The sequence below is a fragment of the Sphingobacterium paucimobilis HER1398 genome (assembly GCF_000416985.1).
Lineage (GTDB): Bacteria > Bacteroidota > Bacteroidia > Sphingobacteriales > Sphingobacteriaceae > Sphingobacterium > Sphingobacterium paucimobilis.
Map to the genome: position 1 here is coordinate 1 of NZ_ATDL01000001.1, position 57,671 is coordinate 57,671.

At 40.7% G+C, this 57,671-nt stretch carries 56 protein-coding genes (1 of these 56 running past the window's edge); 27 read left to right on the forward strand and 29 right to left on the reverse strand.

All coding sequences use genetic code 11. The annotated features are described in order from the left end of the window. Positions 1–357, reverse strand: a 357-nt coding sequence (locus M472_RS0122270) for a sigma factor-like helix-turn-helix DNA-binding protein (RefSeq protein WP_031301203.1), incomplete at its 3' end; no start/stop codon positions are given. 215 nt (positions 358–572) lie between these two features. On the opposite strand from M472_RS0122270, the gene M472_RS23320 reads away from it, so the two are divergent. Then, entirely contained in the window at positions 573–827 is a 255-nt protein-coding gene (locus M472_RS23320) for a hypothetical protein (protein ID WP_158499847.1), read from the forward strand. A 77-nt stretch (positions 828–904) separates the two neighbouring features. On the opposite strand, the gene M472_RS23325 is transcribed toward M472_RS23320, so the two are convergent. Beyond that, entirely contained in the window at positions 905–2,770 is a 1,866-nt protein-coding gene (locus M472_RS23325) for a hypothetical protein (RefSeq protein ID WP_021068202.1), read from the reverse strand. Positions 2,771–2,776: 6 nt separating this feature from the next. After that, positions 2,777–3,304, reverse strand: a complete 528-nt coding sequence (locus M472_RS23330) for a hypothetical protein (RefSeq protein WP_021068203.1) — start codon at positions 3,302–3,304, stop codon at positions 2,777–2,779. A 230-nt stretch (positions 3,305–3,534) separates the two neighbouring features. Here M472_RS23330 and M472_RS23335 point away from each other — a divergent pair, with 230 nt between their 5' ends. From M472_RS23335 to M472_RS23395, 14 genes are all read left to right on the forward strand, one after another. After that, positions 3,535–4,053 carry an ATP-binding protein gene (locus M472_RS23335; protein ID WP_021068204.1) on the forward strand — a complete coding sequence of 173 codons (519 nt, stop codon included), beginning with the start codon at positions 3,535–3,537 and terminating at the stop codon, positions 4,051–4,053. Positions 4,054–4,704: 651 nt separating this feature from the next. After that, positions 4,705–5,076, forward strand: a complete 372-nt coding sequence (locus M472_RS23340) for a hypothetical protein (RefSeq protein WP_021068206.1) — start codon at positions 4,705–4,707, stop codon at positions 5,074–5,076. Between the two features lie 501 nt (positions 5,077–5,577). Next, positions 5,578–6,237, forward strand: coding sequence for a MarR family winged helix-turn-helix transcriptional regulator (locus M472_RS23345; protein ID WP_021068208.1), 660 nt, complete (start codon positions 5,578–5,580; stop codon positions 6,235–6,237). Beyond that, complete coding sequence (locus M472_RS23350; protein WP_021068209.1) at positions 6,237–7,703, forward strand: phytoene desaturase family protein; 1,467 nt, start codon at positions 6,237–6,239, stop codon at positions 7,701–7,703. The genes M472_RS23345 and M472_RS23350 overlap by 1 nt, the downstream gene beginning before the upstream one ends. Before the next feature lie 5 nt (positions 7,704–7,708). Beyond that, complete coding sequence (locus tag M472_RS23355; RefSeq protein WP_021068210.1) at positions 7,709–8,545, forward strand: phytoene/squalene synthase family protein; 837 nt, start codon at positions 7,709–7,711, stop codon at positions 8,543–8,545. 43 nt (positions 8,546–8,588) lie between these two features. Then, positions 8,589–9,047: an SRPBCC family protein gene (locus tag M472_RS23360; RefSeq protein ID WP_021068211.1), complete on the forward strand. Its 459-nt coding sequence runs from the start codon at positions 8,589–8,591 to the stop codon at positions 9,045–9,047. Positions 9,048–9,053: 6 nt separating this feature from the next. Continuing rightward, positions 9,054–9,512 carry a sterol desaturase family protein gene (locus M472_RS23365; protein WP_021068212.1) on the forward strand — a complete coding sequence of 153 codons (459 nt, stop codon included), beginning with the start codon at positions 9,054–9,056 and terminating at the stop codon, positions 9,510–9,512. Next, positions 9,509–10,192, forward strand: coding sequence for a lycopene cyclase domain-containing protein (locus M472_RS23370; RefSeq protein WP_021068213.1), 684 nt, complete (start codon positions 9,509–9,511; stop codon positions 10,190–10,192). Before M472_RS23365 ends, M472_RS23370 begins: the two co-directional genes overlap by 4 nt. Before the next feature lie 49 nt (positions 10,193–10,241). Then, complete coding sequence (locus tag M472_RS23375; protein WP_021068214.1) at positions 10,242–11,006, forward strand: hypothetical protein; 765 nt, start codon at positions 10,242–10,244, stop codon at positions 11,004–11,006. A gap of 10 nt (positions 11,007–11,016) precedes the next feature. Then, on the forward strand, positions 11,017–11,577 hold the full coding sequence (gene idi / locus M472_RS23380) for an isopentenyl-diphosphate Delta-isomerase (protein ID WP_021068215.1): 561 nt from the start codon (positions 11,017–11,019) through the stop codon (positions 11,575–11,577). 102 nt (positions 11,578–11,679) lie between these two features. After that, positions 11,680–11,886 carry a hypothetical protein gene (locus M472_RS23385; RefSeq protein ID WP_144062596.1) on the forward strand — a complete coding sequence of 69 codons (207 nt, stop codon included), beginning with the start codon at positions 11,680–11,682 and terminating at the stop codon, positions 11,884–11,886. Between the two features lie 39 nt (positions 11,887–11,925). Continuing rightward, positions 11,926–12,051 (forward strand): hypothetical protein, encoded by a 126-nt coding sequence (locus M472_RS45860; protein WP_021068217.1) that lies wholly within the window; start codon positions 11,926–11,928, stop codon positions 12,049–12,051. A 15-nt stretch (positions 12,052–12,066) separates the two neighbouring features. After that, complete coding sequence (locus M472_RS23390; protein ID WP_021068218.1) at positions 12,067–12,486, forward strand: hypothetical protein; 420 nt, start codon at positions 12,067–12,069, stop codon at positions 12,484–12,486. A gap of 219 nt (positions 12,487–12,705) precedes the next feature. Next, positions 12,706–13,806 carry a hypothetical protein gene (locus M472_RS23395; RefSeq protein WP_144062597.1) on the forward strand — a complete coding sequence of 367 codons (1,101 nt, stop codon included), beginning with the start codon at positions 12,706–12,708 and terminating at the stop codon, positions 13,804–13,806. A gap of 162 nt (positions 13,807–13,968) precedes the next feature. Here M472_RS23395 and M472_RS44260 read toward each other — a convergent pair whose 3' ends face one another. The 6 genes from M472_RS44260 to M472_RS23420 form a co-directional block, all read right to left on the reverse strand. Then, the gene (locus tag M472_RS44260) at positions 13,969–15,192 is read right to left on the reverse strand and encodes a thioredoxin family protein (RefSeq protein ID WP_081643061.1); all 1,224 of its coding nucleotides are present in this window, start codon (positions 15,190–15,192) and stop codon (positions 13,969–13,971) included. Between the two features lie 63 nt (positions 15,193–15,255). Continuing rightward, a complete protein-coding gene (locus M472_RS23400; protein WP_021068221.1) occupies positions 15,256–16,293 on the reverse strand; it encodes a DUF4465 domain-containing protein in 1,038 nt (345 codons plus the stop codon). Between the two features lie 4 nt (positions 16,294–16,297). After that, on the reverse strand, positions 16,298–17,779 hold the full coding sequence (locus tag M472_RS23405; RefSeq protein WP_021068222.1) for a RagB/SusD family nutrient uptake outer membrane protein: 1,482 nt from the start codon (positions 17,777–17,779) through the stop codon (positions 16,298–16,300). Position 17,780: 1 nt separating this feature from the next. Further along, entirely contained in the window at positions 17,781–21,218 is a 3,438-nt protein-coding gene (locus M472_RS23410) for a SusC/RagA family TonB-linked outer membrane protein (protein WP_021068223.1), read from the reverse strand. Between the two features lie 60 nt (positions 21,219–21,278). Then, entirely contained in the window at positions 21,279–22,385 is a 1,107-nt protein-coding gene (locus M472_RS23415) for a FecR family protein (protein WP_021068224.1), read from the reverse strand. Between the two features lie 78 nt (positions 22,386–22,463). Further along, positions 22,464–23,036 (reverse strand): RNA polymerase sigma factor, encoded by a 573-nt coding sequence (locus tag M472_RS23420; RefSeq protein ID WP_021068225.1) that lies wholly within the window; start codon positions 23,034–23,036, stop codon positions 22,464–22,466. A 316-nt stretch (positions 23,037–23,352) separates the two neighbouring features. Here M472_RS23420 and M472_RS44265 point away from each other — a divergent pair, with 316 nt between their 5' ends. From M472_RS44265 to M472_RS23450, 6 genes are all read left to right on the forward strand, one after another. Continuing rightward, complete coding sequence (locus M472_RS44265) at positions 23,353–24,522, forward strand: TlpA family protein disulfide reductase (RefSeq protein ID WP_021068226.1); 1,170 nt, start codon at positions 23,353–23,355, stop codon at positions 24,520–24,522. Between the two features lie 168 nt (positions 24,523–24,690). Beyond that, positions 24,691–25,578 carry an Imm51 family immunity protein gene (locus M472_RS23430; protein ID WP_021068227.1) on the forward strand — a complete coding sequence of 296 codons (888 nt, stop codon included), beginning with the start codon at positions 24,691–24,693 and terminating at the stop codon, positions 25,576–25,578. A gap of 150 nt (positions 25,579–25,728) precedes the next feature. Beyond that, positions 25,729–26,118, forward strand: a complete 390-nt coding sequence (locus tag M472_RS23435) for a hypothetical protein (protein WP_144062598.1) — start codon at positions 25,729–25,731, stop codon at positions 26,116–26,118. A 14-nt stretch (positions 26,119–26,132) separates the two neighbouring features. Continuing rightward, a complete protein-coding gene (locus M472_RS23440; RefSeq protein WP_021068229.1) occupies positions 26,133–26,858 on the forward strand; it encodes a YoaK family protein in 726 nt (241 codons plus the stop codon). A gap of 211 nt (positions 26,859–27,069) precedes the next feature. Next, positions 27,070–27,729, forward strand: a complete 660-nt coding sequence (locus tag M472_RS23445; RefSeq protein ID WP_144062599.1) for a hypothetical protein — start codon at positions 27,070–27,072, stop codon at positions 27,727–27,729. A 217-nt stretch (positions 27,730–27,946) separates the two neighbouring features. Further along, positions 27,947–29,965, forward strand: coding sequence for a BCCT family transporter (locus M472_RS23450; RefSeq protein ID WP_022829225.1), 2,019 nt, complete (start codon positions 27,947–27,949; stop codon positions 29,963–29,965). 24 nt (positions 29,966–29,989) lie between these two features. Here M472_RS23450 and M472_RS23455 read toward each other — a convergent pair whose 3' ends face one another. Further along, complete coding sequence (locus tag M472_RS23455) at positions 29,990–31,105, reverse strand: FUSC family protein (RefSeq protein WP_235049472.1); 1,116 nt, start codon at positions 31,103–31,105, stop codon at positions 29,990–29,992. A gap of 273 nt (positions 31,106–31,378) precedes the next feature. Here M472_RS23455 and M472_RS23460 point away from each other — a divergent pair, with 273 nt between their 5' ends. The 3 genes from M472_RS23460 to M472_RS23470 all read left to right on the forward strand — a co-directional run bounded on the left by M472_RS23460 (position 31,379) and on the right by M472_RS23470 (position 33,941). Then, the gene (locus M472_RS23460; RefSeq protein WP_022829226.1) at positions 31,379–32,488 is read left to right on the forward strand and encodes an acyltransferase family protein; all 1,110 of its coding nucleotides are present in this window, start codon (positions 31,379–31,381) and stop codon (positions 32,486–32,488) included. 152 nt (positions 32,489–32,640) lie between these two features. Next, the gene (locus M472_RS23465; RefSeq protein WP_021068235.1) at positions 32,641–33,204 is read left to right on the forward strand and encodes a biliverdin-producing heme oxygenase; all 564 of its coding nucleotides are present in this window, start codon (positions 32,641–32,643) and stop codon (positions 33,202–33,204) included. Positions 33,205–33,302: 98 nt separating this feature from the next. Next, positions 33,303–33,941 (forward strand): tetratricopeptide repeat protein, encoded by a 639-nt coding sequence (locus M472_RS23470; protein WP_021068236.1) that lies wholly within the window; start codon positions 33,303–33,305, stop codon positions 33,939–33,941. Positions 33,942–34,037: 96 nt separating this feature from the next. Here the strand turns inward: M472_RS23470 and M472_RS23475 are convergent, their stop codons facing one another. From M472_RS23475 to M472_RS23515, 10 genes are all read right to left on the reverse strand, one after another. Further along, complete coding sequence (locus M472_RS23475; protein WP_144062600.1) at positions 34,038–34,433, reverse strand: hypothetical protein; 396 nt, start codon at positions 34,431–34,433, stop codon at positions 34,038–34,040. 162 nt (positions 34,434–34,595) lie between these two features. Next, positions 34,596–35,183 (reverse strand): hypothetical protein, encoded by a 588-nt coding sequence (locus M472_RS23480; protein ID WP_144062601.1) that lies wholly within the window; start codon positions 35,181–35,183, stop codon positions 34,596–34,598. Between the two features lie 147 nt (positions 35,184–35,330). Next, positions 35,331–36,335, reverse strand: a complete 1,005-nt coding sequence (locus M472_RS23485; protein ID WP_021068239.1) for a toxin-antitoxin system YwqK family antitoxin — start codon at positions 36,333–36,335, stop codon at positions 35,331–35,333. A 64-nt stretch (positions 36,336–36,399) separates the two neighbouring features. Continuing rightward, positions 36,400–37,257: a hypothetical protein gene (locus M472_RS23490; RefSeq protein ID WP_021068240.1), complete on the reverse strand. Its 858-nt coding sequence runs from the start codon at positions 37,255–37,257 to the stop codon at positions 36,400–36,402. Between the two features lie 205 nt (positions 37,258–37,462). Then, on the reverse strand, positions 37,463–38,668 hold the full coding sequence (locus M472_RS23495; RefSeq protein ID WP_158499848.1) for an FISUMP domain-containing protein: 1,206 nt from the start codon (positions 38,666–38,668) through the stop codon (positions 37,463–37,465). An 8-nt stretch (positions 38,669–38,676) separates the two neighbouring features. Next, the gene (locus M472_RS23500; RefSeq protein WP_144062602.1) at positions 38,677–39,708 is read right to left on the reverse strand and encodes a DUF6528 family protein; all 1,032 of its coding nucleotides are present in this window, start codon (positions 39,706–39,708) and stop codon (positions 38,677–38,679) included. Between the two features lie 13 nt (positions 39,709–39,721). Next, the gene (locus M472_RS23505) at positions 39,722–41,305 is read right to left on the reverse strand and encodes a RagB/SusD family nutrient uptake outer membrane protein (RefSeq protein ID WP_021068243.1); all 1,584 of its coding nucleotides are present in this window, start codon (positions 41,303–41,305) and stop codon (positions 39,722–39,724) included. 11 nt (positions 41,306–41,316) lie between these two features. Continuing rightward, positions 41,317–44,691, reverse strand: coding sequence for a SusC/RagA family TonB-linked outer membrane protein (locus M472_RS23510; protein ID WP_021068244.1), 3,375 nt, complete (start codon positions 44,689–44,691; stop codon positions 41,317–41,319). Positions 44,692–44,767: 76 nt separating this feature from the next. Beyond that, a complete protein-coding gene (locus M472_RS0122280) occupies positions 44,768–45,937 on the reverse strand; it encodes a FecR family protein (protein ID WP_021068245.1) in 1,170 nt (389 codons plus the stop codon). A gap of 45 nt (positions 45,938–45,982) precedes the next feature. After that, a complete protein-coding gene (locus M472_RS23515; RefSeq protein WP_021068246.1) occupies positions 45,983–46,552 on the reverse strand; it encodes an RNA polymerase sigma factor in 570 nt (189 codons plus the stop codon). 450 nt (positions 46,553–47,002) lie between these two features. Here M472_RS23515 and M472_RS23520 point away from each other — a divergent pair, with 450 nt between their 5' ends. Continuing rightward, a complete protein-coding gene (locus tag M472_RS23520; RefSeq protein ID WP_021068247.1) occupies positions 47,003–47,251 on the forward strand; it encodes a hypothetical protein in 249 nt (82 codons plus the stop codon). A gap of 133 nt (positions 47,252–47,384) precedes the next feature. Then, on the forward strand, positions 47,385–47,636 hold the full coding sequence (locus tag M472_RS23525; RefSeq protein WP_021068248.1) for a hypothetical protein: 252 nt from the start codon (positions 47,385–47,387) through the stop codon (positions 47,634–47,636). 216 nt (positions 47,637–47,852) lie between these two features. Here the strand turns inward: M472_RS23525 and M472_RS45335 are convergent, their stop codons facing one another. The 6 genes from M472_RS45335 to M472_RS23550 form a co-directional block, all read right to left on the reverse strand. After that, positions 47,853–47,990, reverse strand: coding sequence for a hypothetical protein (locus tag M472_RS45335; protein ID WP_021068249.1), 138 nt, complete (start codon positions 47,988–47,990; stop codon positions 47,853–47,855). A 120-nt stretch (positions 47,991–48,110) separates the two neighbouring features. Next, positions 48,111–48,293, reverse strand: a complete 183-nt coding sequence (locus M472_RS23530; RefSeq protein WP_021068250.1) for a hypothetical protein — start codon at positions 48,291–48,293, stop codon at positions 48,111–48,113. Between the two features lie 92 nt (positions 48,294–48,385). Beyond that, positions 48,386–48,724, reverse strand: a complete 339-nt coding sequence (locus tag M472_RS23535; protein WP_021068251.1) for a hypothetical protein — start codon at positions 48,722–48,724, stop codon at positions 48,386–48,388. 15 nt (positions 48,725–48,739) lie between these two features. After that, positions 48,740–50,062: a TolC family protein gene (locus M472_RS23540; protein ID WP_021068252.1), complete on the reverse strand. Its 1,323-nt coding sequence runs from the start codon at positions 50,060–50,062 to the stop codon at positions 48,740–48,742. Between the two features lies 1 nt (position 50,063). Beyond that, a complete protein-coding gene (locus M472_RS23545; RefSeq protein WP_021068253.1) occupies positions 50,064–52,226 on the reverse strand; it encodes a peptidase domain-containing ABC transporter in 2,163 nt (720 codons plus the stop codon). A gap of 161 nt (positions 52,227–52,387) precedes the next feature. Continuing rightward, entirely contained in the window at positions 52,388–53,467 is a 1,080-nt protein-coding gene (locus tag M472_RS23550; protein ID WP_022829227.1) for an HlyD family secretion protein, read from the reverse strand. Between the two features lie 321 nt (positions 53,468–53,788). Here M472_RS23550 and M472_RS44270 point away from each other — a divergent pair, with 321 nt between their 5' ends. After that, the gene (locus M472_RS44270; RefSeq protein WP_021068255.1) at positions 53,789–54,769 is read left to right on the forward strand and encodes a hypothetical protein; all 981 of its coding nucleotides are present in this window, start codon (positions 53,789–53,791) and stop codon (positions 54,767–54,769) included. Positions 54,770–54,774: 5 nt separating this feature from the next. Here the strand turns inward: M472_RS44270 and M472_RS23560 are convergent, their stop codons facing one another. The 3 genes from M472_RS23560 to M472_RS23570 all read right to left on the reverse strand — a co-directional run. Further along, complete coding sequence (locus tag M472_RS23560) at positions 54,775–55,695, reverse strand: bestrophin family protein (protein ID WP_021068256.1); 921 nt, start codon at positions 55,693–55,695, stop codon at positions 54,775–54,777. Positions 55,696–55,803: 108 nt separating this feature from the next. Next, positions 55,804–56,301: a hypothetical protein gene (locus M472_RS23565; RefSeq protein WP_021068257.1), complete on the reverse strand. Its 498-nt coding sequence runs from the start codon at positions 56,299–56,301 to the stop codon at positions 55,804–55,806. A gap of 137 nt (positions 56,302–56,438) precedes the next feature. Then, a protein-coding gene (locus tag M472_RS23570) for a hypothetical protein (protein ID WP_158499849.1) crosses the window boundary here: on the reverse strand, positions 56,439–57,671 show its end. 1,614 nt of this gene lie beyond the right edge of the window; 1,233 of the gene's 2,847 nt are visible here — the last part of the coding sequence; the start codon falls outside the window, past its right edge — the gene reads right to left on this strand; its stop codon occupies positions 56,439–56,441.

Here is a 57,671-nt window from a genome sequence, read left to right on the forward strand (position 1 = left end):
CAGAAACTGTGTATAACTGTACGGTTCTGCTGCCAGCTCAACATATTGCTGATAGTGGTATAGAAAAGTGAAACCGGGATGGTTCCGGGCCTTGTTGACCCCTTCGAAATAAAGCATGAGCTCATTATGCCGTACGGTGTCCAGGGGGGTATACGAGGAGAACAGCTCGGACAGAGCAGACGTTTCGAAGCCCAGAAGTTCCTGAAAGGAGTATTCGCTGCCTGCAAACAGCTGCATATAGGTATTGACCGTATTGCGGGAAATACCCAGAACGGAACCTATTTTACGGTTACTGTAACCGTCCAGATGTAATGTGAGTATTTGTTTTAAGTCCATCGGATCAAGTTTGTTGGCCATATCGCTGTATTTAGAGCGACAAGGTAATTCTTTCCCGATCTTTTTGAAGTGGCACAATTCGAACCGTAAAAAACGGAGCGATGGAAGAAAACTAAACCACTAAAGTGGCATCATTTGAACCGTAATAGCTGGCACCATCCGACCGAAATGACTGGCACAAATCAAACCGTAATATCCAATAATAAATGAAAACGGATAAGTACACAAAAACTATTTTGACAATCATAGCTATATGCTTGTTAGTAATCGCATTTAAAGATGTAAAATTTTTCCCAGATGCTCATGCAGCAAACTCGAGCAGCAACCTACCTTTAAAGAACAACACTAACTATGGCTTAGTACCAATAAATGAAGATGGCTCCATTAATGTAAGACTACATAGTAATGATGTCGTGGATGTAAGACTCAGAGGAATAGACGAAGCATCCAACCTTAGATGGGAAGCTATAAAAGTTGAAGTCCAAAATTAGAGTATATAAGGAGGTTTGGGTAGTCTGCGATTCCTGGCAATATACTCGAACCTCCTAATTTTCGATATTGAGGCTTCTTATGAAAATAATTCTTTTATAAAAGTAGATATCGGACTCCCAACAAAATAACCAATCGCAAAACATGTCCCAATAAGAATTATTAGGATTAATATCCAATGATAATATTGAATTTTTTTGATGTTATCTCTAGTTATAATCCAAATAAGCAGAACAAATAAGGCCAATGAATACCCAAATGACATGATAAATTTATAATAGACATTTGGATCTTCTATCACATTTTTATTTCCAAAAATTTGGATACTTCCAACAGAGAAAAGAGCCATTGCGGAAAATATTGCTAAGATCTCGACTGATCGTCTTTCTTGCTTTCGCATTTTTTCTGACACATCTGCAACTTCACCGACAACATATTGCAACCTATCGTACACAGTAAGCAACTCTTTATAGCTGTTTTTTTTGGAAACTAATAAATTTTTCTCAAGCATAACACTTCTATAATCCAATGGCAGAACAAAGGAAGAAAAGAAGAACAATCTTACCTCTGCAAAATTATCAACGATTATCTTATAATCAGAAAGACACTCATCAAAAGGAAGTTGCATAGGAATAAGCTTTTTATAATTACTCCAACTGTAGGCATCCTGAAGCTTTTCAATCACCTTTGAGAACAAATCCAATAGCTCTGTAAATAGTTTATATTTTTTAGGATCTGACAATTGCTTAGAAACATTATCAATTTGATCAGACATCGTTTGAGCCAACTTCAACCATGGAAAATAGTTCCTCACATCATCCAGATTCTGCCTATTCTTAATCTCAGAAAAAAGATTGTTAAATTCTTCTACTGTAATGGAATTATCCTCGCACTTCAATGAAATACAGTTGTTGAAAATATATGCGCTCGTGCAAACTTGGCTATAATGATTGAACTTCAGAGCATCCTTATCACGATCATTAAACGAAGTTAATAGGTTTTGGGCCTGAATCAGGATTTTAGTATCATCTTTAAAAATCTTTATAAGCCCGTGATAATCTTTAAAAGAATAGTCCTCATGCCTTTTCGCCTCTATTTCCTTCCTTCTCTTTCTCTGCTCGGCCTTAAATTGATTAATCAATCCATAATGAACCTTAACTAAATCATCCCATTCAATCAAACTATCTTCAATATCAATACTATCCAATCCAAGTACAGCATCATCTTGTTGATCAAATGAATATATATATTCAGGTACAGTTGCATCTAAATTAGAAAGACTCCTACGATATAAAATCTTTTTTAATAGAAATGAAACTTTGACATGAATAGCATTTTTTATTGTCTCATTTATGGAAAAGTATTCAAACTCTTTACGAATGACTAAAAAATCACGTAATAAATCATCTTCTAAACAATTTCCAAAATGTTCAATTCCAAGAATTTTTATGAGTCTCTTAAAACTACCTATATAATCCAATACACCTTCGTCCATCTCGTCTCCACTATTTGCAACTTTATCGCCACGAAAAATTCCTCGCTTATATTCAAAATTTAATTGAATGTTTAAATCTCGGAGAAAGTAGGTAATTATGGGCCGAATATGCCGTGTAAAGGGGTAGACAAGATTGGCTTGAAATTTTGCTTGAAGCTCTAGTTTTAACTGTTCATTTTCTAGATTATCTATCTCAAACCCCCTTTCTTTAAGATAATTATCTATCGTAGTAAAATCCTCTTCGACACTTCCAAAAACATATTCGCCACTAAGAAATAGCAGATGATAATATTTTAAAATTTCATTTGCTGCTGAAATGATATTCAAGACAATCATTTCCTTAGCTTCTTCCAAATAAGGCTCTTGAGGAGGCACTTCTAGCCAATCTTTGGAAAAAAAATCCTTATCCAGAAAAGATATCAATCTAGAAACATCTAAAGACTTATTCATAAAACTCTAGAATATGCTATAAAACTTTTCTTCTTTAAGTATCAATTCACTATTAATAGGCCGAGAATAACTTCCATTTTGTCTCGCTTTTTGAAAATTATATCTCCAGGAAAACCATTTATGGCTCAACTCGACCAACTCAAATGGCTCTAACGATATTAATGATAAATTGATATTTCGTAGCCTTTCGATACAAGCATCAATCACCTCATAATTTTTGGGAAAAAAATTCAAAAAACTATTCATATCATTAATGATTAGCTTACTATTTGTAACATTGCAAAACCGCAAATTGTCTAGATGATTATAAATACCACTTTCGACATGACCATAAGGCATGGCATGGAAATCATCAAAAATCTCTAAAGCTTCACTATTAGTACTACATGCAAAAAAATGCAGCTTAATTACTTTAAGTTTACTCAGATTATTATACGGATGGTCATTAAAATTGGTAATATTTAATTGGTAATAATCACAATACCATTCCACCAGTTTCTTTAAAAAATACTCAAATAAGACAATTTTATTCATCGGATGGGGGCTGTAGTTAATGACAACAACTTAATTATAAGTTTTTATGTACTTTAAAGATACTATTTATCTCTCAATAAATTCGGCAAAAGTAGCTATTTTTTTTATTACTACAATACAGACATATTCCATTATCGGAGCCAACAGGGCTTTGAGTATGTTTAAACCCCCTCGCTAGAGTCCTCGCTCATGTGATGACCGCTTACTTAAAATATAGCAAGTAGTCTATTATGATACAGAGGTATACTGCTATCCGTGAAATGATACTCACCCCTGCCGCTTATCACGATTTTACAAGTTCTTCAAATGTACAGATTAAGATATTCGACCAACAGATTACAATTTACAATTCCTGCAAATTATACACTAACATTGCCATAGATGACTTAGCAGAAAACAAATATTCATCTGAATTGAAGAACAAACTAATCGCTGAAGCACTTTACCTGACGAAAGATATAGAAAAATATAGAATTGGATTCTATCGCATCAGAGATGAAATAAAAGCTATCTATCCTACATTGCGCTTTGATTTCTATGAACAAGGAGATGGCTTTATACCTTCATTATCCTATACAAAACAGAAAATTTCCTCAAGAAGTGCTACTGAATATACAAATTACTCAGTAAATAAACTTCTTGAATTGATTCAAGAAAACCCATTGCCAATGATCAAAGCTACCACACGACCAAAACCGGCAAAGGGGGTACTTCGATTGAAACAGGAGGAAGACAGCGAAACAACATAATAATAGCTACTCCCAAAAGAAAACCAAAAGAGGTTAAAAAGTAAGGGACAATTATAAAATAGGGCAACGTAAAGCATCCTAATTATATACTTGCCCCCTCACACGGAAGAAAAGGAAGATAGAATCGGGCACAAAAAATGCCATTCTAATACTGGAAAAGCTATAGGTATATTTCAAACTTTCCACAAAAGACAATAAACTTATAATCATACCTAAAACTTTGATCATATTTAATAAAAGTTATAAACATATCTAAAACACTTAATATCCCCGTACATAAACAGTCAAAACCAAATCAGTAGCAGTTCAGATTTCTTAGGAAAAAGATTTAACAGATTATCTTTAGGAGAACCAACAGATCTTTATGCTTACGAAATTTATGACCTTTCAATAGCTCTCAATACAAAACCCAGCCAACTCTTCGAATACTTTTACGGAGAAGGCGAGCGCCCTATCATAGGTTTGGTATCACCTGTGGAAGAGAAGAAATAGAAAATGGGGAAAGTCATCTTTGCAGATATATTAAGCTCTCTGGACAATAATTACCACAACAAAATTTAAAGTCAATTTGCATCACAACTGAGCGAAGAGGGCATTGCAACTGCTTTAAACACTAATATCGAAAGTCTCGGGGGTAAAGTATTTTACTATATGTTCAAAATCGTATCGCAAAACTTTGATGAGGATTGTGTTAAAGCTTTCGAAGAGATAATAGCTATAAAAATAAAAGAACTTGAGACTGAAAAACCTATAGGGACTAATGGCGATAAAAAAAGCTTTATCAAACAATTTACCATTGAACAATATGATGTTGCCACTAAAGCTGGTCTAGATCCAAATAGATTGACTAAAATATTAACAAACAATGTCTCCGATTTCTATGCATTTGAAGTCATAGCTATCGCCACCACGAATGATATGAAACCCAAAACTGCTTTCGAACAGTTATATATCACTCCGCTAACAGACGACGATATCTTCAAAAAGCCCCGGACTTCCAAAAAAGATAAACCAGCAAAATAAAAACGAGCCAACTTCAGAAGAAAACCAAAAGAGGTTAAAAAGTAAAAGCCATCTGGTCTTCCCAAATGGCTTAAATATATTCATATACGACCTCTATTCTCTAGAGCTCTTCGACTTCTTGAAGACTAAGAGCAGCACCTTTTGCTATATCAGCTAAAGACAAACCCTTTTCTTGAACTCCAAGCCTGTGGCAACGGCCTCTTCACGATTGCCTTTCTCGATTCCTTCCTTTTTTGCCTTGTCCAGTAAATATTCCCGAGTGCCCATAGTATTATTCCTTCCTAATTTTTTGATGATAATATTGGTGTTATATAGCCAGTAAACTTCTTTATTAAGGCAAAAAAATGCGATAAGCTTCTGGATTAGAGGTTTAAGAATTTATCTGTACGTTATAATATAACCAAGTGGGCGACCATTAAAACGAAATAACCGAAAATATAAGTATAAAAATATACCACTTTATAATTTAATTAGTATGTTTGTATACTTAAATGCTCTGAAATGAATTACGATTTTATTAAGGATATACTGGATTTGGTAGAGGAATTTGAAGATCAAAACGTTGGTCTGAACAAATCGACAGTAACCGTCGAGGATTTCAAAAAGTGGATTTCAACAAATTATGAACCCCAAAATCTAACTGCTGAACCGGATTGGGAAGGAAAAGAAAAGGGCCGCTCGCCCGAAAGTGTTATAAACACGCTGATCGTACATATGAACCGTTATGCTAAAAGCTATTCAAAATCGGCGATTTTCGGTTCCGATTTTTCTTCGCAGGAAGACTTCATTTACCTCATTAATCTCAAAGCTTTTGGTGAAATAAAAAAAATGGACCTTATAAAAAAGAACGTGCACGAAAAACCTGTCGGAATGCAGGTTATTAACCGCCTGATCGCAAAAGGGTGGGTAGAGCAGGCTGATTCGAAAACAGATAAAAGAAGTAAGGTCTTAAAAATTACAGAAAAAGGCATCCAGACTCTGGAAGGCCAAATGGATAAAATCAGAAGAGCAACTGAAATTGTAACAGGCGACCTAACCACAAATGAAAAAATGGAATTGATCCGCCTACTCAATAAGCTGAATGATTTTCATAGGATGATATATGACCAAAATATAGAATCAGAATATCTGTTGGACAAAGCCTTAAAAAATATCGGATAATGAAAAAGAAAATAGCTGTGATCGGCGCAGGATTTTCAGGTTTGTCGGCGGCGGCATATCTGGCCCAAGCCGGTCATGATGTACATGTTTTTGAAAAGCACGACCGCCCTGGAGGTAGAGCCAGACAATTTACAACGGGACAGGGATATATTTTTGATATGGGGCCAAGCTGGTATTGGATGCCGGATATAATGGATGGTTTCTTTGCCGACTTCGGTTATAAAACGACTGATTTTTTTGAGCTGGTACCCCTGAACCCACAATTTCAGATGATTTTTGCAGAGGATAAAATTAGTATTCCTGATCGTATAGAAGAGCTAAAAATAGTATTTGAAGAGATCGAAAAAGGTGCAGGCCGGCAATTAGAAAAGTTTATGCATTCGGCAAAATTTAAATATGAAGTCGGGATGCAGGATTTTGTGAATAAGCCATGCCACAGTTGGACTGAATTTATTTCTATACAGATAGCAAAAAGTGCACTAAGATTAGATTTACTTACCAACTTCAGGTCCTACGTATCCCGATATTTTAAAAGCGATAAACTAAGAACATTAATGGAATTTCCGGTGATTTTCTTGGGTGCCTCTCCTAAAAATATTCCTGCATTATATAGTCTTATGAACTATGGCGGCTATGCACTGGGGACTTACTATCCGATGGGCGGGTTTTACGAATTGGTATTGGCCATGAAAAAAATAGCCGAGAAACAAGGAGCCAACTTCTACTTCAACAAGACTATCGAAAGTATCGATGCGCAGGACTGCGAAGTAAAATCTTTGATTATAAATGGCCAAAAATATGAATACGATGCGGTGATCGCGTCTTCGGATTATCATCATACGGAAACTCTTTTGAAACGGGAGTATAGAAACTATGATGACAATTATTGGAAAAAAAAGATGTTTGCACCATCTAGCCTAATCTTCTATCTGGGCATTAATGAAACCATCCCAAATCTTAAACACCATACGCTCTTTTTTGAAAACGAACTGGATGAACATATAGACTGTATATACAAAGATAAAAAATGGCCCGAGAAGCCGCTATTTTACGCCTGTTGCCCTTCTAAGACGGATGGCAATGTTGCTCCTAAAGGAAAAGAAAATCTGTTTTTGTTAATGCCGCTGGCCACCGGCATAAATGATGAGGAGCCGATGAGAGAAAAATACCTATCAGAAATGCTTTCAAGAATTGAAAGACTTACGGGGCTATGCAATCTGCAGTCTAAAATTGAATACAAAAAAAGCTACTGCGTCAGTGATTTCCTATCTGACTACAATGCGTATGGTGGTAATGCCTATGGATTGGCCAATACGCTCGGACAGACGGCGGTCCTAAAACCTAAAATAAGAAACAAAAAGTTAAAAAATCTATTCTACACAGGCCAGATTACTGTTCCGGGACCGGGCGTACCACCGTCGATTATATCAGGAAAAATTGTAGCAAACGAAATAAACAAAAACTGAGTACTATGAAACAGCTATTTGATGAACTCTCTTACTCGGTAAGTAAGATAACTACGCAAAAATACAGTACAAGCTTTTCTCTGGGGATCCTAGCTCTAAACCCCAAGATCCGAACAGCGGTATATGCTATTTATGGGTATGTAAGGCTGGCGGACGAAATCGTAGACAGCTTTCACGGTTATGATAAAAAACAGTTGCTGAACCGATTGAAAAAGGAAACAGATATCGCTCTAGCAGAAAAAATATCGCTGAATCCGATTTTGCAAGCGTTTCAGGAAACAGTACGTAAATATGCTATCGAAAAAAGTCTGATTGATCAATTCTTACATAGTATGGAAATGGATCTACAGCAGATAGATTATAATTCTGATCGGTATAAGGAGTATATCTTTGGCTCGGCGGAGGTGGTAGGACTGATGTGTCTGAAGGTATTTACAGAGGGCAACATACAACAGTATGAGGAGCTGAAACCTTATGCCATGAAGTTGGGGGCTGCGTTTCAAAAAATAAATTTTTTGAGGGATCTGAAAGATGACTATCATATTCTAGGACGCTCTTACTTCCCAAACATCGACATGAAGGTATTTGATAATAATGTTAAATCGCAGATAGAAGTAGAAATTGGAGAAGACTTTAAGGTGGCACTGACCGGAATAAAGAAGTTGCCAAGTTCTTCCATATTCGGGGTGTACCTGGCTTATAAATACTACTTGTCTTTATTCAAAAAAATAAAAAGAAAATCGTCCATAGACATATTAAATAAAAGGGTGAGAGTGCCCAATTCTGAAAAAGCTTATGTAGCGTTAATAAGTTACCTTAGGTACAAAACTGCTTTTTTATGATGCCGGCGTTCGGAAGAACTGATTTATTATTGGATAAAAGATAATGAAACATCAACTATACAGAAAACAACAATTGCACTGCGATATACAAACGGCCTGGGATTTCTTCTCATCGCCAATGAATCTCTCAAAAATCACACCGGATGATATGGGATTTACAGTGCTGTCCGACTTCAGGAAAGAGCCGATATACGAAGGAATGATTATCGATTATACGGTCTCGCCGATACTAGGTATCCCGCTGAAATGGAGAACAAGAATAACACAGGTTGATAGCCTCAAAAGTTTTACCGATCTGCAAGAAAAAGGACCTTATAAATATTGGAACCATTTTCACGAATTTATACCCAACGCAGATGGCGTGCTGATGAAAGATACGGTAGATTATGAATTACCCTGGGGGATGCTAGGGGCCATCGCACACCAGACATTTGTAAGAAATAAACTGGAGTCTATTTTTGATTTCCGCTACCGAGTATTAGAACAAAAATTTAAAATATAACTCTGGATGAATGTACTAATCGTATTGTCAACATTTGTGCTGATGGAAGGGGCAACCTGGCTGATACATAAATATATCATGCATGGTTTTCTTTGGAGCCTGCACAGAGACCACCACGACCATACCACTGCGGGCAACCTGGAAAAAAACGACTTGTTTTTCGTGATATTTGCATTGCCCACCATAGCGCTGATGTACTTTGGCTCATTAGAGCATTTCAATCATCTTTTTTATATAGGCCTGGGAATAATGCTGTATGGAATGACTTATTTTTTTGTGCACGATATTTTTATTCATCAACGGCTTAAATATTTCGCACGCACCACAAACCCTTATTTCTTAGCGCTTCGTAGGGCACACAAACAACATCACAAGCATATGGGAAAAGAAGGAGGTGAATGTTTCGGATTTCTATATGTGCCGTTTAAGTATTTCAAGATAGTTTTAAATGCTCGTAAAAAATGATAGCATATACATACGCATTGATATTATTTTTCACGGTCATCATTTGCTTTGTCGCATCTTTTGATCGGAGATTACTTTTTAATTTGCATTTCGGTGCATTTTTGAAAGCCGCTGTTCTGGTAGCCATTCCTTTTATCACATGGGATATCTGGTTTACGGCCAAAGGGGTCTGGTGGTTTAATACGGATTATACGCTCGGAATAGTGATTGCAGGATTACCGATAGAAGAATGGCTATTCTTTATTTTTATCCCGTTTTCCTGTGTATTCACTTATTTCTGTTTCGATAAGTTTTTCAAATTAGAATGGCTCTCGGGATTTAATAATTTAATCATTTTTGTGAGTGTAATTGTATGCGCGGTGATAGCTCTGTTATATCACGACAGAATTTATACCCTAACCACTGCTGTAGTTACGATTGCAACCTTAATATATCTCCATTTCATTGTCAAAGCAGATTGGATTGCCAAAGCTTCTCTTGTTTTTACGATTTTGATGTTAGGTTTTTTTCCAGTAAATGGTGTCCTGACAGGAACAGGCTTGGAATCTCCTATCGTAAATTACAATCCTGACGACTTCTTGGGCATAAGAATACTCACAATACCGATCGAAGATGCTGTATATGGTTATACCCAATTCCTTTTGATCTTATATTTTTTCAAAAGGTTTAAAAGAGACTAGAAACGCAAACCAGCACTAGAAAATCATAAATTATTTAAACTAACAAGCTATGAAAACAAGTCTTGGAATATTAAATATTGCCGCTCTGTTACTCACTGTCTCTATTAGTTATTTGTCTAACTTGGGATTTTTAAATGGCGAAACAATGGCGAGTATATCGGCAAAACATCAAACGCTGTTTACACCTGCAGGATATGCCTTTTCTATCTGGGGTATTATTTATTTGGCATTGACGGGTTTTGTGATTTACTATGGTCCTGGAACGAAAAGGGCTAGTCAGAAAGAAAAGGTGGTTTTAGCTATCGGATGGTGGTTTGTTGTATCCTCTGTCGCCAACAGCTTGTGGGTAGTCACATGGATGTATGGCTATACCTTCATTTCTATAATTTTAATGCTTTTAATTTTTGCCTCATTATTGATCATAATACAAAAAACAAAACCCGAAATAAAAAATTGCAGCGTGAAAACATGGCTTCTTCGACAATTGCCATTTCAACTATATGCTGGTTGGATTTCAGTAGCTTTGATTGCCAACACTGCCTTTTGGTTAAAAAAAGTAGAATGGAACGGCTTTGGTATTTCGGAAACTGTCTGGACGGCAATCATGATCATTATTGCAGCCTCTGTCCACTTGTATATGATATGGAAGCAACACATGCCTGTATTTGCTCTAGTTGCTGTATGGGCGTTCATTGCAATCGCGGTGGCCAATCAACAAGTTAACTCAGTTGTTGTAGCTACGGCATTAAGTCTGGCGGTATTCATATTTCTAAATATTGGCATTTATATTTTTCTCAGAAAATCCGTTCGATAAAAATAGATATATGGAAAGAAATAAAGTTGTACTTGTAGACAGGAATGATAATGCTACCGGAGAAATGGAAAAGATACTCGCACATCAGCAAGGTAAGCTGCACCGGGCCTTCTCTGTTTTTATTTTTAACGATAAAGGAGAACTGCTCTTACAGCAAAGAGCTAAAAATAAATATCATGGCGGTGGTCTATGGACAAACACTTGTTGTTCGCATCCCCAATGGGAGGAAGATGTACGTACTAGCGCCATAGAACGCCTGGACTATGAAATGGGGCTGCATACTGATCTATCATTTGTATTTTCATTTATATATCATGCTCCTGTCGAGAATAATCTGACAGAACACGAATTGGATTACATTTTTATCGGTTATTCTAACCAAGATCCCGTCCCAAATCAAGAGGAAGTTCAAGACTATAAATGGATGGGTACAAATGCAATACTTTCGGACATAATGGAGAACCCATCGCATTATACGGTTTGGTTTAAATCAGCTCTACCGACACTGCTCTCAAAGATACAGTTATGCAAAAAAGATTTATTGGAAGAGGAACGTGTTTCAAAGGGCTAGCAAGCACCTTGAATTAAAACTGATAAAACTTTGTATCTTTAGATTGACCGGGTGTCAGCTGTGTTGAATTACAAGGCAACAGCGAACATAAGTAAAAAAGATATGAAAAGACTACTATTAATACTCTTAACGACGACAATAGGCTTCACCACTCTGGCACAGGAACAAAAAGCAACAAGTCCTAAAATATCGGTTACATATGCTTATGTGACGGTGAGCAATAAAACCCTGTCAAAAAAGCTAAAGGTAAATGTTGACCTCGGCGACAAGCCCGAGCAGCAGGAAGAGGGAAACCGTCTCTCTGACTAGCTATACAACAAAGAATCGCACGCAGCGATACTCAATTATATGGCAGAAAAGAACTTCGAACTGGTAGAGACCATAGCAAAACAACACCCGCACTCTACCGATGCGGGTGCACTGGACGGTATCGTATTTATCATGCGGAAAACACAACAGCCCGACGGCTATTAGAGAAAAAACACCATCATGAAGTCAAATTATTTTATACTATTCCTGCTACTGGCAGTTGGTATCATTCAGGTTGCTTATGGACAACTGCGTATAGTAGAAGAAGTCGAGCGTGAGATATACCGATCCGGAAAGAATACGACATATGAGATAGGTAGTCTCGAATTAAAAAATGGGCAGAAAAAAATATATTACCGCAATGCCTCCGAAGAAAAGGATGAAATAGCCTTTGGTGAAATCATAGATGGCTTTAAGGAGAAAGCAGAGCTTCCTATCAAAATGGATCTAGGGGACTCCTACCTCTTTCTGTACTATGACAGGGTAATCGGTGGACGCGTATTGAGAATAGGCCACGCGTATAAAAGCGCTCCTTATCAAAAGATGTTAAGCCATAGATTAAACGAGAAGGATATCAATAAGCTTTTTGGAAAGATGTAGGTTCTGCTAAATTATCGTTACGATCAACAATCGCTACATGATGAAAGCGATTATTGGTTTTTAACCGACGAATTGTAAACGGCTCAGAAAATATTTGAAAAAACCGATTATTTTAGAAAAATGATTTGGAGAATATTCGCTATGGACTCGTTCAAAAATTCGATATACGGACTATGTTTATCCTGGTTCATCTTAATACCATATATGCTCCAGGCAAACATGGCACAACCTTATTTTGAAGGCAGCCGCAATGCGACGATGTATGGCAATGGCAATTATAGCGTACTGGATGAAGTAATTGATATTGATATCAGAAAGGACTCGTTGGAGAATAACCTTCACGCTGTATTTAAGGTGCGCTATACCATCCAATCGCCTGACAAAGTACAGCTTCCACTATTGTTTTTGGCGCTATACAGATCGCCTAGCCACCGGATCAAGGTAAACGGCAAGACGATTTCTAATCAAGAGCTCACTCCACTCAATTACACAAAGTTCCCGTTCATTTCAAAACTAAAAGAAGCGACCGACGATTTATCCTACAGCATAGCTTATGCAGAAAACGAAGGTATTGCTGTCAGATTGGACGATCTGATCTATTTTAATGCGCCACTACAGGAGGGCAAGAATGAAGTTTACATCGAATATGAAACGGATCTTGGATCGGATACCTATGGCTTCCTAAGAAACTATAGTCTAAAATATTCGCTCTATCCGTCAAAGTTCTGGAAGTCATTTGGTCCCATACAAGTCCGCCTGCATCTGAACGGCCTGGCTGAACTCACCGAATCTAATCTCGGAAAACCTGAATACGATACAGATACAGCAAAGTGGACTTTACATACAACGGACAAAGATCTGGATATCGTGATCAATCATAAAACCAGTCTGGCAGGCAAAATAGTATTATGGCTACATCCTATAGGTATTGCCTCTCTGCTACTGATCGGCATGGTTCTACTGCATGTAAAGTTGATGTCAAACTATCCGAAAAGTAGAAAATATTTTTTTTGGCTAGGAATCATCGTTGTTCCAGCTATTTTTTACACGGCATTTTTTCTATCTTTTGATGCGATAGAATGGATTTTGGGATATACTTCCAAACACGGATATGTATTCTTGTATGTGGTTACCTATCCAATTTTTGTCTTGCTTTATGGTCTTTCCCTATTTTTTCTGAAAGCGTATATTTTTCAGAGGCCATCAAGAACTTTTTTCATAATGATTTCCTTTTGTATTGGCATTCAAGAGCTCCCCGATAACATCGGGATCGGTTCATATCTGTTGGTGAGCCAAAGGAATCATGAAAGTTTTTTCTGAGAAGAAAATGCAAATAGCTTACTAAAATATATCTTGCATGGCGTAAGGGGTCGGGATCCCGTAGGCATATTGCTGGACTTTTGGAAAGAGACATCGATAATAAAACACGCCTGTGATTAATAACCGCAGGCGTGTTTTATTTATACAATTGCTGACTCTTCGCTAACCGCCATATTTAAGGCGGGCATCAGCAATACTTTGAATCTTTTGATCAATATCCTTGGTGGAGCGATTCTGCTTTATCTGTTCTTCTTTAATCCGCTGCGCAACCTCCAACGCCTGATCCCAACGTAAATTACGGAACAGGATATGAAAATAACTGTCTAAATAGCGTACATCTGGATTTCGATCGACCAGACGCTCCATCCATTCGATACCAGCGACACCTTTATCTTTGCCCCAGATCAAATTGGCTAGCATCATCGTTAAAGATATCGTATAATCATCGTTGTTCAGCCCATATTTTGCTAAAAAGGCGGTTCCCTTTGTCATAAAGATTTCAGCATCGCTTTTGTTGTCGCTGTTTTTAAAATCAAAAACATCGTAGAATGCGACATACTCGTCGTAATACGGGTAATTCTTAGCTTTAAATTGTGCCAGCTTGGTATTGAACTCGGTAAGATCTTTATTCATCATGCCCCCATACTGTAGATTCTTGAGATACCATAGGTAGCTCTTGGCAATCGTGCTATCAACTTTTCCTTTACCGACAGTCTGGTAATAGTCCGCTTTATTTTGCTCTAAATAATCGAAAGCAGGTGAAAAGGGAAGCTCTTTGACCGTCTGCATCAACTCAAAAGTAAAGCTGCTTGCCTTTTCTGCTTTGGACAATGTCGCAAAGTACTGTTCAAAATCATCATGTGCTTTTGCATTCTGATAGGCACGCATCAGGGAGCTGAAGTATTTACGCATAAAGGCTTCTTCTCTATTGCCTGAATCCCATTCCTTGAGGAGCGACAGCTGATTTTTTTGAGGATCCAGGGCGGTCTTTCCCAGCTCAATCAACCCCTGGGCATCTGGCGCACCGGCTGTGGAATGTACAATATCACCATTGCCATCCAAAAACATTAAGGTAGGATAAGCTGCTACTTTGTACTGTTTTCCTAATGCGACTCCATAGCCGCTGTCATCACATTGGATCTTAACGCTGATAAATTTTTCATTATAGAAATCGCCTACGATCTGCTGAGGAAAAACATTGGCCGACAAAGCCTTACAAGGTCCACACCAAGAGGTATAGAAATCGACAAATACGAGCTTTTTCTGTTGTTTGGCTTCTTTTAAACTTTCTTCGAGATTGGTATGAAAAACAATCCCTTGTGACCAGCCAGAATGCCCCATAAAAAGGAGACATATACTGAGTATGATGTATTTTAAATGTAACATATAGGTATTGATTGTGTCATAAGAAAGTGCCTGATATGATCAGGCACTTTCAAAGAACATGTACTATTTTTTGATCCGGATACCGTCTAGGCAAAAGTACTGCGGTGTGAGCAATGTGCCCTGCGTATCGCGGTAATCACCATCCATCTTGAAACGAAGCTGATCCACTTTACCCAGGCTGCGTAACCCTACAGCTACCCAGTTATTCTGGGTATACTCATGCGTCGGATTATTGGGATCCACCCCTTTACGGACAGCCAGCAAGTGCGTAACTTCGCCTACTTTATTACCTCCAGAATACCCTTCAATAATCAATTTGACCTGCCCCAGGACTCGCTCGGCAGATGCTTTATCATAAGCCGCCTGTGCCTCCTCGGCAGTTTTGCCGGCCTGTAGTGCCGCTTGCTTGGCTTCATTGCCAGCCTTGTCCTTCTGAAGGGCCACATAACCGTCGAGACGGATCAGATCTGGGCCTTGTATCTGTGGCAAGTAAAACACACCGTACATTGTAGTAGATGTATTTGGATTCAGCGGATTACGCACCTTGGTCCCTGTCGGATTGTAAGCTTGGGTCACCTTATCAAGTGTTCCGGAATAGGTAGATCCATAAAATGTCTGCAAATAACCATAGGTGGTATTGGCGACTAGTACGTGTTCTACTTCGGCAGGTGTCTTGATATTGATTACAGCTTTATCATTAGCGGCATTACCTACAAGATAATTTTCCGTGCGATTGGGCACATTGGTAAATACCGAAAAGAGCGTGGAGTCTATTGCTGCTTGACGAGATTCTCCTGTCAAAGTAGGCGTACCGAAGGTATGGCTCAACGACCAAGGGTAAGAGCGGTAGTTTTTATTGGACAGTGCAAACCCTTCAAAATCACCTGAAGGCAGGCGCTTGCCGGAAAAACTGACAAAGCCAGCTTTGTCCGATCCTGACTGTGCTCCCTCTATAAATCTGAAAGAGAACCGATCCATCTCCAACTCATTGAATGTGATATCCTCTGGATAAGGAAGAAGGGAGTCTTTGGTTTCTTTGCTACAGCTTCCCAAAAGTAAAGACACCCCTAGGAGCAAATATGTTGTTTTTGTCGTAAACATAGCGTTAGTTCAATTCTGGATTTTGTTTAATCAATTTGTTAGCAAGGATCTCCTCTTTTGGTATGGGATAACATACTCTATTCTGCTGAAACTGTACATCATCTTTGATAGTCTCGATGTAGGGCTTTCCATCTTTCTGAAACCGCAGGGTGGCAAAAAACTCAGAACCATTCTCTAGAAAAGTCTCCATGACGATCTCTTTAAAGATAAGGTCCATAAGCTCATCTTTTGATGTCGCCTGAAGCGCAGGAAGAACCGGAGATACGCGCTTGGCACGCATCTGATTAATCGGTGCCAATGCCTCTGTGATCGAAGCTCCTGTACGGGCCAGCAATTCGGATTTCATCAGATACAACTCTGGATAACGAAAGTGATAAACGGTATATTTCTCGTCCACAGGAGTGGCCTGAAGTCCTGCAACTGCGCCAAGGCGACATACTTTTTTGAAGGTGTGATACTTCGTTTCATCCCAAGTCTCGCCCGAGCGTACGGGGCCAGTGACGATAGGCCAGCGCGGATCGGCCTTGTACCAATCTGCACCATACTGCAAGCCTGCTGTAAGCTCTACACCAGGAGCCAATGGCAATCGTGTACCGTTGCTTACTACGCCTTTTGTGTAGACGTAGCCCGCATAAAACGTCCTATTACCATTGTTCTCTAAATACATGGAGAATAATGACTCATTGGTATCCCAAGCCTTAATATAAACATCTTCCAACTTGGCTTCCATCGCAAACGCAGAGGGGCTCTGTGTGAGTATCGAATTGACTAAATCGAGGGATTCGGTAAGCATTGTATTATCACCCAATGCCGCTCCCCGGTACAGCAAGAGTTTTGCTTTGATAGCTTGTGCAAACTGCTTGGATACATAACGGGAACTTTTGAAAACCGCTCCGTGTGAAATACCAAAATCCAGATCTTGGATAATACGCTGATAGCTTTCGCCAACGCTAACTCTAGGCTGCTGTACATTGCTTAAATCTGATTGCTGATCTCTATACACCAATCCATATGCAGAGGCATCCTCAGCCCACCAGTGACCAAAGTTCAACAGAATATTTAGATTTATCCATCCCCGAAGAGTCCTAGCCTCGGCAATCAGATTGTCCTTCGCTTCGGCTGAAGGAAATTTGGCCACATCGAGTTTCTCGATACCGCTGATGGCAAAATTGGCCGCATTCAAGGCATTATAAAAGTTAGGCCAAATCCTTTCATTTTTAAAATCCTGCTCCCTGTAGGACATTTCATAATCCTGATCACCATACTTGTAAAGACCTGATTTTGAAGCCAGCCTTACGTAAAGGTCGCCAGACCACTCGCCAGTTTGCGTCCTGGAATAAATCCCTCCGATTGCGGCTTTGGCTTTTTCATAATCTGTGATAGAATTCTTGTCTGTTAACGCATATTTTGGCTCATCTTCCAAAAAACCTTCGCAAGATTGTAATAAGCCTGCCGCGAAGAGAAGCCCGATATATAAGTATCTCATATTATTTAAATGTAAATTTTGCACCGAAATTGAATGTTTTTGAAGACGGATAGGTCGAATTGTCAATCCCCATTCCTGTTCCTACCTTAGAACTCGACCAGTTGCCCTGTGGATCAAAGCCTGGATAACGTGTCAATGTAAACAGGTTGGACACCTGGAAGGTAAGATCTACACCTTGCAACAAGTTCTCTCCGAAAAGCTTGCCGGGTAGTCGATAAGCCAGGTTTAATGCATTAAGCCGAATGTAAGAAGCATCGTACAGCCAAAAATCGGAGAATACACTATTCTCTCCATCACCGTAAGGCAATGCGCGAGGTAAAGTAGCCTCATAAGGGTTTAAGAAAGTCGCACTCTGTCCGCCGATCTGATAACTTTGGTTATAGTTGCCCGTATTGCCCGAGTTATTCCGTGGTAAATCCCACAACCGCTTGTTACCGTAAGCATAGGTAAATTGCGCATTAAGCCGTAATCCTTTATAAATAAAGGTCGCCCCAAAGCCTCCGAAAAGTTTTGGATCGGCGTTCCCGATGATAGTACGGTCTTCTTTGGTGATCTCTCCATCGCCATTAAGGTCCTGCATATAAAGGTCGCCCATAGACTCTCGATTATTTCGATAATAGCTTTTGGCTCCGGTCTCTGACTGCCCCTGAAGCGCAATGATTTCTTCCTGAGTTACAAAAAGACGACCATAAGTTTTGTAACCATACCATTGCCCCACGCGCTCTCCTTCTTGAATATACATCATATCAGAGAAAGTCACGTCTTTGACTGACTCATTGATTTTGTTGAGGTAGGTTTTATTGGTCGATATATTAAAATCCACACTCACTTTCATATCCTGCTTTTTGTATACATCGGCCGTAATATCGAACTCGACCCCCCTATTGGTCATTGTCCCCACATTGGCAGCAATGTCTTTGAATGCCGAACTGGTAGGAATAGGTTGTTGATTAATCAGGTGATCTGTCACTTTCTGATAATATCCAATCGATCCACGGATCCGCTCGCCCCAGATACCATAATCCAAACCTATATCGGTCATCTTGGCCTGCTCCCACTGCAAGTTAATATTACCTAAACTACTTGGTACAATAGCAGGACTGTCATTATAAGTAGTAGAGGCCACGCGTGTCTGCCAATCATAGTTCTTTAGATTCTGTGAACCTGCCAGTCCAATCGAAGCTCTCAGCTTAAGGTAAGAAAGCTGCTCAGAGAAGTTTTCCTTGATAAACTTTTCCTCATGGACAAGCCATGCAAATGCTCCGGAAGGGAATATTCCCCAGCGCTTGCCTGGTCCAAAACGGGAAGAACCGTCGCGGCGTATCGTACCGGATATAATGTATTTTTCATTGTATTTGTAATGCGCTCTGGCAAATTGAGATACCAAAGCGTTCCATTCGTAGTTTTCTTTCAACATACCACGTGTGGCTGCTGAGCCAAAATTGATCAGAATATCATCGTCCGGAAACTTACTCGCATTCATCCCGTATTCATTGCCTTTGAAGCTCTCCATCGAAAAGCCCCCCATAGCCAATACATCATGCTTGCCAAAAGTACGCGCAAAAGTCGCTGTATTTTCCCAAACCGAAGTAACGTTACGTTGATTGGTCCATTTGCGCTCTGCATCGTTCTTATACGCCGTACCTCTTCTATTAAATTCTAAATTCTGAGAATTGACATAGCCTGAAGTATAGGCTGTCCTAAGTATCATGCCTCGAAACGCTTCCCATTCTAGAAAACCCGTTCCGGTGAAGTTCTCCATACGCCCCTCTTTCGTATTCGCCAAGGTAGTCAATGGATTCTCGGTGTAATAATCATGGGTATAGATCGTACCGTCCTCATTGTACATGGGCATATCGGGCCTAATCCTGTAAATCTTCTCCAGCATGGCGTCTTTATCGTCCGTTTTACGGGTGGAGCCGTTGATATTCATTCCAAATTTCAAACCTTTGCTCAATTTGGCTTCCATATTGAATCGGCCACCAAATTGCTTGCTCTGCCCGCCTTTAACTACTCCCTGATAATCACCGTGATTCAACGATAGGTAATATACCAAGTTGTTGGTACCCCCGCGTAATCCCAAATCATAATCCTTATTCCACGGACTTTGGGTCATTTCCTTAACCCAGTTGGTACTTCCCTTATGAAAAGCTGTCGCTAGTGGGCTGTAGTTGCTCTTGTCAAACTCGCTGGTATTCAAACGGAAGAACGCCTGCTCATCCAAATACTGACGGGTAAAGTAATCGAAGGTCCCTCTATTATAGGCTTCTTCGACAGCTGCAGCAAAAGCAAATTTCTTATAATCCTCGGCATTCATATATTTGAATCCGTTAAAATCCTGCTTGGCCAAGCCAAAACGGCTAGAAAACTCGATCGTGGGGCTCATGTTGGCCACGCCTTTGCGCGTAGTAACAATAACGACTCCATTGGCCGCACGCGAGCCGTACAATGCCGTCGCAGAAGCGTCTTTTAAGATATCGATGCTCTCTACGTCATTCAAATTAAGATTGTAGAGCGTATTGCTGACATCTCCAGAAGTATTGTTGGAATAGTCTGGAACACCATCAATAATCCATAGGGGCTGATTGCTACCCGACAGCGATGATGCGCCACGGATCACGACACTGATCGGTGAGGTGGGCGAAGCCGATTGCATCACCACATTGACTCCCGCAGCCCGCCCTTGTAAAGCTGACTGCACGGTCGCTCCCATAGGCGCATTCTCTAAATCTTTGGCCGTGACACGAGCTATGGACCCCGTGACATCGCGCACCTTAGACTGTCCGTATGCGGTCACTACGACCTGATCGAGCTCTCCATTGGCCATACCAAGCTGAATGGTCTCGGCAGAAACATTGCTCCCTTTAATGGTAACAGCCGATGTCTGTGTACCATACCCCACCATACTGACGGTATAGGATACAGTGCCATTTTCCAAATTCGGAATGGTAAAACGTCCATTGGCATCGGTTTGCACCTGCCCTTTGTTACTGCCATGTCTGAAGGATATCGTAGCTCCAGCAATCGGTTGCTTACTATCCTTATCCTCCACCCGGCCTGAAAAGGAAAACTGTTGCTGTTTGTTTTCTTTACTATGGTCTAGTGGCGCATCTTCCGCAACAGGCTTCAACTTAACAACGACCATATTTTTATCAATGGTATAGGTTAAGGCCTGTCCCTCAAAACTGCTTTTCAAGATATCATCAATGCTTCCATTTTTGACAGAAACATTGATTTTATTAGCTACACGGAGTACATCGTTGCCATAGATGAAATCATACTTGGTCTGCGTACGTATTTCCTTAAAAAGATCGGTCAGTGATCCATTTTTAATCTGGATGGTTAATCGTTGCGCCTCAGCCACAGAGTGGGACAAAAGAAGCGCAGGTAATCCCAAGCAAAAGAGAACTTTTGCTATGCGATATTTGGTCTTTATCATAAAGGTTAGTTATTATTTATATATTCTTTAAAAAAAATTCACGTTTATCAGGTACAAGTTCTACTCTACATAAAGCCTCCTTTCTTTGAGTTTATAGGTCATCTTTTCTGTGTTCGACAGGAAGTCCAATACCTCCTTCAAACTGCGTTTACGCGAAATAATCCCCGTAAAACGAACCTTAGACCGGGCTGGACTGATCGCTACATCCACATCATACCAATGGGCAATCTTGTCCATAACCTCTCCAATAGAAGAATCTTCAAAATAGAAGTCATTATTTTTCCAATCGAGTTCTTTATCCAGGTTTACTTTTTTCTTGTACAGTCCTTTTGCAGTAAAAAGTGCCTGCTCCCCTGGTACCAATGTCAAGGTAGTGCTGGGATCACTGGACGAAAAGACGCGTACACTGCCTTCCTGCAAGGTCGTCTTGGTGACCTCGATTTTCTGTGTATTAATACTGAACCGTGTGCCTAAAACCTCTACAGATTGCTGAGCTGCACGCACGATAAAAGGCTTTTTCTCATCCCGCTGTACCGCGAGAAAAGCTTCCCCTTCTAGGTATATCTCCCGATAATCGTTCCCCTCGAATGTATTCGGAAAACGAATCGTACTACCTGCATTGAGATCGACTACTGTACCGTCTTCCAATTGCAAACGCACTACGCCTCCATAGGGAGTTTTGACCGTATGATAAAGTATTGCCTGCCGCTTTTCATCAACAATCCCCCCCTGTGCAATCGTCAGCCCATATTCTTCATCCTGCAATACATGTATACCATAATCTCCTAAGACTGTATCCTGCAGTGTAGCTCCTACCGATAATTGTTCGCCATTGGACAGCGTCAGCACTGCTTTCCCCTCTGCTGGGCCTACTGCAGCCAAAGATGCTTCGCCATCACCTTCCCCCGAGAAATAGTATACCCCTATGGAAAGAAAACACAAGAGTAAGGCGGCGGCGGCATAGGGGACATAAGAAACTCGGGGGCCTTGAATTTCTCTATCGACACGTTGTTCAAACCGTGCCAGAGAATCATGGATTTCATCCTCTGTCAATTCACGAGACTCCGGATGCCGAAAGCGATCTAGCCAACGCATCACTATGGATAGCTCGACAAGAGAAAGCGTACCCTTTATAAATTTTTTAAATATGTGATTTTGTCCTTTCATAATATCAGTACAATAAGGCTTTCTTGGTCCCTGTTGTCTATATTATGTCGTCCAGATAGGATGGAACAAGTATGCTGCTTAAGAAATAATCACTAAAAAGCTGTTAATCAACAGCTTTTTTTTGAGAATCGAGATCGCTTTTGTGATATGGGTAGAGACGGTATGTATAGAAATGCCTAGTTGGGAAGCGATCTCCTCGTGCGTTAAGCCTTCTTCGCGACTCAGCAAAAAAGTCTCCCGCATACGTGGAGGCAGTTTGCTTAACTCTTCGTCGATATATTCTTTAAACAGAGATTCTCGGGCTGCATAATCCGTATTGGAAATGATACCTGTCAATTCATCTCCCACAGCGGAAAGGTAGAGGTCTTTATTCTTATTCTTAGCAATGATATCCAACACTTTATATTTAACTGCCTTGGCAAGGTAGCTGGCTAGTCGTTCTTTTAGAACAATACGTGTCCTACGCTTCCAGACCTGCAATAATATGTCTTGGACAATATCTTCGGCTGCAGCAAAATCCGCTATCTTTTGATAGGCTAGACGAAGTAATACAGCGTAAAATCGCTTATATAATTCTTCGTAAGCAACTCTGCTATCTTGATCACGTACGAGCTGCAGAAGCTCTTCGTCTGTTTCTTTTTTCGCCCTCACGTTCGTTTTTTTTGCCCTTTCATCAGGTTACTTCACAGCTGAAGACTGATGAAATGTCATTAGTGCTGCACGAAGATAAGATGAATTTAAATCATACGAAAATCTGCTAAAAAAAATATGCTTCAAGTTGAATAAATTTCACACCGACATTTCTGCTTTTAAGAATGGACTTCCATTTCATCTAAAGCAGGCAGTTCGCCTAGTGCGCACCGTTCGATAAACCCCACTTCTTTAAAACATAAAGTATGTTAAAAGTATAAAAGGAATTAAAATAAATAATATTTTGGATTATAATACTTTATCAAAGAAAAAGGAGATGACAAAAAAATGTTTCAACCTTGCCTTAACTGTGCTACTGCTATTAATAGCAGGATCAACCGGATTTGCCCAGCGAAAAACAAATCTTTCGCTTTCCTTCAATGGACAGTATGCTCAAAATGATTTTGAAATCATCATCAACGACGGCATAAACGGGTTTGACGTGGATAGTATCGTGAACAACAGAGTTCTTATAAACCGAGAAATCTTTGCTCCTTATGCACATATTTCAATCATCTACAAAGGCAGTCAATCTTATGACTACTTGATCGGTACGGCACCTGCACAGATAAACATGAATATAAAAAGAGATATTGACGGAATGGAGAGGTTAGATTGCAGTGCTTTAAATGCCGACAGAATAATGGATCCTACTACGAGTCCAATGTATGCAGGCCTTTTACAGGTAAGAAAAGAACATGGAGAACCCATATCATCCTTTTGGCAAGAACATGGGAATACTTTTATGAAATCGGATTCATTGAAGCGGCAATATGCAGATATCATCAAAAATTTTAATAGTGTTACGATCAATTATCTGAAAGACTATCCCGACGACTATTTCTCCTTTTGGTTTTTTAAGACTCAGGTGCTGGACGTTAGCAATATTATAGCAAAAGTAGCACCGGACTATGTGGAATATCTGATTTCATTTATGTTGGAAACCTTTCCAGAGCAATACACAACATCCGAGGACGTTTCATATAGTATAGAATCGCTACGAGCGTCAAAAGAAGTGCCAATACAAGTTGGAGAGCTTGCTCCCGGCTTTGAGGTGGTAGACTATAACGGAAATGTCATCAACCTAAAGAACCTACGCGGAAAATTAGTGCTTCTGGATTTTTGGGCTTCTTGGTGTGGTCCCTGTATCGCTCAGATACCAGACATCAAAAAATTAGCAGCGCAATTCCACATAGATGATCTAGAAGTGATAGGAATCAGCCTGGATAGAGATCAGAACGATTTCAGAAATGCGACTAGACAACACGGAATGACATGGAGACATATACTTGACCATCGAAAAAAATTAAGCTACCTATACCGCATATCGGCGGTACCGACACTATTACTGATCGATAGAGAGGGAAAAATAATATTCAAAAATGACAAAGGTTATGGTATAAATGAATTACAGAAAATGATCAAGGCAAACCTATCTAAAGATTAAATAAGGTACTTGCAAGAAAACAGCAGGAATAACAACCAATTATCCGACCAGTCTATGATTTTATTTTCTTTATCTTAGGCAGCATTAAGACGACAACAAGTAAACAGCAGACTAGTGTGTCTTGACAAGTTAATTATCAACGCTTTAAAATGGGACAAACAATGCCTAATGATTTCTTCCTGCAAACTGGTGAAACACCAAGACAGCCTCTCCATTATCTGTTCGGATTTCCATTTTTTTGATGATTACTTTGGCGACAAAGAGGTGGGCGGATATGGAATTGAAAAATTGGCGAAGAAACTAGCGAAGGAAAACGGACTATCAAAAGAAATCGTTTTTGATAGCGAGGCGGGCATGTTCTGTGCGCATGCAACAGACAAAAACGTGCTACACCAACTCTGCCTAGCACTTCAAAAGATAACAGGCGGTGCAGACATACATACTCCAAAAGGTAATACGGAACTATCAGTACCGAAGGAGGAGGCCGAGAAATTGCTGCTACAGGGATTCGTTATAGCTTTAGATAAAGATAAACAGGTTGAGTTTTTAAAGAACGTTCCTTTTCCACATGTATCCCTAAAACAGAAAGAACAGCTCCATGCTATAGAAAATGGAACAGCTAAAGAAAAAATAACAGCGGCCAAGAAGATAAATTCAGAAGCAAGAACGAAGACCAGAATGTGGGACAACTATCTGTCGCATCCGCAGACCGTAACTGTTCTCCTTAAAGCTATAGACCATGAAACAGACAGCAAAGTCATACAGGAACTGCTATGGGCCCTTGTATTTATCTGTGGCAGACATCTACCGGACCTAAGGACGAAGTCTTATTTTGAACAGGCTCTGGAGCACAAATCGGCGACCATTAGATGGCTCGGGCTGATGGGATTAAACTACCTATGGGAATGCCCTTTAGAATCTGTCCTGAAGATGAAGGAGGATAAATCCGAAAAGGTGAGAAAAGAAGCAGAATCTGTATTAAAACATGCAATAGTTAACGAAAAGCAATTTCCGCCCTGGATGTTTGACAAAGAAAACTATGAGGTAACACGATGAGAACCCATTGAAACATATGTGGATAAACAGGGGCAATTTCTAAGCCTATCCCTTCTTTCGTATGTTAAAAAGTATGTATCTTAGGTTGACTAGCAGCCGGAGTCGGCTACAGTGGACGCTATGCCAATAGCAAACGTAAATAAAACAGACATGAAAAGATTATTATTACTACTTATAATTACGACAATAGGTTTCACGGCTTTGGCGCAAGAGCACAAAGCAGCAAGCCCGGCAACACCGACTACATATGCCTATGTAGCAGTAAGCAATAAAGCCCTATCTAAAAAGCTAAAAGTCAAGGTGGACCTTGGCGATACGCTCGAGCAGCAGAAAGAGGGAAACCGTCTCTCTGACGAGCTAAACAACAAAGAATCGCACGCGGCGATACTCAACTACATGGCAGCAAGGAACTTCGAGCTGGTAGAAACCATCGCAAAACAACACCCACACTCTACCGATGCAGGCGCACTGGACGGTATCGTATTCATCATGCGGAAAAACCAAGAGTCTGCCACACCTTCCAAAGAGATAATGAAATAGTAGGAGTCAAAAAAATGTTTCGTCACAAGGGAAAAAGAAGGAACTACACACACAATCTACGACTGGCCTCTATGCTTTCATTCGTTGCTGGTCTGGTGAATGTAACTGGGGTGATGCAATTGCAGGTGCTAACGACCAACGTGACAGGACACTTTGCCTATTTTGCGGAAAACATCGTACTTAACAAATATGCACCCGCCATCGTGCTGGTGTTTTTTGTTACAAGTTTTTTGTGTGGCGCCTTCTGTTCCAGCATTTTGATCGAGCTGTTTTCAAGAAAACCCGTTGTAAGTCGGTATGTATTTCCGATTTCTGTCGAGATAATATGTTTATGTCTTGTGGCATTGTTGGGCCATACCATGTCGAGCAGCTACCTGCTGGCATCGGTTCTTTTATTTGCTATGGGGATTCAAAATGCTTTGGTCAGCAGAATATCCAACTCTGTCGTACGTACTACACATCTGACAGGCTTGTTCACAGATCTAGGGATCGAACTTTCGCTCTTGTTTTTTCACAAGCGCAACAATCAAAACATAAGGAAACTTAAACAAAATATCTATTTGAAGTTTATCATCATCCTCTTCTTTTTCTTCGGGTCAATAGTAGGTGGGTTCCTTACTTTAGCATTCCATTTTAAGACGCTCTTCGTTGCTGTGATATGCCTAGTGATAGCAATGTCCTATGATTATTTTAAACTAAGCTATGTTCAAATCAAAAGGCGCCTGTCCCAACATAGGTGACCATTTGTTTCTTTGGCAGCCTGTATAGATCTCCAAGAATTCACAGTGATATAATAAACTCAGAAGAGAATTTCAAAGCTATCTGCCCGGAAACCGATATACAACATCAACTTGTATTATTTATACAAAAATTATTGAAACCATTAAAAATAACCTTATATTCGCATTGTCTTAGCTACTGTATACAAGGCTACTAAGACAAAAACCGTATATGAAAAACTTAACCAAAAGATTAAAATCTTTGCTAAACAACATGGCTAATGCCAAGACAATAGCGCATAAAAAGCACAGTTCTGACTCAGGTGCGCCAGAGGAGGTGTTCTTGTTAAATGAGGTTGACAGAATCCCTGGAAAATATTATCCCGAAGTGGACGACTATAAAGATAAGTATAGATATCGTCACATGGATCCGACAGACAAGAAGACACCCAAGCGTAGACCACTGCGCTCCTTTCCTAAAAAAGAGGTGTATAAATGTTTTGGCTGGCAGCTCCACCCCTATGATATTGAAAAACTCGCCTCCTATATCATCGCCAACCCTCGTCTGTCATTAGTCGTTGGGCAAAGCGCACTAGAAGGGGCTGCGGAGGCCGACATCCTGGTATTGACCAGTGGATCGGGCAAATATCATATGGATAGTTTTCTCGCAGACCTCGACACATCCAACAAACTGATCATCATCGCTTCTGTACGTGACATCGAAAGTGTACAACAGGATATCAAGCACCGTATCGATGCTCATTTCAACAAACTTCTTCCGTTTTCACAATCTGATTTCGACAAGCTCATCGATCGCGTTATCGAAGAAGCCTTTGTAAAACAATCAGCACCGCAGCCAGAAGATGAAGTGGTCGGCATGCTAAAGAAGTAAGACCGTAAATCCCGATCATTTTATTACCTTTGTCCCCTGTGCGCCATTTCTATAATTTCTATTTTCATAGCACGGCAGCCTCATCATACTAATAAAGCGCATATCGGCAGTCTGTCCTTGAAAGTCTGGAGCAGGAAATTATTTCACCCCTATTTCGCAGGAAACGAGCCTCCTCTGAAACAAAAACAGCCCATTATCTGTTTCTGTTTCAATATACATGATGATAAAATTCACAAAAATAAGAACTACGCTCAGTAAAGGCGTCACGCTCCCCAGCTTGATTTTCATTTTAGGCATATGTTTATTGTCCGCAGCCTTTCCCGTACTGACCGAAAACCTACTGAACACTGTCAAATCTTTCATCTTTATCAATCTCAACTGGGTATACGTATGGTCTGTGACGATATTCGTCCTTTTCCTGATCTATCTCATGTTCAGTAAATATGGAGACATCAAGCTGGGTGATAATGACAGCAAGCCCCAGTATTCATTCTTCTCTTGGGTCTCCATGCTCTTTGCTGCAGGGATGGGTATCGGACTGATGTATTTTAGTGTGGCTGAACCCATGCAACATTATTCAGACCCGGTATTTGATGGTAATACACTGATCAACCGCGCCAAGAATGCACAGCTATACACTTTTTTTCACTGGGGCATACACGCTTGGGCCATATACGGCATGGTGGGACTCTCCCTAGCCTATTTTGCCCACCGCTATCGCTTGCCGCTCTCTCTGCGAAGCGGCTTCTACCCGCTGCTGAAAGATAAGATCAGCGGTCGATGGGGCAATGCGATCGATGTATTCGCCCTATGCAGTACCTTTTTTGGAATCACCACGACACTCGGATTTGGTGTGGTGCAGATTGCATCTGGTCTAGAGACTCTGCATATCATTCCAGAGAGCAGCTTTACCTATCAGGTCATCATTGTCGTTGTTCTCGTTTCGCTTTCCATATTCTCTGCCGTATCGGGCGTCGACAAAGGTGTGCGTATACTGAGTAATATCAATGTCGCCGGTGTGATTCTCCTTTTGCTTGCCGTACTTGCATTGGGTCCCACAGTCTATCTGATTGGCAGTTTTACCGAAGGGTTGGGCAATTATTTCAATAACTTTTTCAACCTCACGTTTGGAACGCATGTCTATGAGGAAGAGACTCTACCGTGGTTTTATAACTGGACTATTCTTTACTGGGCATGGTGGATATCCTGGTCTCCGTATGTGGGGCTATTTATCGCCAAGATATCCAAAGGACGAACTATCCGTGAATTTATTGCTGCTGTACTGATCTTGCCTACACTGTTCAACTTTATATGGATGTCTGTATTTGGTAACAGCGCCATGTGGATTGATTTTAACATAGCTGACGGAGCACTCAGCAAACTCGCGACGGATCCTGACGCCCTAATGTTCCGTTTTTTCGAATACTTGCCTCTATCTACAGTGTTTAACTTTGTCGTTATTCTGATCATTGTCATCTTTTTTGTGACCTCTGCCGATTCTGGGATTTTCGTAATGAATGGTATCGCTACCAAGAATGCCAAAATATCTCCTAAGTGGCAAATTGTATGCTGGGGTGTACTCTTGGCCACGCTAGCATTGCTGCTCTTGAACGCAGGTGGTCTACAAGCGCTGCAAAGCATGACACTGATCACTGCACTTCCTTTTTCCATCATTGTGCTACTATTTATCGTGAGCCTGGTCAAGGCACTTGCTATCGACAGGAGCTACTACGAGAAGGACTTTTCCGCATCGACGGTACCCTGGTCGGGTGAGTCCTGGAAAGCGCGACTGAAGCAAATTGTCTCCTTTAAAGACAGTAAGACTGTCGATACCTTTATACAGACTACCGCTAAGACAGCTTTCGATGAGCTGCAAGCGGAGTTTCAGGCTAATGGCATAGAGGCACGTATCAATACCTACGATGATCCGATGCGGATCGAGATCGAGATACATCATGATGTGGTCAATAATTTTATTTATGGGATCAAGAACAGCGCCCGAGAGGTGTCCGACTATCTTTTGACAGAAGACAACTTGCCAGATATCCGAGAGGAAGAAAATCACTACCCCAAATCCTACTTTGGAGATGCCAGAGAAGGATACGATGTGCAGCTGTTTACCAAAAATGAATTGATTTCTGATGTCATCAAACACTACGAAAGATTTATCGAGATCATTGCAGAACAGCGCAACGATATGTTTATCAGTATCAATGCTAATCGAAGGATGAAATAGCAAAATACCAGGGGAGGGAGAGAACTATCTCTTCCTCCAACGGTGACGTGATACCCGTACTATAGCTAGGCGGTGCAGCTGCCGATTGTGGAGCATCCAGCCGCCTAAGGCTCCGATCAGGCTACCGATAACGATATCCAATAGCCTAGCCGTGATAAGCAGGTCTGTATCTAGGCTAAACCCAGATCCAATCTCTGCCAGAAAAAAGGTTAATGGTGTGATAAATATAACGGCAAGCGCATAGTGGCGGACAACCAGCATTTCGATTACAAACTGCAGTATCAATATAGCAATACAGACATGCAGGGCTGTGGGCTCCGCAGCCAGCAAAATCCAAGTCAGGCCTACCCCCACAAAAGTACCCAATATCCTGTGTAAACTACGTCGACCGACATGAGCCACATTGAGACCTTGCATAACGGCCAAGCAGGATATAGGCACCCAGTAAGGATTGTCCAAATGCAGCGTATGCCCAACCAATAGAGAGAGGCTGATAAAAGTACCAATGATAGCGGATTCGATTCGCATGAAGCGATCCGCCGAACGTACAAATACTGGGGCGGCCTTATGCGGTATACGCCGCAGGATATACAAACTATAGAAAAAAGCGAGAATACAGGCGAATATAGTCCCCAGGGCAATCAATCCTACCCTAGTAGGCAACGCCACAACATCAAAGGGCATACAGCTTGCCATCGATGCGATCATGATGAAAAAGAAATTACGCGGAGGCTGCAGAGCGAAATAGCGGACAAGCCAATTAATGCTAAAGGCAAATAATCCAAGTGCTACGGCCGAAAGAAAAGGGTCAAAACTAAAAGCGGCACCTACAGCAAAACTGATAACAAAACCGAAGGCACATAGAAGCAGGGTAAGCATACGGTGCTCCATATTGGTAGAAGGCATATATAGAATAACTAACCCGCCAATACAGGCCAGGACCCCGTAATCCAATCTCCCCCCGAAGTAACCGAGCAATAGCGGAATGCCGGTACAGAGCGAAGCCAATAAGGGGATATGCCAAAGACGCTCTGTCTTTTTCAATTGAAAGAACAAATAGAACTCTTCTTTTACTATCGTTTTGATCCGATCCAATATGTCTATAAATAATAGTACAAATTTACGAAGCGCTAGCCTCAAAAGCAATTAAGGCCAGATTGACTATAGAGCCGTATTGCTTTAACGTCACTTGCTTACTATTACAGGGTGTAGAGATAACGTGGAAAAGACAGCGAATAAAAAGCCGCTAGCAAGAATAGCTTTTCTATAAAGAATTAATCTGCAGAAAAGCTTCTAAGCACTATACTTTTACAAAAAAAACACTAGCTTAGTGTAAGCAATCAACTGATTTTTAAGACTAATCAGTACAGCAACCCATAACCTACATACAGAAAAGAATAGTAAAGACCATTTATGGAACCAACGCAAAAAAAGAATAAACGCCTAGCCTCTCTAGACGCCCTAAGGGGATTTGACATGTTTTTTATCATGGGATTGGCAGGGGTAATAATTGCATTTACCAAACTATTTCCCGATTCAGCATCCATGCAGTGGTTGGAACACCAAATGCACCATGTGGAATGGCATGGCCTGACACACCACGACACGATATTCCCTCTGTTTCTATTTATAGCAGGGATATCATTTCCATTTTCTTTGGACAGTCAGCGTCGCTATGGCAAGAGCAATAAGGATATCAATCTAAAAATCATCAAACGAGGTATCACCTTAGTCTTATTAGGAATAGTCTATAATGGTTTTTTCCAACTTGATTTTGAAAATATACGCTATGCCAGCGTATTGGGCAGGATCGGTTTGGCCTGGATGTTTTCAGCCCTGCTATTCGTTCGTTTTGGCACGAGGACTAACTTAGCAATTTCGATATTGCTCCTAGTAGGCTACTGGCTCGCCTTATGGCTGATTCCAAACGCTAACGATCCCTACTCTTTTGAAGACAATCTCGTGGGCACTGTAGACCGTCTGTTATTGCCTGGCAAATTGATCTACGGATCTTTTGACCCTGAAGGTCTGTTGAGCACCATTCCTGCCATAGCGATGTCTATGTTTGGTATGTTTACCGGCAAATGGATACAGATGCCTATCGAACAGTATTCCGAAAAGAAGAAGATAAGCTATATGCTCGCCGCAGCAGCTTTACTGATCATTATCGGCTATATATGGAGCCTACAGTTTCCAATCAACAAAAAACTATGGACCAGCTCTTTTGTTTGTGTCGTATCGGGAATATCTTTGATCTTGTTTTCACTGTTCTACTATATCATGGATGTAAAGGGATACACCCGCTATGCTTTATTTTTCAGCGTGGTAGGGCTCAATTCGATTACGATCTATCTTGCTCAGGAAATTGTACCCTTCAGCAAAGTATCGAATTACTTTTTAGGTGGTATTATCCGCTTTCTACCTGACACATATGGTCTGCTGTTAGGAAATATTGGCTATTTTACGGTCTGTTGGCTGTTTTTATACTTTTTATACAAGAAGAAGATATTTCTCAAAGTGTAATGCTGTACTAGAATGACAGGCTTACCTAATCGCCCCCTATAATTAAGACGACCGATCATCCCTTTTCATACACGATAAAGCAAAATTCAGTTTAAAAGAATTGAAATAAATACGAATATTTGTATAGAAGCGTTTTAAATAAAACTGAAAATATGTTAAGTCAAAATATCAAAGAGAATACGCACGCTGCCCATCAAAAAACAGAGGGCATCGTCGTGCGCCAGCTAAAGGCAATCCGCTCCGAAGCAGACTATGCCGAAGTACTAAAAGGATTTTACGCATACTTTCGTGCGGTAGAAGAGAATATTGCTCCTTTTGTAACGCCCCAAGTGCTACCGGATGTAGCGGAAAGACGCAATTCTTCTTATATCCGAAAAGATATCGAAGTACTGGGTGGCACGGTAGATAATCTTCCTGCAGCTAGCGCCCCATCGGTACACAATATACTGGAGGCTTTGAGCTCGCTATACGTATTGGAAGGCTCTATTATGGGCGGTCCATACATTGTACAGATGCTCAACAAATACGGCATAGGACGTGGAACATCCTTTTTCGAAGGATACGGTCCTCAAAGTGGACAGATGTGGGCAGGATTTACCGCTGTGCTGAACAAGTATGGCGAAGATCCGAACGACCATCAAGCCGCCATCGATATGGCCAATGAGACCTTCCGACAATTTGGAGAGGTATTTGCTACGGTATCTTCTGAGAACTAAAAAATACGCCTGCGATAAATAATCGCAGGCATTCGCTATCTCGACAAGCTATCCTTAGAGGCAGCGTCTTTTTTTGATGAAATATATGATCTTACTAAATGAAAAAAAACAGGCACTTCAGTATAGAGAGAATCAGCTTAGCTATAATCTTAGCGGTTTTGACAGCATGCAGCAGTTCCAATGAGGATAAGGCTGATCGCCTCAATCGTGATGGACAGACAGAGGAAGCTATCGTGCTCTATAAAAAAGCAGTCGAAGAGGGCAGTATAGAAGCTATTAGTAAAATTGCCTTGGCATACAGTAACACCCATCAACCCGAGAAAGCCAAAGAATACTATAAAATGGCTGTTGATAAAGGGGATAAAAAAGCAGCAGGAATACTTGCCAACTTGAGTCTGAGGGACGAAGCATACGATGATGTGATCACTTATCTAAAACCTGTTGTAGATGCCGGAGATACGACTCAAGTCTATACTCTGGGAAGCGCCTATATAAAATTGGGCAAATATGATGATGCAGTACAGGTATTACTGAAAAATAAGAACAGTGTATACGTTAAAGCTATATTGGGTACGGCATACTATGAACTAGGCGATAAGGAAAATGCCGAAAAATATTGGAAATCGGGTGTATACGATCATAAATCAGGAGGTATTAACTCCTACAACAAACTCCTGGAACTCTATAAGGAGCAGGGACGGACTACAGATTATGAAGCACTGGAAGGGGCCTATTAATAATATACAAGAACCTGTAGAAAGCAAATAATATTAATATTATCTAAAAAAGGCGCAACTCCAATGGGGGTGCGCCTTAATAGATTGTAAGCACAGTTACCTGTCGTATTGAATCGACCAGTCAAATGGGGTTGTACAGGGATCACAGTCAAATTTCAACACTTTACCTAAGCATTTTGCCTTTTTTCCTTTCTTGACAAATACATAGGCAAGATCCAAATATTGTTCAACTTCTTGACCGCTTTCATCTCGGCCTTTTAATATAACAGAGTAATATTTTCCTTCGTCATCTTTTTTGTAAAACACTTCGTTTACTGTGACCTTTTGAGGGAGGTCATCATCGCAGCAGCTACACCATAAAATAACAATAGGTTCTTTTTTGAGATAAGCAACAGCAGCCTCTGCCTGCTGCTGTGTCAATGCCTGGAGCTGATCCGCACGGGACACAAAAGCGGTGCACAGTAACGCAAAAAGTAAAATGAAATTCTTCATATCAAAATATTTAAAAAACATGTTGAACAAATATTATGCCTTTTGGTAAAGAAAGCGAGTGTACAATGCTATCTTTTTATTACTGATAAAAAATGCCTCAATAAGTTAGAGATTTATTGAGGCATGTCTATTTTGAACAGTTTATATACTGAAAATTCCTAATTAATCGATAGCAACGACTTTTCCGGCATCATCAATCTTGAATTTAAAAGGGTAATAATTCTGACTTACCATTCGTCCATTCTGTGTCTTTCCCTCGCCTTTCTTTGTGGTATTGATCGTAAAAAGTTGTTTTATCTTGCCGTCATCACCTACCGTAAATTGATAATCTGCCAACGCATAGTTTTCATACTCCTCAGGTATAAGGCCTGCCGCCTCACCGACCTTATAAGGAATAGGCTCTACGTCAAACTCCTTAATAGCAACAGTTTTTGTTTTTGGCAAATGGGTCATTTTCTGCTTCGACCCGAAAGTTTCAGCGGATTCTTTCATTCCATCGGAAGAACTGAATACATCTTCCATTTGCTTATCTCCATCCCAGTATACCGCAGTGAGAGTACCAAGCTCGCCATACAGCTCATCTTTGGCTTTGATTGTCAGTTCCTGTACTTGTTTCTCTCCATCAAAGTTCTTATCAATGATCTGCTTTACGGCCTTACCTCCCCCTTCATTTTGCGGGTATATACCCCCATCGCCACAAGAAGTCATCAAAAGTACGCTAGCTACTGCAGCAAAAATTGTAGTTTTCATTTTTCGATTATTAATGTTTTTATTCCTATTCTTTTGAACCACACCAAAACTACAGATATTAATCTTATATACCCCGAAAATCATATCATGATTTACAATTCGCTAGGATAGAATATAAAAGCGTACGGATTGTAATCAGTAAGATGTCTAATCCGCGGGGAAGTGTTCTATCTTTACAAGATTACCAACCTCATCATAATACTTCCATTCGCCACAGGGCTTCCCATTCCTATAGCCACCGTAAAAACTGACTTTACCATTAGTGTGGTATTCTCGCAGATCAACGTCGGTATTTCCATCTTCGTCTTTGCTGTATAACAAAACCTGAGTCAACACCCCAGAGTTGTCATAATGCTTCCATTCGCCCGACGGATCGCGATCCTTATAGTTTCCCTCCTTGCTTAACTGACCATTTTCATGATAGAATTTGGCGGAATTTACCTGCCCAGAAGTACTATAAATCATGCTTTGCAGTAGATTTCCTTTATCTCCAAACATTTTCCATTCGCCTATTTTCTTACCGTCCTCATAATGGGCACTATCAGATAATTGTCCATTCCAATGGTAATTTTTCCACTCACCGGTCTGCTTGCCACTCTCGTAGCGACCAACTTTTTCAAGTTGCCCGTTATCGAAATAATACTTCCATTCGCCGTCTTCGACATAGCCCACACGATTACCAATCCTTTTTAATTGACCTTTATCATTATATTCTCTGAATTCGCCCTTTGGCTCCCCTTGCTGATAGTTCCACACTTCCCATAACTTACCATTGAGGTGATAAGTCCTCCATTCGCCGGTGGCATTGTCACTCTCATAAGTGCCTTCTTCGCCAAGTTGTCCGTTTGATTGATAACTTTTAGAGACTCCCGTTCTATTTCCGTTTACATAATACACGGTCTCCCGCAGTTGCCCATTCTCATGATACGTCTTCCACTCTCCGGTCCTATTTCCTGCACTATCAAATTGTCCTACTGATTCTAGTTTTCCGTTTTCAAAGAAAGACTTCCACTGTCCGCTTTCTATACCTTTAGCATCAAACTGCCCACTCACCTTTAGCTTACCACTAGGATAAAAGATTTCGTGTTTCTTTTGTCCGAAAACAAATACGTGTATCAAAAGTATAGACGTCAGTATGACCAGCTTTTTCATCGAATTTTGTACTATTTATAACCCCTTATACTCGCTTATTATTCCTATCCTGTTAACAAACGGACTAAAAACTGGGATCGGTGATGGGATAATACTTGATCAAGACATCTTTTCTAATATTATCCTTGCCTAGCTTTTGGCGAACGACAGACGTGTTCACCACTGTGATGTATTTCACCGGGTCACCATTGGATTCGAAAACAATGACTTCAGCGAAATTGGTCGAATCGATATTTTCCATCGGTTGCTTTAACAGGCTCAAATCACCTGCATCCAATGTCTCTATCAACTCATCCTTACTTTCGATGTAAGGAATCTTCGCAAACGGCTTGCGCCTGACCATCCAGGCATCGTTCTGTTCTGAAAAAGGTTCGGATGCCTTACCAAACATCACAGCTAATACAACACTGATCAAAATCACAGCAAATTCACCAACCCACAGTGCCCACAGGACAGCACCACTTACTGTCGAGCTACCCTCTACACGAAATGTTCCGGCTTCATTCAGAGCGACAATCTCTTCTACCAAGGCTTGAGGATGGGTAAACAAAAAGAATATATTCTCCAAGAGTGCCGTAAATCCTTCCTGATCACGATTTAAGGAAAAGCCATTGGTATTGTACATAAACTCATCAAAAAATATCCATTGCATATAATAGGCCAGCAAGCCGTAGAATACCCCGATAACAGCTGCGACCTTGATATTCCTGATTTTTCCAAGGCCGATTCCCAGGTCGATAAAAAAGCCCAGTCCAAGGCCAAACATAACGGCTGATATTGCCGCAAACCAAATATTGGGAATCCAATGGTTGACGAGGACATATAGAAGAGGCAAAAGAATGCAGCCTAATATTCCAAAAAGAACGGTTTTCAATATTCCTGTGAAGGAAAAAGCCCCTGAGGGGATGTATTTTTTAATCATGCAAGTTAATATTTGCGGGCAAAAGTAAATAAAATCGGAAACCAATAGCAAACTTGATGCCGATTATCACTTTTTGTAATTGACAACATCGCTCTACCCTACTGTAGTGGAAAAAACAATAACGTAAAAATAGCGTCGCCTAGATTTCTAGACGACGCTACAATCGCACATGGTCCTTCAAGACCATGAAACGACAATACAATTACTAATAATTCGCCACACAACGTACACAATGTCCATTGAGGCCTGAATCTGTACCATTTGAAAAATTGGCATTTGCGGACCCAATAGTGAGACGCAATGGATTATTACCAGCATTCGCACTCAAAAAAGCGACCCAATGGTAGGAATATAATCCCTCTTGTTGGAAAACTTTACTAGCCTCGTTCCAACGGCCACTAGGGAGGATATTAAAATCGATCTGCGTACTCAATTCTTTAAACAAAGGATAGGCTCCACTGGGAAAGTTCGCATTACCGCCATAATTGAACGTTGTCCCTCCATCCCAAAGTCCTCCAGCAGACTGTGGACTACTCCCTTTCAGATAAGGCCCTACAAGGCCCCAGTTCGTCAATGTAATACTATTTATCACGCCTACCTCTCTTCCCCAGCCAATAGTATAGCCATCTTTACTCGCTCCGATTTCCGCCAATGTACTACCTGGTATATTATATTCAGCCTTAATAGACACCAATAGATCGTACCAATCATTGACGTTGGCGAGATGCCAGCCTTTGGGACAAGCGCCTTGGATCTGTATATTGGCAGAGCTCGCTGTTGTACCATCAAGTCTGAAGGCATTACCAGCATCATCCACCCCTGCATAACCGAATTTGTACGGATTCTGTGCAGCTGTCGCTTTAGAAATACCCGTGATCGCCTCCGCCCATGTGTACAGCCGCCCATAGACAGCCGACTTGTTCACATTATTATCATATGCCCAACCTAAATTGCCATCGGCACCTTTTTCGTTCAGATTTTCTAACATCCAGGTCTTGGAGCCAAATCGCTTAGTCTTATAGCCATCCAGGCTCGGTGGCGGGGTCAGTATCGTAACCTCTTTATAAAACCATCGCGTATAACTGCTTTTATCATTCTTAACAGCAGTTACGCCCAAAGATTTGACAGGAATCACACCTCCTTCAACAACACCTTTTACTGTAATACGACTGGTTCCCTGTCCTGCTATCAAGGTTAGCATATTCGGCAACTCCCATTGATAGGTAATACCAGTATCCTCGTCAGCAATGTAGAAATCAAACTCTTGTCCCCCATCTATAGCCAACGATATTGGCAGTGAAGTCTTGATAAAGTCTGGCTGTGGAATAGTGTCTTCACCGTCCTTGCTACAGCTCAAAAGAAAAGAAAAGCTCAAGAGCAATACCAAACTATGGCAAAATATTTTTTTCATATTCATGATTATTTTGTCTGTCTATAAAGGTGATCGGATGGGTAACTGAAAGGATTGTCTATAAACCACCTTGCTTTGTACATCTTGTACGAGTCTTTGAAAAAAGCACTACTCCCTCTGCTATTTGTCACTCTATTGGTCCAGTACGAAGTCGTAGGTTCGATAATGAGTGTGCCAAATCCCGCAGGACCGTCGCTTATGGACTTAATATTGCGCTTGGAATAGGGATGCTCTGTAAACTTCTCCTTGGCAATATCAAATATATAAATCTTGGAACCCGTGGTTAGATAAAGCTCCTCTTTTCCATAGACCGGAAACATGTCATGAGGATCCTTATCCGGAAGTGGATAAAAAGTAGCCCCTTTAATCAAGTTAAGGTCACCGTCTTTATTCTCGTACGTAAAGGTATACAGATACTGGTCATCTGTGGACCATAGTATGTTCTTTTTGTGATCCCAGACCACATTATGTGCAAAAGTGTGGTTATAGCGTTTGTACTCCTGTTCAACATAGGCCTTCAAAGAGTCAACTTTATATAATTTTAACGCATCTCCGAGACCATTGCTAGATGTACTGCTTGCCATCACGATATTACCGTCTGGTAATAATTCGGCAGAATGTGGGCTACCAACATCGCGTGTATAGAACATGATTTTTTTGTCGCTGATTCTAATCAGTGCAACACCACCGCTCGAGGCAGTGAGGAGCACATACTGCTTTTGATAGACAGCTTTTGCCTCATCAATCTCTCTGAACCAAGCGGCTTGTGTGGCACTGAGATGCTCACTGGCTTTCCAGGTCCAGAGTATACCTTTACTCAATGAATCTATTATAACCACCTGCCCCTCGGACTGCTCGCTGATCAAGATAGGCCGCTGACTATCTTTAAGGGCAGGTACGGGATGATTTTCTTCGCCACTATCACCAAAGGGATCTGAAAAGTCTAATAGGGGGTTCTTATCTGCCGAACAGGATAATACGAGTGCCATTAATGGCAGGAATACCCCTAGTTTTAAATACAGTCGCAAATTATTTTTCATGTCTATTTCTGATTTATTCACCCCAACCTGGGTTATTTGGTTTAAGATTCGGATTCAACTCTATTTGGGTGGTCGAAATCGGCCACCAATAATCCCGAGCTGGATTAAAAGAACGGGAAATGATAACTGAACCGTCAAACTTTTTAATCACCTGGTTCATAGCCACCTCAGCAAGTTTCCAACGTCTGAGGTCATTATAATAAAGTCCCTCACCAGCAAACTCTATACGGCGCTCGTACTGTATATGTGTACGCAATAGATCTTGATCAGCTCCAGGAAACGCAACAGCTGTAGATGCTGTAAAACCAGCACGCTTTCTAATTTCACCAAGAGTACGTGTCCATACTGCTGCATCTAGCCGCCCCAGTTCGTTCATAGCCTCGGCATACATCAATAGTACATCGGCATAGCGCAGTACCATGTAGTTTATTTCGGACATATTTTCTCCAATCTGAGCCTGTTCCGTGCTAACCGCAGCTGCATCGTAAATGCTATATTTCTTAAAAGTATAACCGGTCTGTATCACTTTGAATACGGTATTACTCCCATTTGCCTTTACGGTTTCGCCCATAAATGTAGCTCCTGGGTATACCACCGTCATCTTAAAACGTGGATCAAGATTATCATAGGCTGCCGAATTTGCAAAACTGGAACTTGCTCTGGGCTTACCGTCTATCATCCAATAAGCATCTTCAAGATCTTTGAGCGGCGCGGCATTATTATATTGCCTTAACGCAATATCAAAACTACTCCCTAAGTTTGGTTCGTTGACATTTTGTATGTCAAATATATGCTCGACACTATTTTCACCTGCAGGCAGGAACAATTGCCTATAATTAGGATAAAGGTTATAGACATTCAGATCCATCACCTGCTTGGCAGCTGCAGCGGCGGCTTCCCATCGATCGGCCGCATGGCTAGGGTTCAACAAAGGAGAAGCCTCGAAAAGTAAAAGACGAGCTTTCAACGCCAGACTCGCGCCCCGTGTGGGTCTACCAATATCACTGTTCTGGCTGTAACGTACCGGAAGCAATGCGGCTACTGCATCCAACTCTTTCACAATAAAATCCACGACCTCTCCGTGAGCTGTGCGCGGATAGTCTTTCTGCTCCAACTCTGCTTCTTTAAGAATCAACGGAACATCCTTATAATATGTAACTAATACTTGGTACAATAATGCTCTTAGAAAGCGTGCTTCAGCCTTCATCTGTGCAATCTCTGGTTTTGAAAGCTCTTGGTTCTTATCTATATTGTCCAGCAATGCATTGCACCGCCCGATACCGCGATAAGCGGCTGTCCAACGTCCATTGAACAAGGCCAGATCAGGCGTCTGCGTGCCCAATGCGACACTGTTCCAGCCTAGCCTGTTATCATAATTGTATGCATTGGGAGTCGCAGACTCTTCCCAAAGCGGGGAGGCATTACCGAAGAGATACTGATCTTTTAAAGCAGCATAACATCCCGTAAGCCCTGCTTTGGCGGTTTTAGCTCCTAACCAGAACGTCTCTTGGTCATATTTGTCCGTAGGCGATACAGTCAGTTCACATGAGGAAAGACTAACCGCTGCAATAACGCATAAAAATATATTCTTAATCATGGGATATATGCTTAAAAATTCAAATTCAATCCTATACTATAACTCTTCAGGTTGGGGTATTCATACAGGTCCCCTTTTGTCGTTGTCAACTCAGGATCCCACATCTTAAACTTACTCCAGGTCAACAGGTTCTGTCCACTGATATACAGGGCTGCCTTGCTGATACCTGCCCGATCCAACCACCGCGACGGCAAGTTGTAAGTCAGAGAAATATTCTTCATCCTTAGGTAAGAAGCATCCTTTAACCAAAAAGTAGAGTTTATAAAATTTTCACCGGCATCAGTATAAGTGGTCAGTAAAGGCAACGCCGCATTGGGGTTGGAGGGTGTCCACGAATCGCGAGCCCAATCTTCGGTGACACCGGCTCCGTTATTGAATGGAAAAGCAACATTGCCAGTAGGATAGACATCGACGTTGGCAACACCCTGGAACTGCGCATCCAGCATAAACTGTCCATAGCCCAACCGTGCAGAGAAACCATAATTATAATCAGGTATGGTATTTCCTGTGATTATTTTATCGGCATCATCTATGTAATTATCACCATTGGTATTGGCGTATCGTATATATCCGGGACGCAACTTAGAACGGGTACCGTACACAGCCTGAGCATTGTCGATCTCGGCCTGGTTCTGATAGTAACCTTCAGCTTTGTAGAGGTAGTACGAATTGATAGAATGTCCTTCTTTAATGATATAACGTCCCGAAATAATCTGTTGATCAGCAATATCGATCACTTTATTCTTGACATAGGAGACCGAACCTTGCATCCCATATTTGAACATTCCGACCTGATCGGCATAATCCACAGCCAGCTCCCAACCTTTATTATCCACTTTGCCCAAATTGACCGTAGGTCCCGATAAACCGCCAACTTGGCCCGGTATCGCAATGGCTCGTAGGATATCATAGGTACGCTTATAGAAATAATCCCCAGTGATGTTCAGCTTATTCCAGAGATTCATATCAAAACCAATATTGTAGGCTGTAGTAGACTCCCAACGGATATTCCGATCCGCTAATGCTGAAGTAGCGGCACCACCCGTAGTCACTCCTCCAAAGCTATAGTTGTAACTATTATTGATATTGACGGTACTATTGTACGCGCCATTCGCCACTGCCTGGTTGCCCAGTTTGCCAAGAGATCCTCGTATCTTGAGACGCTCGACAGCTTTACTATCGAAAAAATCTTCTTTGCTCAACATCCATCCCAATGACATCGACGGAAATAATGCCCATTGATTGCCCAGAGCAAATCGAGATGACCCATCGTAACGGAGACTACCTTCTACCATATATTTTTGTTGATAATCATAGGCGAGCCGCGAATAAAAGGAAGCTAAGATATCCTTGGTCGAACCTCCTGTAGCCTGCGCATTTGTTTGGTCAGAAAGTGCATTCAGCTCATAGAGGCTATTGTCGTAAAAGCCCCAATTGTACGCTTGAAATCCTCTACCATCATTAATCTGATAATCCTGACCAAACATAGCATGGACATTATGCTGTCCAAACTCTTTCTCAAAGACCAAACGGTGCGACAAAGTGAACTGCTTTTCTAGAGAGTCCCAATCTTTGATCCGTGGGGCAGTACTATTGAAATTTTTGACGTCGCCAGTCTTGGGGTCTACGGTATACATCTGAGGTATAAAATCCTTGCTGAAATGATCCACACGCCGATATCCCAGCGTATTATGATAGGTCAGATTGAACGGTAGCTTGTACTCTATATTGAAGTTGGTAAGTGTCTCTTGATAATCACGATAGGTAAACCCCTGTTCCACTTCCATACGAGGGTTCTCTATGTTATTGCGTCCTGGTGTATACAACCAACTCGATCCATAAAGATTGTTTTTATGATAGTCTGATATAATGGGCAGTCCCCGCATAATGACGTTAAATACCGTACCTGTACCATAACCAACTTCATTAAATTCTCTCAGATTACCAATAATTCCTGCATTGATCTTCAATCTAGGTGTAGCCTGTGCAGATACCTTGACGTCAAATGAATACCGTTTAGCATCATCATTGGCAATGAATATTCCTTTCTGATTCATATAACCTCCACCTACAGTGAATGTATACTTATCTCCGCCCCCCAAAACACGGGCATTGTACTGCTGTAAAAATCCGTTGTCCAGAGTGATGTCAAACCAATCGGAAGCAGGATATACAGACGGATCGGTCCCCATGCCTGCACGGTACTCGTCTATCTGCTCCTGGCTATAACTCAATGCAATCTTACCCGAGTTAGCCTCTGCCCTATTACGCATCTGCATATAAAGGATAGGATCGTTAACAACCTCCGGCAAAAAACTCGCTTGCTGAATACCGGCATGGCTTCTCAACTCTATCTTGGTCTTTCCAGCCTGCCCTTTTTTCGAGGTAATCAGAATTACACCATTGGAAGATTTTGAACCATAAATAGCGGCAGACGCATCTTTTAAAACAGTAATCGTCTCTATATCCGCTGGATCGATTTCATCAAAACTGTACTCTATTCCATCCAACAGAACGAGCGGATTAGCGTTATTCAGCGTATTCACACCCCGGATACGGATTGTCGTGGCATCCTTCCCTGGCTTAGCTCCAGCTTGATTAATCCAGAGACCAGAAGTACCATACAGTGCCTGAGAAGCATGTGTCAATGTCTGTTTCTCTTTGTCAACCATATTGACAGTAGATACCGCCCCATTGACCAGGTCTCGCTTTACGGCTCGATATCCGACCACGACGACTTCGTCTACAGCTTCCAAAGCTTCTTTCATATGAACCTCTATCTTAGATTGATCAGCAGTAAGCTCCAGTCTTTCAAACCCAAGATAGGTAAATAGCAGTGTCGGTCGAGCAGAAGAGGCTTTAAGAGAAAAAACACCGTTTTCATCACTTACTGCTGTCGCTCCGCCACTTCGCTCGATGACAGAAACCCCCTTCAAAGCCTCTCCCTTGCTGTTCCTGACCACCCCAGTAATGAAGTGTTGCTGCACATCCCGCGTACTCACGCCATCCCCTTTTGTCGGAGAGGAAGCATTTTTGCTCAATATGATATTCTTGTCTACAATCGAATATTTCATATTGTACCGTGATAATACTTCACTCAAAACTTTCTCAAGTTTGGTATTATGAAAATCGACCGTAATCTTTTCACTTTTTGAAAAATGGGTATTATCGTAAAAAATATGATATCCCGTCTTTTTCTCAATCTGCTTCAATGCTTCCGAAATGGTGATATTCTCTGCTCGTAAGGATATCTCCTGAGCCTGCGTCCAAGCAGAGACTTGGAGTGATCCTGTAAAAAAAAGTAATGCCGCAAGTTTTGATTTAGAAACTCTAAGCAGAAGCCAGGAAGGAATCTTCCGGATACTCTTTTGGTTGAATTCTGACATTTTTATTAATTGGTTTTAAAAAGGAATGGTTGTTTTATATCTTGATTTTCACTAAAACAATAATTAGGACCTATGGTTACTTCATTACAAAGACCCTCCTTCCCTCTCTCTTGAAATTAACAGAACCGGTTAGACTGATCGTGTTCAACAGCTTATCAATATTTTCAAAGCGGGATAATCGACCTGAAAACCGACTGTCACTACGTATATTTTCAAATTGGATTTCGATATCGTACCAACGTGATATGTCGGCCATGACCTGATGGATAGAAGCATTCTCATAGGCAAAAAGACCGCTCTTCCACGCGATAGCATAACTCGGATCTACCGATACGACGGCAAAGTCCTCGCTATCCGGTCTCAAAGTAGCCTGCTGCGCAGGTTTTAGGTATTTTTCGACCTGTTTGCTGTTCAGCTTCACACTTCCTTCAACCAAGGTCGTAACAATGGATTTGTTATAAGAGTTAACATTAAAAGCAGTACCCAATACCGTTATAACCTGTCCTTTGGATTTGACTTGGAAAGGAACCCGCTCACCCGCCTCTTTAACTTTGTTCACTTCAAAATAAGCTTCTCCTTCCAAAAGCTCCACCCCTCGGTTCTCCTTCGCAAATCGGATAGGATAACGGAGATTTGAAGCAGCATTGAGATAGACTTCAGTACCATCGGCCAATACCACATTGTACTCCCCACCTATTGGCGTTACGATATTATTATAGATAGGACTATCTGAACCGTCAAGCGACGCGTAAATAATCTTTCCATTTTTGTCCTTATGGATACTATAGCCATCCAGCACAACAGAATGCCCTTCTTCTAGGCTATCCAGATGAATCTTTCGACCATCAGCCAGTAGAACATGTGCCCGCTGCCCCCCAGGTACTACCTCAATATGCGCTTGTTCATTCTGTTCTCCAGCCTTATTCCAGGAAGGGACGAAGTAGTAACCCAGTGTCAAGATAGCAACAGCGGCCACACTCCAACTCACCAAACTATTGATTCGGAAACGCCGACGGCCTGAATGGCTAAACTGACCGCTGATTCGCGAATCTGAAGAAATAGCATGGAATAATTCTTCATGAGATTGTGGTGAAGAAAGTGCAGAGAGATCATGTATGATATCTTCGAATAATAGATCTTCAATATCATCTTGATCAAAGGCTTGTTTCAAGCGTTCAAAATCTGACGCTGAAATCGTCCTATCTTCCAGTTGCTTTAATAGTGCTTTTATCTCTTCCTTGTCCACGATTATGCTGTTTATAAGTATAATCGCAACCTATCGGAAAAAGGACTATAGAAAAAACAAAAAAAATGATAAAATCAGATTCTGGAAGCGAGCGAGCTTAAGTTTTATGATTTTTGTGGCCGATATTAATTGGTTTTTTACGGTATTTTTAGAAACACCGAGATGATCAGCAATTTCCTGATAGCTTTTATTTTCCAACCTGCTCAACAGGAACACCTGCTTTTGCCGTAGTGGCAGCTCATTTACAGATCTGTCAAAAGCTTCCTGTATCTCCGCTCCCGCAATACGCTCCAAAACAGTATGTTCTGCTTCGCTCCAAAGTGCTCCTAATTCGTCCATATAGCGCTTGGAAGACATTTTACGTCGGTAGGTGGAGATTGTCTGCCGCTTCACGACTGTAAACAGGAAGGGATAGATCTGCTCCGGCGTACTAAGCTTGTCCTTCTGTAAAAAAAGCTGAACAAAAGCCTCTTGAACAATCTCCTCAGCAGTACTCTCGTTTTGAGTCGCTTCTACAACGTAATACATCAAGACATGCTGATATGTTTCAAAGACCTTTTTAAATGCCTTTTGATCATTGTCCAAAAAATCCTCAAAATCTTTGTCTGTAATCATAGAGATAGCATTGCTTAAGACGATAACGTCATAAAAAACTACTGCTGATAAAGGTTTATACTACTCGATACACGAAGATAGTTAATAACCTACATATCCAGTGCACAAAGCTAGATATCATAATATTAACATAAAGTTAAATATTGCCAGAATAAGATTGCAGCTATATAAACCGATTAGTGCTTTTCGTGCCTTGTAGAGATATTAGATTCTTCGAGCATTCAGGTCCTATCGTTCCTTTTTTGTTACAAACGAGTCCTGTTTTCCAACCAATGATAAATTTATTTATTTTCGTATGGCCGAAAGCCACATAATATTGCCTATCTCCTTCCAATCCGTGATTTTAGCTGTTTTTCATTTGTGCCATCTGATTACAAATCACTGAAGAACAAGCTTAATATACTCAAATTCAAACCTACCCCTAAATTATTTTTTGTATATTAGTTTGTTATGGAACTAGCAAACATTACAAAACAAAGGCTTTTGGATGCTCAGAACAAAGGATACACAGCTATCATAACGACGTACAACTCCAATCCATTGGACCCCATCTGGACCTTTGAAAAAGTAAAAAGAGAAAGATTAAAACAATTTTCAGAAGAACTTACAGATACCTTTCAACTGTGCTACTCAATTTCTGAAGCAATCAAAACTATAGATGAATATGCCTTCATTGGGAAAGTAAAATTATTAGATTAGAATAGGTGGGCAATGCCCACTTTTTTTTATCATACACCATCCGGAATAACATAAAAACAACATAAAGATAACACCTATTATTCTTCATGTTATCCGTTTTGCTATACCTTTGGCCAAAATTCAAAGCCAAACCATGTCAAATTTTTTAGCATCAAATTTAACATTGAAAAGATTGGTCTTTATTGCCTTAGCGATTGTGAGTGTAAGTCTAACGATAGATCTTTTAAGCGCATGGGGTGACCAAAAACTTTTTAAAGACCTTCGGATCAATAGTACCCCAACTTTAAAAGCTTCTGGATATACAGACTCTATCCCTTCCAAATCTGAAAAAGCGACACAAATAAATAATGTTGATACGATGGCCGTTTCACATAACTATAAGTAGTCTTACCACTAAGAACACCATCCCATATCCCTTTAGAGCAATCCTATAGGCTCGCACGACAATGGCTCTTTGATAGTTTAAGAATCTTGAGGTCATTTTTCAATACCTGGATCTATAAAAAATAGGAGTCAAAAATATATTTCGACCCCTATCTTTGTTTTAAACTAGAATATGAACAAATAAATTACACCTAGTAATCGTGTCCTAAGCGTATGACTACGCGTTTGGACCTCTCCAACGATCAATAAGATCCTCAGCCATTGCAATTGTCGCATTAGCAGCGGCCTTGATCAGCCTTCCGATCACGCCACCACCTTGGATTTCTAACATTTCTTTTTCCGATAAATCTTTCATATGTATTTGATTAGTCACGATCCTATGGAAAATCCAGCATGGACATTCCGTAATCGTCTGTTTTGTATTATTAATAAAAAATAGGAATGGGGTGCTAGAGGCACCTCCGATTCACTTTAGTTAAAATGCCATTTGAAGCTTTCTTCCCAAAATCTTGTCAAATGGGTTAGGAATACAACCTCCTGGGCTGTTGATTCCATAGTCACCACCCTGTCCATCATTTGGATTCCAGACACCACCGTCCAGTTGGATTGTTTCTTCTAAATCTAACACAGTTAAGTTTTTGTTTTCTAAATTTTTCATAACGTTTATTTTTATTGTTTGTTTCTATTTTATATATCAAATATCCTTTAGTACAATGCATAAAAAAAGCATTAAACATTTTTATTAAGCCTTTAAAATGCCACCCCATTTCCTCCTACAAATCCTAGTACAGGCATCCCAAAAGACATAGAAGAAAAGCCCCCAGCATCATATAATCTAGTATCGACATCAGATAGCGGTTGCATACTAACCTGAATAAAAATCCGATAATCAAACTCATAAAAATAAGTCTGCAATGCACGATCGTATTGGATCGGAGCACCCGTCTCTCTCAGGTATTCTATAATCCGGGCCAAGCGGGACACCGAAAGGTCTAATCTTCTAGCCAGGGATTCTGGCTTACCGGTTCTTTTTTGCGATATCAACTTATCTAAAAGATTAAGTCTATCAATTTGCTTAAATAGTTGCATAGGAATATTTTGTTTTTATAAGGTTTCTTCAATAAAAAATTTAATCATTTTTGACACGAAAAGGCAATTGTACTTGGCTTGTAGCATTTCACTCTCGGCTTTCAACATATTGCTCCTAGAGCTGTTCAAGTCGTATATGGAGCTTTTACCGGCATCGTAACTCTTACTGGTAAATGCCAGCGCTATCCGTGCACTTTCGAGCATGTCCTGGGCGGCTTCGTGCTGATCCTGATATCCCCAATAGTCGAAATAGAACTTTTCGATATCTTGCTTTATCGCCAGATACTGTTGTTTGGTCTGAATGTCATTCTGTTGCAAATACAGTTTATTCTTTGCTACCGCATTTTTCACACGTCCTTTACTAAAGATGGGAATAGACAGACTGATGGCTACCTGCTGTGAGAAATTATCCCGCATCTGTGGAAAGAACCCTCTGTCTCCTGCCGTAACCAGACTATTAAAGTATAGACTCCCAAACAAGGCACTTCCTCTAACTACAGGGTACAGGTCAGACTTGATAATATTATGCTCGACCTCGGCGGCAGACCGCAACAAGCTCAGTTTCTTCAGCTCTGGATGATTGGACGCAGCTTGCTCTATAGCCTCAGGCAAGGTGTAGGTCAAATGAGCATGAAGCGCTTCCTGTCTTTCTTCGACAATATCGAAGTTGTTATAATCCTCCAGTTGCATCAATTGTACCATAGCCAGCTTAGCACGATCTACATCCAGCTTGGCTTGCTTTAGCTTTTGCCGCTCTCTCGCGAGGTTAGCCTGGGCCTCATATTGTACCGTCAATGCCGTACTTCCAGCCTCGGTAGTTTTAACAGCTTTTTCATACTGTAGGTTTGCATAAAACACCGCGCTATCTATCGACCGGGCAATCTCTTTACTCAGTTGGATTGCCAGATAATATTCGATTGCTTTGATGGCAATATTCCGTTTGAATAGAGCCATTTCTTCTTCACTCACACTAACCAAAAGCGTAGATTTCTTAATCTCATTCGCCAGTTTACCATGATTGTATATCGTAACATTCGCATCTATCCCCACTTCACTATTGAGATTATCATTCCTACGTGTGTTTCCAAACACATCTTGCCCCTGCCCAAACTTCGAGTACAGGTTTGTAAAACCTTTGACTTCCAATAACCTTTCATTCTTCGCGATCCGCAGCTCTACATGCTTCACGTCATTATTGACTTTACTATTTTGAATCTCAAGGTTATTCTCCTGTGCAAAAACAATACACTGCTGGAGATTCCATTTTTCTTGCGCCTGTACTTTTAGGCTAAAAAAATGACCCAATACAATAACTACCCATGCTATTATCCGTCCCATCTTAAACCTCCAGTGCTAAAGTTTGTTTATCCCACATACCGCGATAGATTCCGTCCATCGTGATCAATATCTCGTGATTTCCCTGTTCGACGACCTGTCCCGCTTTCAGCACTAAAATATTGTCGGCATGCGCGATAGTGCTCAATCTATGAGCGATTACCACCATCGTCTTACCAGCATCTTTAAAATCCTGTAGCGTTTTTTGGATGATCTGTTCGGATTCGGTGTCCAATGCCGAAGTCGCCTCGTCTAGAATAAGTATCTCCGGATCTTTGTACAGGGCGCGTGCAATAGCAATACGCTGCTTTTGTCCTCCTGAAAGCATGGCGCCATTCTCTCCAAGATAGGTCTGGAAGCCGTTGGGCAATTTCTCGATAAAAGGTAAAATCCCAAGACGTTCCGTTATCTCCAATATCCGCTGCACATTGGGAAAATCCTCTCCCAACGCAATATTATCAATCACATTACCTGAGAAGAGATCAATCTGCTGTGGGACAACAGAAACAACCTGGCGGAGTGAATGATTGGAGATATAGCTAAGATCATATTGCCCAATCGTAATTTTACCTTGCTTCAAGGGATAAAGATTCTGCATCAATCCGGCTATAGTTGTTTTTCCAGATCCGCTCTCTCCCACTATCGCTGTAGTCTCCCCTTTTCTAAACACACAATTGAACCCTTTGAATACATCCACCCGCGAACCATAACTAAAAGCAACATCGCTAAAGGTGACATGCCCAACATGAGCTGGAGTAAGATCCAACTTGTCTGTCGACTCTTCGCGCTCCAAGTCCATAATTTCGAACAGACGGTCCGAAGCAATCATGGCATTCTGAATAGTCTTATTCATCCCGATCAACTGGGTAACAGGTCCCGTAAAATACCCCACCAGCGCATAAAAAGAAAGAAGTTCCCCAGGAGTAATAATACGTTCAACTACGTAATTAGAACCCACCCAAAGTAAGATAATCGTGAATATACGGGAGAGAAACTCTGCAGAATTTGTCGAGAAAAGACTGTTCATAACCGACTTATAAACCGTTCTTAACAAGGTACTGAAACGGTTATCCGTTTTATTGTTGGCAAAGGTTTCCACTCCAAACTGTTTGATCGTACGGACGGAATTTAGAGATTCTACCAAATGGGACTCCAATTCGGCACCATCCTCCATCAGCTTTCGCTCCACTTTTTTATTCAATCTATTCGTCAGCCAATAAACAGCACAGTATAAAGGAATAACCAATGCCAGTATCAAAGCTAATTTCCAATAATAACTGAACATCAGTGCAAATGAAAAAATCACGATAAATACATTGACCACAATCTGTATGGACACGTCATTAATAAACGCTCTGATTTTGACCGCATCATTCACCCTTGAGATAATCTCACCCACTTTCATGGTATCAAAAAAGCGCTGAGGCAGTGTCAAAATATGCTTATAATAGCCCAAAATCAGGTATTTGTCTATCCGCTGTCCTGTCTCCAATACCATAATACTCTTCATAGCTCCGATAAAAATCTGAAACAATAGAATCAGCACCATAGCGATAGACAACAGGTTCAAAAGTCTTGTATTTCCATCGATGAGCACATAATCTGTTATCTTTTCAATATACAGCGACGTCGATAGTCCCAACACCGTGTATACCACAGCACCTATCAACGCTTGGATAGCAACCGTCTTATGAGGCTTTACCAAATTCCAGAACCTTCCGTAGACACTGACCTTTTCATTGCGCTGCTCGAAGTACTCGTTTGGCTCTAAAAGAATCAATACACCCGTCCAAATCTTTTGAAAATCCGCCATACTATACTTTTCGATCTTGCCATATGCAGGATCCATAACCTCTACCTGATTCTTATCTATTTTATAAATGACAACAAAGTGATGCAATTGCTCCATAACTACCACATGGGCAATAGCAGGCAAAGGAATCTGGACTAAGGCATCCATATTTCCTCTGACTCCCTTGGCATTGAATCCCATATCATTCAACCCTTGTGTCATCCCCAGAATATTGGTACCTCGGGTATCTGTGTGACATAACTGCCTAATCTTGGCTATAGGGAGATTGAGCCCATAATATGCCGCAACCGAGGAGAGGCAGGCTGCGCCACAATCCTTGATATCCTGCTGTTTTACTAAAGTTCCTTTTTTCATATGTATATAATTTCTTCATGACCCCTATGTCGATGGATCGCATTGACTTTTAATCGTTTTTAACCGTTTCGGATTACCCGGTACTATTTATTTTTTGACATGACAATCCCCTTAGAGCAACTCCTTGTTCTTTACGATTAGCATATTTCAGTAGCTTACTTTTAAATCAGATTTGGATTAAACCAGTCATCAACCCGATCAAACAGCAGTTGCCATAGCGTTCGATCCAATAAATAAAACCGAGCCGTATAGGTACTTCCTTTTTGGATCTCTCCTTTATACCCGTTCTTTAACTCAAGATGATTTTTTTCCATAGAGCACCGGACTTTAAAAAAGCTCTGCCCTCCCTCCGTTGCCATGATATTTTGATCAATATCCTCAACCTTACCGTCGATCATTCCCCATTGGTTATAATTGTAGGTATCAATCTGAAAACGCACCTTTTGCCCTTTCTTTATTAATCCGATATCACTGGGAGACACCATACATTCGGCAACAAGGTCATTATCCACAGAAATTTCAACAATGGGCTGCCCTTGTATTAAGAAATTACCCTCATTGACCCCCGATAGGTTGACCAAACGGCCTGCTATCGGAGCACGGATAACATAGTTCTCGCCTTCAATTTCTATTTGCGAAATATCATTGGTTACTGTGGTCAGTTGACGCTGTATATCTCTTTTTTGCGCCTGCCACTGTGCCATTTGTTGCTCTTCTAAAGCTTTGACCTTACTTTTGATATTCTTGAAACTAAAGTAGGTTTTATCGTATTCGGCCTGTGGGATGACCCCCTGTTCAAACAGCACTTTTGCTCGAGCCAGTTCTTTTTGAGCCAATTCCAGCTGTGCCCTCAGTTCTTCTGTTTTTTCCTGTAGCGTGCTTACTTCCTTCTGATACTGTCCTGTCAACAGATTGGAGAAATCACCTCTTACCAATTTGGACAAATCATGCAACTGCGCATTGTAATCACTACTCAACCCCACCTGAAGGTGTTTCTTAGACTCAAGGTGCTGGGATGTCACGACTAGTAGTGTATCCCCCGCCGCAACCAATTGGTTATTGAACTTGAGATTAGATTTGACAATCCTTCCACTAACGACCGAGGCTAACTTAGTATTCTCCGATACTGGACGGACAATTCCTCTTGAAGAAGTTGAAATGGGGATTTTAACAAGGGGCATAATTGCTATCACGCAGACAAGCATAACAAGTATGGAAATATAGATCGTGTTTCTTTTCATTTTTTATGTCCTTTAAGTCAGGCTTTATACCCCTTCCCGTGTTTCATCTTTTAGTTCAAGGCAGATATACATTTATCTTATACCTCCTTTGCTGCCCTAAAAGTAAAAGCAGTTTTGAGCAAATAAATAATTCGTTTATGATTCGCTCCCTTGGCTTTACAATCCGTATTTCAGAATACTTGTTCCTAAAAAGAGAAAATGAAAATTAGAAAAGAGAGCCAAATAAAGCTACAATCAGGCTTTATGGCAATAAAAAATAGAATAATGAAATCTTGGTAAGGATTTTGCAACACACATTCAATAAAAACAAATAGTTACTCTATGTCTGCGTTAAACAATATTATCATAGCGACTTTGTCCTTTTTTGCAATTATCGGCTGCAATCTGAAACCTGCGGAAACAGCTTCACAAGAAGAGATAACAGATCGGTCAATAAATGTAGAAGGCAACTATGTGGATACCGCATATGAAAAAAGAGCCGAAGGCTATGATTGGGTGGGTATGTCGGTACAGCGCTTATCGGATACTGTTATTAACATCAAAGTCCGGTCAAGAGCAGATCTAAAAGGGCCGACCTGCACCTTAGATGCTCAAGCATTCCAAACCCGAACCAATGTCTATCGCACTATGCTCGAAGGAAAACCCGTACTTTTATCTTTCGATGAGGAGAGTGTAAGCATAAAATCAGAACTAGTCAATGACTCTACCATACTCCACTTTTATTGCTCTGGTGGTGCATCTCTAGGAGGGCGATACAAAAAAATCAAAGAGGACTTGGATCCCAAACAGGTAGACCAAACTTCCTTTATCAAGAATCTCAAATTCAATGGCATTTCTTTTTCAATCCGAAGTAAGAACGATGGGGATAAGGAGCTATTAATGATTACTCCTACAGGATTGTCCATAGATAACGACATACACAGCCACGATATCACTGGTCAGACGGTATTAGATGCTCAAATTGGAGACATGAACGGCGATGGCTATCCAGAAGTACTGGTATACACGCAGTCTCATGGTAGTGGGAGTTACGGAAATATAATTGGATACTCCGTCAATAAAGGTAAGTCTCTAAGCCAAATCTACTTTTCTCCTGTAGCCGACAATCCCAAGATCAGTACCGGTTATTTGGGACACGATAGCTTTAACCTGACAGGAACATATTTGACACAAAAATTCCCCCTATACCAGGAAGGTGACACCAATGCCAATCCTACAGGTAAACAAAGAGAAGTGCTATACGAACTGACCGATGGAGAAAACTCGCGCATATTAACAGTATACGCTATTAAGGATATATAGATAGCTCAATCAATTACTTTTACTGTAGCATCAGACCTTGGAGATGGCTCGGATTGCTCACCTATCAATTCAGCGATAGTCTCTTCAATCATCCGCCCCATACTGCTCAAGGCTAGATCATTTGGTTCTTGACCAAACGGCTCTTCAATTTCGTCTGCTATCGCTTCAAAAGCGACAAAGGTATACGCTACAAAAACAACAATAAACGGCGTAAACCAACTCAAGCTATCAACCAGTCCAAAAGGCAAAAGCAAACAGTAGATATACACAGTACGGTGCAGTAAGACTTGATAACTATATGGAATCGGAGTTGACAAAATACGCTCGCAGCCTCCCAAAACATCGGAGAGACGATCTAAGTTTTCGTCAAATCGAGATTGCTGAATAGAGTCTATATTGCCCTGTTCTTTCGAACGCTTTACCCATTGTCCCATTAGTTTTAGAACAACAGCCGGCTTATACTTTGCTTTAGAGATAACTTCATAGTCCGCTTCGGAAAGCCGCAATCGCAAGTCCTCAAGTGCATCAGTCGACCGTAACTGATGTCTCAAAGCAATGATAAATGCACCAATTAGATAAACGAAATAATTTATAGACTCTTTGTCGGACGTATCTCCTAACGTTAAAGCTTGACGGGTCAATGATCTTGATATGTTAAGCAGTGCTCCCCATAACTTTCTTCCCTCCCAAAAACGCTCATAACTCACATTATTCCGAAACCCTAAAAACAGAGCTAAAACAAATCCAAATAAAGTAAAAGGTACCGGGTTCAAAGGTACTTTATAAGAGAATAGAGTACCATGGAAATAAACAATCCCTACAGATAGCATAAAGAGCAAAAACAACCGAGGCAGCAACCGAGGCAAGACAGATCCATGCCAGATAAACAACATCCTAAACCAGTTTTCTTTTTTTCGTATAATCATTATAATCTACCGATTTAATTCGTCACAAAAATACGGAGATATTTTAGCATTAATTAAATTACATCAATATCAGATCAAACTATACGAAATCCATAACTAATAGCCTTATCAAGCAAGATATTTTGTCTCCTCACTATCTAAGATAGCGGGACGCTCAAAAACAATAAACTTTTGATATATAGCATGTTTACTCAACTCAGGAGACAATAAATATCCTCCGATATGTAGTTCCAAGCCATTAAGTCTAATTTCAGAAAGCCGGTCAGCATCTACCATAATAAAGAGTTCACGCGCATTTGTCTCAGTGGACGATGCTGTAAAAAACAAACGGTTGAACTGCTTAAGTCTAACTTCTTTACGTCTTAGAAAACCTATTTCTTCCACACAGATTCCTTTATAAAGAGGCGACAGAAACAAAAGCTCCAATCGCAGCTTGACCATCGCACTTCCGACATCCGAATCTTCACCAGTTGCAGCATAACATACCGAAAGACGCAAATCTACAGCGTCCTGAAAGAGAAAAATCCTTCCCGTCCTATTACTTTGTATATAGGCCAAAAAACCCAAAAGGATTATTACCAAGGTTAATAACACTTCATAAATCATAGATAGCTTGGAATTGCCTGGGAGCAAGCCCTACTACGAATTTAAGAAACTTTCAGTTGTAAAAGAAATTTCTTATTAAAAAAAATAAAATTAACAGTTGGTGATTGTATCCTGAGGATTATAGACAACGAAATGTTCTAATTTTTCTGCCCAAAACGCTTTACTTCTACTTTCTTACTCTTAACCAGCAATTGAAAAGCCTCAAGTTTCACTTCTTTTCCCACAGTAACTTTTATCGTGTAACCCGATTGATCCATATATACGTGCTCTGGAAAAGCACGAACATCTGGATAAATAGTATACTCTCCTTCAGGAAGATGAAATGTAAACTCACCTCGTATATTACTTCGTACTGTAAATATTTTCCCTTGCTCATTACGAGCAATTACACTATAAATATCTAATCTTGTATCAGTTGACAGACTCAATCCAGGATCAAAATTCAAAAAAAGTTGGCCCTGTACGGCTCCCACTTTATGCAGAGCGACTTCCACACGCTTAGTTCTCCCATCGATATCAACCACACGTGAACCTCCTTGATATTGGTTCTTTAGAGGAAAAAAAAGCATATAGCTACCATAAGGCATTTTCTTAAAAGTAGCTTCCCCTTTTTTATCTGTGACAAAAAGAATATTCCGCGCTGTAAACTCGTAATCTACGGCCTTTTCGTCCCCTGCATCAAAAACAGAATTACCGTTGTTATCATAATAGCAAAAAACATGCATATCTCCTGACTTGACAACAGGGCGATCCAGATCCTGTCCTTTAAACTGCTGCCGCACCCCAATCTGTAAGTTGGTATAATTATATTTGTAATTCGTTACACTGACATTATAGATATACTGAAATACAGCCTGCAACTGCGTCAACTTAGCAATTCGATACTGCCCTTGTATATTCCCATTTAAAGAACGTCCCCAACCTCCATTAAACTGTCCACTTAAGCTTCCATTCCAATTTACCTTTCGCTGCAACAAATCCCCCTGATATCGTGCTCCGAGCAAATACCTTTTCCCCATATCCTTTCCCATCAAAAGCGAACTCATCATATCATAAATCTGGAAAGGGCCATTCTGAAAATTTCCAAAAACACCTAACCGATCGTAATTATAGGAAAAATCTGTACGTATTACATATTTCTTTGATGACAGTTCCTTAAGCTCCGTGCCCCCCCCCTCAACCGTAAGGAAAAGATTGTGTTTTAAATCCTTAGAACGAAAGTTTGCAGTAGCCAGCACCAAGGCATAATGAGCAGACAAATTAGCAAAATCACTTTGTAGCGCATAGTTAGCATACTCACTACTATAACTAGGCACAATAGTCAATTGTCCTCTCGAAGACAGCGGCAATGAGAATTGCATGTCCCATTT

What these genes read in the sequence shown, in the direction of transcription:
- M472_RS23520 (WP_021068247.1), top strand. Translation starts at nt 47,003, where the DNA reads ATGGAACTAGCAAACATTACAAAACAAAGGCTTTTGGATGCTCAGAAC.
- M472_RS23525 (WP_021068248.1), top strand. Translation starts at nt 47,385, where the DNA reads ATGTCAAATTTTTTAGCATCAAATTTAACATTGAAAAGATTGGTCTTT.
- M472_RS23490 (WP_021068240.1), bottom strand. Translation starts at nt 37,257, where the DNA reads ATGATTAAAAAATACATCCCCTCAGGGGCTTTTTCCTTCACAGGAATA.
- M472_RS23515 (WP_021068246.1), bottom strand. Translation starts at nt 46,552, where the DNA reads ATGATTACAGACAAAGATTTTGAGGATTTTTTGGACAATGATCAAAAG.
- M472_RS23330 (WP_021068203.1), bottom strand. Translation starts at nt 3,304, where the DNA reads ATGAATAAAATTGTCTTATTTGAGTATTTTTTAAAGAAACTGGTGGAA.
- M472_RS45860 (WP_021068217.1), top strand. Translation starts at nt 11,926, where the DNA reads ATGGCAGAAAAGAACTTCGAACTGGTAGAGACCATAGCAAAACAACAC.
- M472_RS23475 (WP_144062600.1), bottom strand. Translation starts at nt 34,433, where the DNA reads ATGAAGAATTTCATTTTACTTTTTGCGTTACTGTGCACCGCTTTTGTG.
- M472_RS23410 (WP_021068223.1), bottom strand. Translation starts at nt 21,218, where the DNA reads ATGATAAAGACCAAATATCGCATAGCAAAAGTTCTCTTTTGCTTGGGA.
- M472_RS23395 (WP_144062597.1), top strand. Translation starts at nt 12,706, where the DNA reads ATGGCACAACCTTATTTTGAAGGCAGCCGCAATGCGACGATGTATGGC.
- M472_RS23405 (WP_021068222.1), bottom strand. Translation starts at nt 17,779, where the DNA reads ATGAGATACTTATATATCGGGCTTCTCTTCGCGGCAGGCTTATTACAA.
- M472_RS23500 (WP_144062602.1), bottom strand. Translation starts at nt 39,708, where the DNA reads ATGAAAAATAATTTGCGACTGTATTTAAAACTAGGGGTATTCCTGCCA.
- M472_RS23355 (WP_021068210.1), top strand. Translation starts at nt 7,709, where the DNA reads ATGAAACAGCTATTTGATGAACTCTCTTACTCGGTAAGTAAGATAACT.
- M472_RS23550 (WP_022829227.1), bottom strand. Translation starts at nt 53,467, where the DNA reads ATGAAAAGAAACACGATCTATATTTCCATACTTGTTATGCTTGTCTGC.
- M472_RS23530 (WP_021068250.1), bottom strand. Translation starts at nt 48,293, where the DNA reads ATGAAAAATTTAGAAAACAAAAACTTAACTGTGTTAGATTTAGAAGAA.
- M472_RS23370 (WP_021068213.1), top strand. Translation starts at nt 9,509, where the DNA reads ATGATAGCATATACATACGCATTGATATTATTTTTCACGGTCATCATT.
- M472_RS23505 (WP_021068243.1), bottom strand. Translation starts at nt 41,305, where the DNA reads ATGATTAAGAATATATTTTTATGCGTTATTGCAGCGGTTAGTCTTTCC.
- M472_RS44260 (WP_081643061.1), bottom strand. Translation starts at nt 15,192, where the DNA reads ATGTTACATTTAAAATACATCATACTCAGTATATGTCTCCTTTTTATG.
- M472_RS23465 (WP_021068235.1), top strand. Translation starts at nt 32,641, where the DNA reads ATGTTAAGTCAAAATATCAAAGAGAATACGCACGCTGCCCATCAAAAA.
- M472_RS23360 (WP_021068211.1), top strand. Translation starts at nt 8,589, where the DNA reads ATGAAACATCAACTATACAGAAAACAACAATTGCACTGCGATATACAA.
- M472_RS23445 (WP_144062599.1), top strand. Translation starts at nt 27,070, where the DNA reads ATGAAAAACTTAACCAAAAGATTAAAATCTTTGCTAAACAACATGGCT.
- M472_RS23365 (WP_021068212.1), top strand. Translation starts at nt 9,054, where the DNA reads ATGAATGTACTAATCGTATTGTCAACATTTGTGCTGATGGAAGGGGCA.
- M472_RS23565 (WP_021068257.1), bottom strand. Translation starts at nt 56,301, where the DNA reads ATGATTTATGAAGTGTTATTAACCTTGGTAATAATCCTTTTGGGTTTT.
- M472_RS23325 (WP_021068202.1), bottom strand. Translation starts at nt 2,770, where the DNA reads ATGAATAAGTCTTTAGATGTTTCTAGATTGATATCTTTTCTGGATAAG.
- idi (WP_021068215.1), top strand. Translation starts at nt 11,017, where the DNA reads ATGGAAAGAAATAAAGTTGTACTTGTAGACAGGAATGATAATGCTACC.
- M472_RS23540 (WP_021068252.1), bottom strand. Translation starts at nt 50,062, where the DNA reads ATGGGACGGATAATAGCATGGGTAGTTATTGTATTGGGTCATTTTTTT.
- M472_RS23350 (WP_021068209.1), top strand. Translation starts at nt 6,237, where the DNA reads ATGAAAAAGAAAATAGCTGTGATCGGCGCAGGATTTTCAGGTTTGTCG.
- M472_RS23385 (WP_144062596.1), top strand. Translation starts at nt 11,680, where the DNA reads ATGAAAAGACTACTATTAATACTCTTAACGACGACAATAGGCTTCACC.
- M472_RS23430 (WP_021068227.1), top strand. Translation starts at nt 24,691, where the DNA reads ATGATTTCTTCCTGCAAACTGGTGAAACACCAAGACAGCCTCTCCATT.
- M472_RS23345 (WP_021068208.1), top strand. Translation starts at nt 5,578, where the DNA reads ATGAATTACGATTTTATTAAGGATATACTGGATTTGGTAGAGGAATTT.
- M472_RS23450 (WP_022829225.1), top strand. Translation starts at nt 27,947, where the DNA reads ATGATGATAAAATTCACAAAAATAAGAACTACGCTCAGTAAAGGCGTC.
- M472_RS23435 (WP_144062598.1), top strand. Translation starts at nt 25,729, where the DNA reads ATGAAAAGATTATTATTACTACTTATAATTACGACAATAGGTTTCACG.
- M472_RS23375 (WP_021068214.1), top strand. Translation starts at nt 10,242, where the DNA reads ATGAAAACAAGTCTTGGAATATTAAATATTGCCGCTCTGTTACTCACT.
- M472_RS23485 (WP_021068239.1), bottom strand. Translation starts at nt 36,335, where the DNA reads ATGAAAAAGCTGGTCATACTGACGTCTATACTTTTGATACACGTATTT.
- M472_RS23470 (WP_021068236.1), top strand. Translation starts at nt 33,303, where the DNA reads ATGAAAAAAAACAGGCACTTCAGTATAGAGAGAATCAGCTTAGCTATA.
- M472_RS23510 (WP_021068244.1), bottom strand. Translation starts at nt 44,691, where the DNA reads ATGTCAGAATTCAACCAAAAGAGTATCCGGAAGATTCCTTCCTGGCTT.
- M472_RS23545 (WP_021068253.1), bottom strand. Translation starts at nt 52,226, where the DNA reads ATGAAAAAAGGAACTTTAGTAAAACAGCAGGATATCAAGGATTGTGGC.
- M472_RS23535 (WP_021068251.1), bottom strand. Translation starts at nt 48,724, where the DNA reads ATGCAACTATTTAAGCAAATTGATAGACTTAATCTTTTAGATAAGTTG.
- M472_RS23415 (WP_021068224.1), bottom strand. Translation starts at nt 22,385, where the DNA reads ATGAAAGGACAAAATCACATATTTAAAAAATTTATAAAGGGTACGCTT.
- M472_RS23390 (WP_021068218.1), top strand. Translation starts at nt 12,067, where the DNA reads ATGAAGTCAAATTATTTTATACTATTCCTGCTACTGGCAGTTGGTATC.
- M472_RS23400 (WP_021068221.1), bottom strand. Translation starts at nt 16,293, where the DNA reads ATGTTTACGACAAAAACAACATATTTGCTCCTAGGGGTGTCTTTACTT.
- M472_RS44265 (WP_021068226.1), top strand. Translation starts at nt 23,353, where the DNA reads ATGACAAAAAAATGTTTCAACCTTGCCTTAACTGTGCTACTGCTATTA.
- M472_RS23335 (WP_021068204.1), top strand. Translation starts at nt 3,535, where the DNA reads ATGATACAGAGGTATACTGCTATCCGTGAAATGATACTCACCCCTGCC.
- M472_RS45335 (WP_021068249.1), bottom strand. Translation starts at nt 47,990, where the DNA reads ATGAAAGATTTATCGGAAAAAGAAATGTTAGAAATCCAAGGTGGTGGC.
- M472_RS23495 (WP_158499848.1), bottom strand. Translation starts at nt 38,668, where the DNA reads ATGAAAAAAATATTTTGCCATAGTTTGGTATTGCTCTTGAGCTTTTCT.
- M472_RS23440 (WP_021068229.1), top strand. Translation starts at nt 26,133, where the DNA reads ATGTTTCGTCACAAGGGAAAAAGAAGGAACTACACACACAATCTACGA.
- M472_RS23460 (WP_022829226.1), top strand. Translation starts at nt 31,379, where the DNA reads ATGGAACCAACGCAAAAAAAGAATAAACGCCTAGCCTCTCTAGACGCC.
- M472_RS23560 (WP_021068256.1), bottom strand. Translation starts at nt 55,695, where the DNA reads ATGATTATACGAAAAAAAGAAAACTGGTTTAGGATGTTGTTTATCTGG.
- M472_RS23480 (WP_144062601.1), bottom strand. Translation starts at nt 35,183, where the DNA reads ATGAAAACTACAATTTTTGCTGCAGTAGCTAGCGTACTTTTGATGACT.
- M472_RS23340 (WP_021068206.1), top strand. Translation starts at nt 4,705, where the DNA reads ATGTTCAAAATCGTATCGCAAAACTTTGATGAGGATTGTGTTAAAGCT.
- M472_RS44270 (WP_021068255.1), top strand. Translation starts at nt 53,789, where the DNA reads ATGTCTGCGTTAAACAATATTATCATAGCGACTTTGTCCTTTTTTGCA.